Annotated in this window: 51 protein-coding genes (1 of these 51 cut by a window edge); 20 read left to right on the top strand and 31 right to left on the bottom strand. The window is 66.1% G+C overall.

Going from position 1 to position 56,290, the window contains the following annotated elements; genetic code table 11:
* The coding region (locus CYD53_RS26420) for an ABC transporter permease (protein ID WP_103721077.1) at positions 1-687 on the top strand (687 nt) is incomplete at its 5' end.
* A 164-nt stretch (positions 688-851) separates the two neighbouring features.
* On the opposite strand, the gene CYD53_RS26425 is transcribed toward CYD53_RS26420, so the two are convergent.
* On the bottom strand, positions 852-2,129 hold the full coding sequence (locus CYD53_RS26425; protein ID WP_103721131.1) for an NAD(P)/FAD-dependent oxidoreductase: 1,278 nt from the start codon (positions 2,127-2,129) through the stop codon (positions 852-854).
* 208 nt (positions 2,130-2,337) lie between these two features.
* Here CYD53_RS26425 and CYD53_RS26430 point away from each other — a divergent pair, with 208 nt between their 5' ends.
* Positions 2,338-3,213, top strand: coding sequence for a GNAT family N-acetyltransferase (locus CYD53_RS26430; protein WP_181012040.1), 876 nt, complete (start codon positions 2,338-2,340; stop codon positions 3,211-3,213).
* Between the two features lie 127 nt (positions 3,214-3,340).
* Here CYD53_RS26430 and CYD53_RS26435 read toward each other — a convergent pair whose 3' ends face one another.
* The 13 genes from CYD53_RS26435 to CYD53_RS26495 form a co-directional block, all read right to left on the bottom strand.
* Positions 3,341-3,817: an Lrp/AsnC family transcriptional regulator gene (locus CYD53_RS26435; protein WP_210202440.1), complete on the bottom strand. Its 477-nt coding sequence runs from the start codon at positions 3,815-3,817 to the stop codon at positions 3,341-3,343.
* Between the two features lie 128 nt (positions 3,818-3,945).
* Positions 3,946-5,325, bottom strand: a complete 1,380-nt coding sequence (locus CYD53_RS26440) for an aminotransferase class III-fold pyridoxal phosphate-dependent enzyme (RefSeq protein ID WP_103721132.1) — start codon at positions 5,323-5,325, stop codon at positions 3,946-3,948.
* Between the two features lie 51 nt (positions 5,326-5,376).
* Positions 5,377-5,793: a helix-turn-helix transcriptional regulator gene (locus CYD53_RS26445; RefSeq protein WP_103721133.1), complete on the bottom strand. Its 417-nt coding sequence runs from the start codon at positions 5,791-5,793 to the stop codon at positions 5,377-5,379.
* 234 nt (positions 5,794-6,027) lie between these two features.
* The gene (locus tag CYD53_RS26450; RefSeq protein ID WP_181012041.1) at positions 6,028-6,621 is read right to left on the bottom strand and encodes an NAD(P)-dependent oxidoreductase; all 594 of its coding nucleotides are present in this window, start codon (positions 6,619-6,621) and stop codon (positions 6,028-6,030) included.
* Positions 6,622-6,642: 21 nt separating this feature from the next.
* The gene (locus CYD53_RS26455; RefSeq protein ID WP_103721081.1) at positions 6,643-7,503 is read right to left on the bottom strand and encodes a GNAT family N-acetyltransferase; all 861 of its coding nucleotides are present in this window, start codon (positions 7,501-7,503) and stop codon (positions 6,643-6,645) included.
* A 41-nt stretch (positions 7,504-7,544) separates the two neighbouring features.
* Positions 7,545-8,267 carry a cupin domain-containing protein gene (locus CYD53_RS26460; protein ID WP_103721082.1) on the bottom strand — a complete coding sequence of 241 codons (723 nt, stop codon included), beginning with the start codon at positions 8,265-8,267 and terminating at the stop codon, positions 7,545-7,547.
* Positions 8,268-8,380: 113 nt separating this feature from the next.
* Positions 8,381-9,406 (bottom strand): SIS domain-containing protein, encoded by a 1,026-nt coding sequence (locus CYD53_RS26465; RefSeq protein ID WP_210202438.1) that lies wholly within the window; start codon positions 9,404-9,406, stop codon positions 8,381-8,383.
* Positions 9,399-10,346: a carbohydrate kinase family protein gene (locus CYD53_RS26470; protein ID WP_103721084.1), complete on the bottom strand. Its 948-nt coding sequence runs from the start codon at positions 10,344-10,346 to the stop codon at positions 9,399-9,401. The genes CYD53_RS26465 and CYD53_RS26470 overlap by 8 nt, the downstream gene beginning before the upstream one ends.
* Complete coding sequence (locus tag CYD53_RS26475; protein ID WP_103721085.1) at positions 10,343-11,419, bottom strand: ABC transporter ATP-binding protein; 1,077 nt, start codon at positions 11,417-11,419, stop codon at positions 10,343-10,345. The genes CYD53_RS26470 and CYD53_RS26475 overlap by 4 nt, the downstream gene beginning before the upstream one ends.
* Positions 11,419-12,936 (bottom strand): argininosuccinate lyase, encoded by a 1,518-nt coding sequence (locus CYD53_RS26480; RefSeq protein ID WP_103721086.1) that lies wholly within the window; start codon positions 12,934-12,936, stop codon positions 11,419-11,421. Before CYD53_RS26480 ends, CYD53_RS26475 begins: the two co-directional genes overlap by 1 nt.
* A 4-nt stretch (positions 12,937-12,940) precedes the next feature.
* On the bottom strand, positions 12,941-13,783 hold the full coding sequence (locus tag CYD53_RS26485; RefSeq protein ID WP_425428349.1) for a carbohydrate ABC transporter permease: 843 nt from the start codon (positions 13,781-13,783) through the stop codon (positions 12,941-12,943).
* Positions 13,783-14,709, bottom strand: coding sequence for a carbohydrate ABC transporter permease (locus tag CYD53_RS26490; RefSeq protein WP_103721087.1), 927 nt, complete (start codon positions 14,707-14,709; stop codon positions 13,783-13,785). Before CYD53_RS26490 ends, CYD53_RS26485 begins: the two co-directional genes overlap by 1 nt.
* Before the next feature lie 139 nt (positions 14,710-14,848).
* Positions 14,849-16,108 (bottom strand): extracellular solute-binding protein, encoded by a 1,260-nt coding sequence (locus CYD53_RS26495; RefSeq protein WP_103721088.1) that lies wholly within the window; start codon positions 16,106-16,108, stop codon positions 14,849-14,851.
* 170 nt (positions 16,109-16,278) lie between these two features.
* On the opposite strand from CYD53_RS26495, the gene CYD53_RS26500 reads away from it, so the two are divergent.
* A complete protein-coding gene (locus CYD53_RS26500) occupies positions 16,279-17,532 on the top strand; it encodes an ROK family transcriptional regulator (protein WP_103721089.1) in 1,254 nt (417 codons plus the stop codon).
* 3 nt (positions 17,533-17,535) lie between these two features.
* On the opposite strand, the gene CYD53_RS26505 is transcribed toward CYD53_RS26500, so the two are convergent.
* From CYD53_RS26505 to CYD53_RS26525, 5 genes are all read right to left on the bottom strand, one after another.
* Positions 17,536-18,819: a four-carbon acid sugar kinase family protein gene (locus tag CYD53_RS26505; RefSeq protein WP_103721090.1), complete on the bottom strand. Its 1,284-nt coding sequence runs from the start codon at positions 18,817-18,819 to the stop codon at positions 17,536-17,538.
* A gap of 7 nt (positions 18,820-18,826) precedes the next feature.
* Complete coding sequence (locus CYD53_RS26510; RefSeq protein ID WP_103721091.1) at positions 18,827-20,101, bottom strand: ribulose-bisphosphate carboxylase large subunit family protein; 1,275 nt, start codon at positions 20,099-20,101, stop codon at positions 18,827-18,829.
* A gap of 140 nt (positions 20,102-20,241) precedes the next feature.
* The gene (locus tag CYD53_RS26515) at positions 20,242-20,781 is read right to left on the bottom strand and encodes a VOC family protein (protein ID WP_103721092.1); all 540 of its coding nucleotides are present in this window, start codon (positions 20,779-20,781) and stop codon (positions 20,242-20,244) included.
* A gap of 33 nt (positions 20,782-20,814) precedes the next feature.
* Positions 20,815-22,695: a TRAP transporter large permease gene (locus tag CYD53_RS26520; protein WP_103721093.1), complete on the bottom strand. Its 1,881-nt coding sequence runs from the start codon at positions 22,693-22,695 to the stop codon at positions 20,815-20,817.
* Positions 22,696-22,736: 41 nt separating this feature from the next.
* Positions 22,737-23,753 carry a TRAP transporter substrate-binding protein gene (locus CYD53_RS26525; RefSeq protein WP_103721094.1) on the bottom strand — a complete coding sequence of 339 codons (1,017 nt, stop codon included), beginning with the start codon at positions 23,751-23,753 and terminating at the stop codon, positions 22,737-22,739.
* 118 nt (positions 23,754-23,871) lie between these two features.
* Here CYD53_RS26525 and CYD53_RS26530 point away from each other — a divergent pair, with 118 nt between their 5' ends.
* On the top strand, positions 23,872-24,954 hold the full coding sequence (locus CYD53_RS26530; RefSeq protein ID WP_103721135.1) for a LacI family DNA-binding transcriptional regulator: 1,083 nt from the start codon (positions 23,872-23,874) through the stop codon (positions 24,952-24,954).
* 104 nt (positions 24,955-25,058) lie between these two features.
* Here the strand turns inward: CYD53_RS26530 and CYD53_RS26535 are convergent, their stop codons facing one another.
* Genes CYD53_RS26535 through CYD53_RS26555 form a run of 5 tightly spaced genes read right to left on the bottom strand, consistent with a single transcriptional unit; the run spans position 25,059 to position 29,128 of the window.
* The gene (locus CYD53_RS26535; RefSeq protein WP_103721095.1) at positions 25,059-25,394 is read right to left on the bottom strand and encodes a hypothetical protein; all 336 of its coding nucleotides are present in this window, start codon (positions 25,392-25,394) and stop codon (positions 25,059-25,061) included.
* A complete protein-coding gene (locus CYD53_RS26540) occupies positions 25,394-26,293 on the bottom strand; it encodes a DUF6772 family protein (protein WP_342751746.1) in 900 nt (299 codons plus the stop codon). The genes CYD53_RS26535 and CYD53_RS26540 overlap by 1 nt, the downstream gene beginning before the upstream one ends.
* A gap of 6 nt (positions 26,294-26,299) precedes the next feature.
* The gene (locus CYD53_RS26545) at positions 26,300-27,136 is read right to left on the bottom strand and encodes a carbohydrate ABC transporter permease (RefSeq protein ID WP_103721096.1); all 837 of its coding nucleotides are present in this window, start codon (positions 27,134-27,136) and stop codon (positions 26,300-26,302) included.
* Positions 27,129-28,004, bottom strand: a complete 876-nt coding sequence (locus CYD53_RS26550) for a carbohydrate ABC transporter permease (RefSeq protein WP_103721097.1) — start codon at positions 28,002-28,004, stop codon at positions 27,129-27,131. Before CYD53_RS26550 ends, CYD53_RS26545 begins: the two co-directional genes overlap by 8 nt.
* The gene (locus CYD53_RS26555) at positions 28,004-29,128 is read right to left on the bottom strand and encodes a mandelate racemase/muconate lactonizing enzyme family protein (protein ID WP_103721098.1); all 1,125 of its coding nucleotides are present in this window, start codon (positions 29,126-29,128) and stop codon (positions 28,004-28,006) included. Before CYD53_RS26555 ends, CYD53_RS26550 begins: the two co-directional genes overlap by 1 nt.
* A gap of 98 nt (positions 29,129-29,226) precedes the next feature.
* Here CYD53_RS26555 and CYD53_RS26560 point away from each other — a divergent pair, with 98 nt between their 5' ends.
* Genes CYD53_RS26560 through CYD53_RS26575 form a run of 4 tightly spaced genes read left to right on the top strand, consistent with a single transcriptional unit; the run spans position 29,227 to position 33,386 of the window.
* Complete coding sequence (locus CYD53_RS26560; RefSeq protein WP_181012042.1) at positions 29,227-30,018, top strand: FadR/GntR family transcriptional regulator; 792 nt, start codon at positions 29,227-29,229, stop codon at positions 30,016-30,018.
* Positions 29,990-31,288 (top strand): ABC transporter substrate-binding protein, encoded by a 1,299-nt coding sequence (locus CYD53_RS26565; RefSeq protein ID WP_103721100.1) that lies wholly within the window; start codon positions 29,990-29,992, stop codon positions 31,286-31,288. The genes CYD53_RS26560 and CYD53_RS26565 overlap by 29 nt, the downstream gene beginning before the upstream one ends.
* 56 nt (positions 31,289-31,344) lie before the next feature.
* Entirely contained in the window at positions 31,345-32,634 is a 1,290-nt protein-coding gene (locus CYD53_RS26570) for an ABC transporter substrate-binding protein (protein WP_103721101.1), read from the top strand.
* Positions 32,634-33,386 carry an SDR family NAD(P)-dependent oxidoreductase gene (locus CYD53_RS26575; protein WP_103721102.1) on the top strand — a complete coding sequence of 251 codons (753 nt, stop codon included), beginning with the start codon at positions 32,634-32,636 and terminating at the stop codon, positions 33,384-33,386. The genes CYD53_RS26570 and CYD53_RS26575 overlap by 1 nt, the downstream gene beginning before the upstream one ends.
* Positions 33,387-33,517: 131 nt before the next feature.
* On the opposite strand, the gene CYD53_RS26580 is transcribed toward CYD53_RS26575, so the two are convergent.
* The 4 genes from CYD53_RS26580 to CYD53_RS26595 are packed head-to-tail and all read right to left on the bottom strand — an operon-like array spanning position 33,518 to position 39,076.
* A complete protein-coding gene (locus CYD53_RS26580; protein ID WP_103721103.1) occupies positions 33,518-35,131 on the bottom strand; it encodes a hydantoinase B/oxoprolinase family protein in 1,614 nt (537 codons plus the stop codon).
* Positions 35,131-37,182, bottom strand: a complete 2,052-nt coding sequence (locus CYD53_RS26585) for a hydantoinase/oxoprolinase family protein (protein ID WP_103721104.1) — start codon at positions 37,180-37,182, stop codon at positions 35,131-35,133. Before CYD53_RS26585 ends, CYD53_RS26580 begins: the two co-directional genes overlap by 1 nt.
* Before the next feature lie 33 nt (positions 37,183-37,215).
* A complete protein-coding gene (locus CYD53_RS26590; RefSeq protein WP_103721105.1) occupies positions 37,216-38,049 on the bottom strand; it encodes a PfkB family carbohydrate kinase in 834 nt (277 codons plus the stop codon).
* A 13-nt stretch (positions 38,050-38,062) separates the two neighbouring features.
* Positions 38,063-39,076: an SIS domain-containing protein gene (locus CYD53_RS26595; protein WP_103721106.1), complete on the bottom strand. Its 1,014-nt coding sequence runs from the start codon at positions 39,074-39,076 to the stop codon at positions 38,063-38,065.
* A gap of 194 nt (positions 39,077-39,270) precedes the next feature.
* Between CYD53_RS26595 and CYD53_RS26600 the strand changes: the two genes are divergently transcribed.
* Positions 39,271-40,017 carry a GntR family transcriptional regulator gene (locus CYD53_RS26600; RefSeq protein ID WP_181012043.1) on the top strand — a complete coding sequence of 249 codons (747 nt, stop codon included), beginning with the start codon at positions 39,271-39,273 and terminating at the stop codon, positions 40,015-40,017.
* A gap of 67 nt (positions 40,018-40,084) precedes the next feature.
* Entirely contained in the window at positions 40,085-41,410 is a 1,326-nt protein-coding gene (locus tag CYD53_RS26605) for an NAD(P)/FAD-dependent oxidoreductase (protein WP_425428350.1), read from the top strand.
* 92 nt (positions 41,411-41,502) lie between these two features.
* On the opposite strand, the gene CYD53_RS26610 is transcribed toward CYD53_RS26605, so the two are convergent.
* Positions 41,503-43,029: an ABC transporter substrate-binding protein gene (locus CYD53_RS26610; protein ID WP_103721109.1), complete on the bottom strand. Its 1,527-nt coding sequence runs from the start codon at positions 43,027-43,029 to the stop codon at positions 41,503-41,505.
* Between the two features lie 444 nt (positions 43,030-43,473).
* Here CYD53_RS26610 and CYD53_RS26615 point away from each other — a divergent pair, with 444 nt between their 5' ends.
* The 7 genes from CYD53_RS26615 (at position 43,474) to CYD53_RS26645 (ending at position 51,328) form a co-directional block, all read left to right on the top strand.
* Entirely contained in the window at positions 43,474-43,902 is a 429-nt protein-coding gene (locus tag CYD53_RS26615) for a RidA family protein (RefSeq protein WP_103721110.1), read from the top strand.
* Positions 43,903-43,913: 11 nt separating this feature from the next.
* A complete protein-coding gene (locus CYD53_RS26620; RefSeq protein ID WP_103721111.1) occupies positions 43,914-45,071 on the top strand; it encodes an NAD(P)/FAD-dependent oxidoreductase in 1,158 nt (385 codons plus the stop codon).
* Positions 45,072-45,082: 11 nt separating this feature from the next.
* Positions 45,083-45,796, top strand: coding sequence for an SDR family NAD(P)-dependent oxidoreductase (locus CYD53_RS26625; protein WP_103721112.1), 714 nt, complete (start codon positions 45,083-45,085; stop codon positions 45,794-45,796).
* Between the two features lie 110 nt (positions 45,797-45,906).
* Positions 45,907-47,460, top strand: coding sequence for an ABC transporter substrate-binding protein (locus tag CYD53_RS26630; RefSeq protein WP_103721113.1), 1,554 nt, complete (start codon positions 45,907-45,909; stop codon positions 47,458-47,460).
* A 214-nt stretch (positions 47,461-47,674) separates the two neighbouring features.
* Positions 47,675-48,613, top strand: coding sequence for an ABC transporter permease (locus CYD53_RS26635; protein WP_103721114.1), 939 nt, complete (start codon positions 47,675-47,677; stop codon positions 48,611-48,613).
* A 13-nt stretch (positions 48,614-48,626) separates the two neighbouring features.
* Positions 48,627-49,517 (top strand): ABC transporter permease, encoded by an 891-nt coding sequence (locus CYD53_RS26640; RefSeq protein ID WP_103721115.1) that lies wholly within the window; start codon positions 48,627-48,629, stop codon positions 49,515-49,517.
* Positions 49,514-51,328 (top strand): ABC transporter ATP-binding protein, encoded by a 1,815-nt coding sequence (locus CYD53_RS26645; protein ID WP_103721116.1) that lies wholly within the window; start codon positions 49,514-49,516, stop codon positions 51,326-51,328. Before CYD53_RS26640 ends, CYD53_RS26645 begins: the two co-directional genes overlap by 4 nt.
* 323 nt (positions 51,329-51,651) lie before the next feature.
* On the opposite strand, the gene CYD53_RS26650 is transcribed toward CYD53_RS26645, so the two are convergent.
* Both CYD53_RS26650 and CYD53_RS26655 read right to left on the bottom strand, forming a co-directional pair.
* Entirely contained in the window at positions 51,652-51,843 is a 192-nt protein-coding gene (locus CYD53_RS26650) for a hypothetical protein (RefSeq protein ID WP_146056014.1), read from the bottom strand.
* A 327-nt stretch (positions 51,844-52,170) separates the two neighbouring features.
* Positions 52,171-52,884 carry an FCD domain-containing protein gene (locus CYD53_RS26655; protein ID WP_210188295.1) on the bottom strand — a complete coding sequence of 238 codons (714 nt, stop codon included), beginning with the start codon at positions 52,882-52,884 and terminating at the stop codon, positions 52,171-52,173.
* Between the two features lie 258 nt (positions 52,885-53,142).
* On the opposite strand from CYD53_RS26655, the gene CYD53_RS26660 reads away from it, so the two are divergent.
* The 3 genes in view from CYD53_RS26660 to CYD53_RS26670 are tightly spaced (at most 3 nt apart) and all read left to right on the top strand, a layout consistent with a single transcriptional unit that may run on beyond the window.
* Positions 53,143-54,645, top strand: a complete 1,503-nt coding sequence (locus CYD53_RS26660) for an ABC transporter substrate-binding protein (RefSeq protein WP_103721118.1) — start codon at positions 53,143-53,145, stop codon at positions 54,643-54,645.
* Positions 54,642-55,484: an ABC transporter permease gene (locus CYD53_RS26665; RefSeq protein WP_103721119.1), complete on the top strand. Its 843-nt coding sequence runs from the start codon at positions 54,642-54,644 to the stop codon at positions 55,482-55,484. The genes CYD53_RS26660 and CYD53_RS26665 overlap by 4 nt, the downstream gene beginning before the upstream one ends.
* Before the next feature lie 3 nt (positions 55,485-55,487).
* Positions 55,488-56,290: the 5' portion of an ABC transporter permease gene (locus CYD53_RS26670; RefSeq protein ID WP_103721120.1), read on the top strand. The gene runs 112 nt beyond the window's last position; 803 of the gene's 915 nt are visible here — the first part of the coding sequence; it begins with the start codon at positions 55,488-55,490; its stop codon lies beyond the right edge, outside the window.

Genomic DNA, 56,290 nt, shown 5'->3' on the forward strand with positions numbered 1-56,290 from the left:
TTCTCCGGCACGCGCTTCCTGACCTTCCCGCCGCCGTCCTTCTCGCTGCGCTGGTATGAGGAGTATTTCGGCAACCCGGCCTGGATGCAGGCGACCAAGGTGAGCCTGACGATCGCGGCGCTGACGGTCGCACTCGCGACGCCGCTGGGCGTAGCCGCCGCCTATGCCATCAGCAATTCACAAAGCCGGCTGATGCGCTCGCTCCACATGGTGCTGATGCTGCCGTTGATCGTGCCGATCATCATCATCGCGATCGGCATCTTCTTCGTCTATGCGAAGGTCGGCCTGATCGCGACGCTGCCCGGGCTCGTTCTCGCCAATGTCATGCTCGGCCTGCCCTATGTCATCACCTCGGTCGTCGCCGGCCTGCAGAGCTTTGATCCGGCGCAGGAGATGGTGGCGCGCAGCCTCGGCATGAACCGCCTGCGCGCCTTCCTGACGGTGACGCTGCCGCAGATCAAGGCCAGCGTCTTCGCCGGCGGCATCTTCGCCTTCATCTCGGCGATCGATGAGACGATCATCTCGCTCTTCGTCTCGGGCGGGCAGTATCAGACGCTGACGCGGCGGATGTTCACCGCGCTGCGCGACGAGATCGACCCGACCATCGCCTCGATCTCGACCCTGCTGACGGCCGCCTCCTTCGTGCTCGTCCTGCTGGCGATGAGCGGTCAGAAGAAGGCGGCGTAACAAGCACGGGACGCTCGACCCATAGAGGCTGTTTCGAAACGCGCTCCGGTGAGTCGGCTGGCGCGGATTTTGAGAACCGGAGCGCAGCGGACTTCTTGTCCGTGAGCACCGGAAGCGCAGAAAGCTGCGTCAGGCGGCCGCCGGAGTAGCGCTTCGGGACAGGCTCAGTGCCGCCAATCCTGATAGCGGTAATAGGCTCCCACGAAGGGCAGGAACCAGGGCGGGCCGAAATGACCAGGCACGGCCGGCCAGTCGAGCCCGGCCAGCGGGTTCGCCTTGGCGTCGCCTCCCATGACGCGCGCCATGATCTGCCCCATATGCACCGACATCTGCGTGCCATGGCCGCTATAGCCCAGCGCGTAGAACAGGCCGTCGCGCTCGCCGGCGCGCGGCAGGCGGTCCGAGGTCATGTCGACCAGCCCGCCCCAGCAATAATCGATGCGCGTGCCGGCGAGCTGCGGGAAAAGCTCCAGCATCCGCGCCTGCAGGATCGCGCCGCTCTTGGCATCCGATTTCGGGCTCGACAGCGCAAAGCGCGCCCGCCCGCCGAAGATCAACCGGTTGTCGGGCGTCAGGCGGAAATAGTTGCCGATATTCTTGGTCGTCGTCGCAGTGCGCCGCGTCGGCATGATCGAGGCTGCGAGATTGTCCGAGAGCGGCTCGGTCGCGATGATGAAGCTGCCAACCGGAACGATGCGCCGCCGCAGCCAGGCGAAAGGGCCCTCGCGGGAGGCGCCGGTCGCCAGCAGGACCTGCCCGGCCTCGATCTCGCCGCGCGTCGTCACGACCCGATGCGCGCTGCCGTTCAAGCGGTGAAGGCCGGTGACGCGGGCATTCTCGAAGATGGCGGCGCCGCGCCGCGCCGCCGCATTCGCAAGGCCCGCACCGAAGCGGCCCATATGCATATGGGCGCCGCGCGGGAAGACGAGGCCGCCATGGAAGCCATCCGAGCCGATCTCGGTCCTGGTCTCTTCCGGCCGCACGATGACGAGATCGGGTTCGACCGTACGCTGCAGCAATTCGGCGCTTTTTTCGAGCTTGGCGAAATGCTCGGGCTTGGCGGCAAGCTTGATCTTGCCGGTGCGGCGGAAATCGCAAGCGATCGCCTCCTCCGCGACCAGCGCCTCGACCTGATCGACGGCGGTGTCGAAGGCGCGGTAGAGCGCGCTCGCACGTTCAAGCCCGAGGCTCGCGGCCAGGCCTGCAAGGTCATGCGCCGTACCGTTATTGCAATGCCCGCCATTGCGGCCCGACGCCTCGCCGATGACGCGGCCTGCTTCCAAGACAGCTACGTTCGCGCCGGATTTCGCCAGCGCCAGCGCCGCCGACAGGCCGGTGAAGCCGCCGCCGACGATGGCGACATCGACCTTGCCGGCGAGCGGTCCAGCCGTATCCGCCTCGAAACGCGGCGCCGAATCGAGCCAATAGGGTTCCAGTTTCATGAGCATACGGGTCCGCGCGTCGGCATGAGCTATCAGGGTCCGTGAGGCGTATCGAGCCAATTCAGGGCAAATGTCGACCCTGGATCAGATCCAGCCCCGCCACCTCAGCTTGCACCAAGTTAAGCCTCTGTATTGTATGAATTTTACTATTCTCGAATGCTTCGGACGGACCTATACTTGCGTTCCATTTCGCACGAGGCCCGCAGCGGTGGTTTACAGAACGGCCAAGCGCAAGCTCGACTACGACATCGATATCCGGGTGATGACCGAGGCCGATCTGGTGCAGGCGCATCAGCTTTCGATCGGCGTCGGCTGGCCGCACCGCCCCGAGGATTGGCGGCTGGTGCTGGAGGTCGGGCACGGCTTCGTCGCCTGCGACGCGATCGGGCGCGCGCTCGGCTCGGCGATGTGGTGGCCCTTCGGCGAGCATTTCGCCACCTGCGGCATGGTCATCACCTCGCCCAGGCTGCAGGCGCAAGGCGCCGGGCGGCGCCTGATGGACACGATCTTCGAACAGTCCGGCGCGCGTGATCTGCGCCTCAATTCGACGAAGGCCGGCTATCGGCTCTATCGCTCGCTCGGCTTCGAACCGGTCGGGCGCATCTTCCAGCATCAGGGTCGAGCCCAGCTTTCAGAGCCCCCGACCGGGGACGAGATTGCCGTGCGCAGCGTCGTCGCAGATGACCGCGAAGCCATAACCCGCCTCGACGGCATGGCCTATGGCGCGGATCGGGCGCGGGTGATCGCGGCCTTGATGACGCAGTCGGCCGGGACGATCGTCGAGCGCAATGGCGAAGCGGTCGGCTTCGCGCTGTGCCGGCGCTTCGGCCGCGGCCATGTCGTGGGGCCGATCGTCGCCGAGGATGACGCGATGGCGATCGCGCTGACGAGGCCGCATGTGGCCGCGCATGAAGGTGCCTTCCTGCGCGTCGACACGGCCCAGGAGCAAGGCCTGTTCGGCGGCTTCCTCGAAGCCTGCGGCATGACGATCTTCGACAGCGTGACGACGATGATTCGGGGCCGCAGTCACGGTGCGCAGGGCGCCGCGCGCACCTTCGGACTGGTCAACCAGGCCTTGGGTTGACCTCGCGAGGCGGTCAGAGCATCGCGCGAAAAAATGGCTCCCTGTTTTCTTGCAGGAGCAGTGCTCTCAACTCTTGGAATCGGTCACGTTTTTCGCATCGGGGCCGAACCATCCGCATGCGACGTGATCAGATCTCGAACAGCACCGGCAGCGGATAACCCGATTTCTGGATCGGCGTCTTGATGACGATGTAGCTGAAATATTTCGAGATGCCGAGATTACGTTCGAGCAGCGTCTCGATCAGTGACTGGTAGTGTGTCAGCCCGCGCGTCACGAACTTGACCAGATAGTCGTAGCCGCCGCTGACCAGATGGCATTCCACCACCTCGTCGACCCGCCGCAGCGCGGTCTCGAAGCGGATGAAATACTCCTTGGTATGGTCGGCCAGCGTGATCTCGGTGAAGACCGTGATGGTCTCGCCGAGTTTCTGCAGGTTGATCGTCGCGCCATAGCCGGAAATGAAACCCGCCTGCTCCAGCCGCTTCACCCGCAACAGGCAGGGGCTTGGCGACAAGCCCACAGCATCGGCCAGGGTGACGTTGGTCATCCGGCCATTGTTCTGGAGTTCGACCAGAATCTTCATGTCGATGCGGTCGAGCCGCACGCCCGGTGTCACGACGAAAGCCTCACCATCACGCTCCTCAAGCCGGACGGTCTCGTCTCGCCGGCCGGGAGAGCGTAGACGGTTCGGCTGGCCTCGGCAAAGCGAGGATCATGCCGGCATCGCCGCACTCAGCGCAGCTCCGCCTTGACCTCTGGAATGGCGAGCATGTCGTCGAGCGTCTGGCGCAGGCGCGTGACGATCAGGTCGATCTCGCTCTCGCTGCAGCATAGCGGCGGAGCGAGCCCGATGATGTCGTCGCCGAAGGCCCGAAAGATCACGCCATTGGCGTAACCACGCGCAAAGAGATGCTCCGGCAGCCTGGCCGCGCGGGAGAATTTCTCCTTGCTCGCCTTGTCTGCAACGAGCTCGATACCGGCGAGCAGGCCGCGCGCCCGGACCTCGCCGACGAGGGGATGGTCGGCGAGCGTCGCCAGCTTCTTTTCGAAATAAGCGCCGACGCGCTGGCCATTGGCGAGGATGCCGCCCTCGTCATAGAGCCGCAGCACCTCAAGCGCGACGGCGGCCGAAACGGGATGCCCGGAATAGGTCTGGCCATGGCCGACCGGCCCACCGTCCGGAGCATTATCCTTGATGCCGTTGTAAACCTTTTCGCCGATCGCGAGCGCACCCAGCGGCGCATAGCCCGAGGTCAAGCCCTTGGCCATCGTCATCATGTCCGGCACCACACCCTCGCCCTCGCAGGCGAACATCGGACCGGTGCGGCCAAAACCGGTGATGACCTCGTCGGCCAGGAAAAGGATGTCGAGTTCGGCCGCGGTGTCGCGCATCGCCTTGAGCCAACCCTTCGGCGGCACGATGACGCCGCCGGAGCCTACGACCGGCTCGCAGAAGAAGGCCGCGACATTGTCTGCTCCGAGCTCCTCGACCTTGGCGCGAAGCGAAGCGACGCTGGCTGCGATCACCGCCGCATCGTCGGAACCGGTCGGGTTGCGATAGGAATAAGGAGCGGCAACGTAGTGCCGGACATGGGCCGGGAAGTCGAAATTCGCATGGAAGGCCGGTAGTGCGGTGACGCCGGCGCCCGTCGAACTCGAGCCGTGATAGCCGCGTTCCAGCGAGAGGATCGCCTTTTTCGTCGGCCGGCCGGTGACATTATAGTAGAATTGAATGAGACGCAGCGCGGCATCGATCGCGTCCGACCCGCCAAGCGAGAAATAGATGTGGTTGAGGTCGCCGGGCGTGATCTCGGCGAGCTTCGCCGCGAGCAGGATCGTCGGCTCGCTGCCGAAGCTGAAATAGCCGGTCGCATAAGGCAGTTCACGCATCTGCGCCGCGGCTGCCTCGACGATGCTCTCATGCCCATAGCCGACATTGACGCACCAGAGGCCGGCGAAGCCGTCGATCAATTCATGCCCGTCCGCATCGGTGATGAAGGCGCCCTTCGCCGACTTCATGATGGTGACGCCGCGCTTCTCATGACCGGCCCAGTTCGCCACCGGGTGGACCCAATGCATGCGGTCGAGAGCTTCGAGCGAATTGACGGTCATGGACATAGGCCTTGGTGAGTGGATGCTCTGGAGATGGAAAGATCGGGCGCGTCAGACCGCGACGGCCTGGATGTAGCCGGCGCGGGCCGCCCGAGGCCTCTCGGGCTGCGCCAGATCACGCAGATAGCGTCCGGGCGTCACGCCACAGATGCTCTTGAAATGGCGCGAGAGATGGCTCTGGTCGAAGAAGCCGGCCTCGGACGCGGCCTGCGCCATCGGCACGCCCTCGCGCAGCAGCGCCTTGGCATGGCGAATGCGCCGGTGACAGATGAAGCGATGCGGCGTCAGGCCGACCTGCCGGCGAAACACCGTGACGAAGCGACAGACGCTCAGGCCTGCGAGAACGGCGAGGTCCTCGAGATAGACGCTGTCGGTGAAATGCCGCTCGATATGGACAAGCGCACGCTGGATTCCGGGATTGATCCCGGGCGGGAGCTTCTCGCCGAAATCAAGAACGGGCTCTTGCATGGACCAGCTTTCCTCGCTCATGGCGCTGACGCCGCTTCATCACAAGGCTAGAGGCAAGCCGCCATGCTGTCGGCACGGTGTGACAGGCTGCGGCGATATCCCCTGCGCTATTGGCTCGCGGCGACAGCAGATCGTGCTGCGAGCACTCTCAATCGCACGATGGGCAATCGGCTGAGCCGAGCAGCGGTTCCCCGGCGCGATAGCGCCGCAAGGCGCGGACCACGATGTTGCCAGCTAGATCATGCCGACGATATGGCTGGTGATCAGCACGCGGGGATCGGTCCAGAGCGCATGGCCCTTTGGAAGCTGTGCCTCGGAGGAGACATCGAGCACAGCGGCTGAAACCTGGCCGTCGTCGAGCGCGGCGAGCAGCGCATCCTGATCGAGATGATCGCGGCCACCCGCGCTCAGCAGCTTTGCGCCGCGCGGCAGCTTCGCGAAAAGCGTGGCATCGAGCCCGATCCGCGCCTCTCCGGCCGGCGGCGGCAGGCACACCAGGATCTCGCTGCGGGCGAGGAATTCCGCCATCTCGTCGGGACCGGCAGAACAGGCGATGCCGTCGATCTCGTACCGCGAGCCGCTCCAGCCCGCGACCTGGAAGCCAAAGCCCGCGAGCTTTTGGCTAGCGGCCTGGCCAAGCACACCCAACCCGAGAACGCCGACATGACAGCTCGAAGCCGGCAGGATCCGCATCTGCTGCCAGCCCTGGCTTCGCTGCATGGCGATATAGGGCACAAGGTCGCGATGCAGCGCCAGCACCGACATGGTGACATATTCCACCATGCCATCGACGATGTCCGGCTGGTCGGATTTGGAGAGAAGCGCCATCATATCCGCCTGTGCCGCGATTCAGCCGAGTGCCTGGTTGATCACCGCGTAGAGCCGCGCGGGCCCTGATGGAACCGGTTTTTCGCCGCGCACCATCCCGGTCACAGGGCCTGCAGGTTTCAGGCCGTTCCGCGTCAGCCAATCCTCCAGCCCGGTTTCCGCGGGAACATCGATCCGCAGGAACTGACCGCGTCGTTCATGGAGCCAATGCGCGATCAGGGTTTGCGCATCGCCGCCATTGGCGGCGACCACCGGGCCGATGACATGCCCCCGGCCGAAACGGCGCAGGATACTGAAGCCGACAGGTTCGCCATCCCGCTCCAGCACGATGCATTCGCCGCAAGCAAGGAGCACCTCGAGCGCCGGCTTGCGCGGCAGCCCAGTCGCCTGCGCATCGAGGCGCTCCAGCACCGGCAGATCGCCGGGGCCGCCAAGCCGGAGTGTCTCGCCAGGCTGCAGCACCGGCGCGACGTCAGCGAGCGATTCGCCATGATGCTGATGCACGCTGCCCCAGGGCACGAAGCCGTTCCTGGCATAGAGCGGTTCGCCCGCCACCGTGGCGTTGAGCAGCTGCGAGCGCCCCTGCGTCTGTTCGAGCAGCGCGCGCATCAGGCGCTTGCCGATGCCGCCGCCCTGATGCGCGGGCGAGACGATGATCGAGCCGAGCGTGGCATGGGTTTCGCCATAGGGCCACCACAGCGCCGACGCCACGATCTCCTCGCCCAGGGTCGCGACGACGCCATGGCCGAGATCGATCAACATCTCCCAGTCCTCGGCGCGATGCGGCCAGCCGACGGCGCGCGACAGCGCCTGACAAGCGGCAGCATCGGCCAGTGCAACCTTGCGCAGGATCAGGGCCTCTTGAGGAACAGTGTCGGACATGACGGACTCCAGGGTCGGGACCGCGGCGCGAGCGCTGACGCTCAGCCGGCGACCTCCTGCACGACATAGAACTTGGCGACGTGAACGCTGCTGTCCCAGGCGCAGGGCGCGCCATGGGCGACGAAGACGCTGTCGCCTTGATCGACGCGCGTGATCGTTCCATCCGGCCCGGTCAGATCGATGCTGCCGGTCACCACATGCATCAGTTCGTTGAGGCGGTGCGGGCGCAAAATCCGGCGATAGGGCGTCGAATCCCAAGTGCCGGCCCGGAAGCGCGTGGCCTCGTCGGTGAAGGCGTTGAAGCTGCGGCATTGCGGCGTCGGTCCGACCAGCGCCTCGGCAGGCGGCGCAGCGGAGGGCGAAAGCGGCGCCTCAGCCAAAATCTCCTGGAGACCCGGCGCAGCCGAACCCGCTCCGGTCGCGGCGCAGAAGACGAGGCGCGTGCCAGGTTCCGCCTCGGCCTTCACCACCGTTCCGCGCGCGATCACCGCGCCACGGCCGGGCGAAAGCTCCAGGGCGACCTTGCCGGGCTCGGCAAGACGCAGATGGCCGGCGACGACCACGACGAATTCGGTATGCGGAAACGCCCCGCTCTCATAGGTACCCGCCAGATTCACCCGGCCCGCAGACATGGCGTCGGGCCCCGTCCAGGCGATGTCGCGCCCGGCGCCGAAGGGGTCGTTCTCGCCCAGCGCGGCCGACCGGAAGGGCGTGGCGAGCGGCGCATCGCCAGCCCGGTTGAGAAGAAGGATTCCTGAGGACATCAGCCGCTGTTCCATCATTCGAGATGGTCCCGAGCTAACGCGAATGACCCGGCCGTGATTGGACGGTTTTGTCGGCGCGCACCGGAAGCCGTCCCTTGTCCGACCGATCCGGCTCAGAGCGTCCGGGTCACCTTGTTGAGATGCGGGGGATTGTCGGGATCGAGCCCGCGCGCAATCGCAAGCGCGGCGATGCCGCCATAGAAAGCCCGCGCCTGGACGAGCGGGGCGAGCGCGGCAGAGACGGCAGGCGGCATCGGCAGGGTCGCGCCGACATCCGGGCCTTGCCCGGCATAGGCGATCTCGGCACCGAAGCGCGCGAGCGCTGCCGCGACGGACAAGGTGCTGTCGCGCCCCTCATCGGCCGGATCGAGCACGATCGCAGGGAAGCCGGGGCCGACCAGCGCCAAGGGTCCATGCAGCACTTCGGCGGCGCTGAAGGCCTCGGCGTGGATGCGGCAGGTCTCCTTGAACTTCAGCGCCATTTCCTGCGCGATGCCGAGACCGAGGCCACGGCCGATCACATAGAGGCTGGTGGCATCCTTCAGCCTCGCGAACATGGGCGACCAGTCGCAATCACCCGCCTCGGTGAGCCGCCGCGGCGCTTGCTCCAAGGCAGAAACGAGCGCCTCGTCCTGGCTCCAGGCCGCCGTGAGATGAAGGAAGGCGATGCAGGTGGCGAGGAAGCTCTTCGTCGCCGCGACGCTTTTCTCCGGCCCCGCCCGCAACGGAACCAGCACGTCGACCAGCTCCGCCAGCGGCGACGCCTCGTCATTGACGAAGCCGACCACCAGCGCGCCGCCGCGCTTGGCAGCCTCGGTCAAGCGCAAGGCGTCGGGGCTATGGCCGGATTGCGAGACGGCGATGAACAACGCGCCGGAGAGATCGAGCTTGCCGCCATAGACCGAGGCCAAGCTCGGGCCGAGCGATGCCACGGGCAAGCCCAGCGTCCGCTCGATCAAGTATTTGCCATAGGTCGCGGCATGGTCCGACGAGCCGCGTGCGCAGCTTGCGACGAAGGCGGGTCTTTGCCGGCGCAAGCGCTCGCCAAGCTCTGCCATCACCACGGCATTGCCCGTGATCTGCCTTTCGGCGACCAGGGCGGCCTCGGCGGCCTCTCTCGTCAGAAGCGCTTCAGGCATCGATGCGACCATGCTCCTCGAGCAGCGTCTTGCTGATATCGGCGACCCGGCCGCGAGCGAGCCGCACACCGGCGCCGCCCACCCCCTGAACCGACAGCGTCCCGCAGGCGATACCCTCGGCAAGCGCCTGGCCCGGCGGACGGCCCGCAATCCAGGCCGCGATGAAGCCGGCATTGAAGGCATCGCCCGCACCGGTCGTATCGAGAACCGGGCCGCCCTGTGGCGCGGGCAGGTTCAGGCTCTGCTCGCGCTGGAACAGGCGTGCACCGGCCGCACCATCCTTGATGACGACGACGGGGAAATGACGGGCGAGCCGGCGGCCCGCCTGGTCGAGATCCTCGCAACCGGCAATCGCCCGGGCCTCGGAGGCGTTGGGCAGGAAGATATCGGTGCCGGTCGAGCGCAGGACGAGATCGGGATCGTGGATCAGGGCGTCGTCCCAGCTCGGATCAAGCGAGACGGTGAGGCCTGCGAGCTTGGCGAGCGAGACCAGTTCCGGACTCTCGGCGAGCGTCGCGAATTCGGCGATGTGCAGATGGCGCGCCTCGGCATTCGCCAAGGCGGCTTCGAGGGTGGCGGGGCGCGCCTTCCCGGCCCGGCGCGACAGGAAGGCGCGTTCGCCTGCTTGCACCATCACCACCGTGGGCTGCGGCCCGGCATCGGGCGCCCGCTCGAGCCAGCGCAGATCGACGCCGCTCTGCTGCAGAGCCGGCGCGATGGCCTCGGACAAGGGGTCGGTTCCGATGCGCGCGAGCAGAGCCGCGCGCTCGCCAAGCGACGCCAGATGGGCCGCCGTAATGAAGCCGCCGCCACCGGGCACGACCGCAACCTCCTTGGCGAAGCGCTCCTCGCCGAGCTTGGGCAGCGCCTCCAGCCCCCGGAAGACGAGATCGCAATAGAGCCGGCCGATGCTGAGGACGAGATTGCGCCCGCCCTTCATAGCGCGCGCTCGCTTGCGGCATCGAACAGCGTCAGGGCGGCCACGGGCGCGCCGAGCCGTACGGCTGCGCCGACAGCAGGCGGCGACTTGGCGGGAGCCGAGGCCAGGATCAGCCCGCCACCGAATTCGACATGGACAAAGGTCTCGGAACCGAGCGGCTCGATCACCGCCACGCTGCCGGTCAGCACGAGATCGGCCGGCTCATCGCCCGCCAGAACGCGCAATTGCTGCGGCCTGACACCGACGAGGACATCTGCAGGCACTGTTCCGACGGTGGTCGGCAATGCGACCGGCTTTTCGCCCAGGGCAAGCGTCGCGATGCCGGCCTCAGTCACCACGCGGCCGGGCAGGACGTTCATGGTCGGAGAGCCGATGAAGCGTGCGGTGAAGACATCGGCGGGCTTCTCATAAAGCTCCATCGGCGCGCCGACTTGGAGGATGCGGCCATCGCGCATCACGACGATGCGATCGGCGAGCGTCATCGCCTCGACCTGGTCATGCGTGACGAAGACGATGGTGGTGCCTAGCCGCTGATGCAGACGCTTGATCTCCAGCCGCATCTGCGCGCGCAATTGCGCATCGAGATTGGAGAGCGGCTCGTCGAAGAGAAAGACCGTGGGGTCGCGCACCATGGCGCGGCCGATGGCAACGCGCTGGCGCTGGCCGCCGGACAAGGCCGAGGGCCTGCGCTCCAGCAATGGCTCCAGCCCGAGAATGCCGGCGACCTGCTCGACCCGCTTGCGCTTCTCGGCCTTGTCGAGCTTGGCGGTATGGAGGCCGAAGCCGATATTCTCGGCGACGCTCATATGCGGGTAGATCGCATAGTTCTGGAACACCATCGCGATGTTGCGATCCTTCGGCTCCAGCCGGTTCACGACCTTGCCGCCGATGCTGATCTCTCCGCCGTCGATGTCCTCAAGCCCCGCGATCATGCGCAAGGTCGTCGACTTGCCGCAGCCAGAGGGGCCGACGAAGACGACAAACTCGCCATCGGCGACCGTGAGGTCGATGCCGTGCACGACCTGCGTCGCGCCATAGCGCTTGACCAGACCTTGAAGTTCGATACCCGCCATTACGTCGTTTCCATCAGGGCGGCGAAGGCCGCGTCGAGTTCCTGCCGCGCCGTTTGTTCGCGCTTGGCGATGTCGCCAGCAGCGCCATCAGCCGCATCGAGTTTGGCGCGATAGCGCGCCAGCGCCTTGCCCAGTGCCTGCGGACCGGGCCCGCCGAAGCGCTCGCGCACCGCGACGAAGTTTTCCGGCGAGACCACGCTTGCGAAATCGCCTGGCGTCAGCGCCGGCTCGCGGCCGGTGTGATGGCGGAAGGCCTCAAGGAAGGGGGCATAGCCGTCGCGCGGCAGATCGCCGTCAAGTGCGACGACGGCGCGCGCGACGTCGGCTGCAATCTCATGCGCAGCGCGGAAGGAGAGCCCCTCGCGGCGCACCAGCGTGTCGGCGAGTTCGGTGATGGTGATGCAGGAGCGGCGGATGTTCTCGGCGACACGGCGGCCGTCGACGCTCATCGACGGCAGCAGCGCGGCGAGCAGATCGAGCACGCGCTCGCCCGTGGCGAAGGCCTGGTAGCCGGCCTCGTTGGTCTCGCCTTCCGCATCGTTCATGTCGGTGAAGGGGGTGTTGTGGACGACGTCCCTGACCAAACGGGCCCGCGCCATCGCCTGCGAGGAGAGATGGCGCAGATGTTCGATCGGCACCGGATTGCGCTTCTGCGGCATGATCGAGGAGATCTGCACGAAGGCGTTGGGCACGTAGAGCTGGCCGACCTCGAAGGCGGTCCAGACCTGGAGGTCCTGGATCAACCGGCCAAGATGCAGGAAGACCAGTTCGACCGCGCTATAGGTCGCGGTGACGTAGTCGATCGCGGCGATGCAGCCATAGGAGTTTTCCAATGGCGCGGCGAAACCCAGAAGCTGCGCGATGCGGGCCCGGTCGAGCGGGAAGCCGGAGGTGGTGATCGCGGCCGCGCCCATCGGCGACAGGTCGAGCAAAGCGCGCGCCTGCATCAACCGCTCATGGTCGCGCAGCATCACCTCGATGGCCGCCGCCAGATAATGCCCCAAGGTCGTCGGCTGGGCCGGCTGGCCATGAGTGTAGGCGACGATCAGCGTCGCCTTCTCGCGCTCGGCCAGGGTCAGCGTCGCCGCGATCAGAGCGCGCAGCTTGGCCGCAAGCCGGTCGAGGCGCGGCTTCAGCGCCAGCTTGAACAAGGTATGGTCAATGTCGTTGCGCGAGCGGCCGGTGTGCAGGCGGCCGGTGTCGTCGGGGCTGAGCCGCTTGCGCAGCTCCGCTTCGATCAGGAAGAAGAAATCCTCGACCTCGCCGGTATAGCTCAGCGCGGCCGGGTCGATCTGCGCATCGATCTCACCCAGCGCCCTGGCGATCCGGCCGGCGGTCGCGCGCGGCAGGATGCCGGTCTCGGCGAGCATGACGAGATGGGCGCGGTCGATGGCGCGGAAACCCTCGACATGATGCGTCTTGGCCCCGTCGAAGAGCGGGCGCAGCACGGTTTCCTTGTAGACGGGATCGGGGAAGACGGAGCTGTCGCTCAGGCGTGGATCTGCATGTTCGCTCATCGGATCAACCCTTCAGACCGGCCATCACCACGCCGCGCACGATGTAGCGCTGCAGCACGAGGAAGACGGTCAGCGTCGGCAGCGTCGCGAGCGCCGCGCCCGTCATGATCAGCTCCCACTGGATCTGCGACTCCACGGCAAAGCTCGAGAGGCCGACAGGCAGCGTGTAGAGTTCCTTGCTGGTGGTCACGATCAGCGGCCAGATGAAGGCCGTCCAGTTGCTCAGGAAGGTGAAGATCGCGAGCGCCGAGAGCGCCGGCGTCACCAGCGGCATGGCGATGCGCCAGAAGATCGAAAATTCGTTGAGCCCATCGACGCGGGCGGCTTCGAGGAAGTCGTCGGGCACCGTCTCGAAGAACTGCTTCATCAGGAAGGTGCCGAAGGCCGTCATCATGCCCGGGAACATGATGCCCCAATAGGTGTCGAGCCAGCCGAAATTCCGGGCCATGACATACCAGGGAATGACCAGCATCTCGGTCGGGATCATCAGGGTCGAGAGGATCGCCAGGAAGACGATGTAGCGCCCGCGGAACTGGAATTTCGCCAGGGTGTAGCCGACCAGGCTGTCGAAGAAGACGTTCGACAGCGTCACCGCCGTGGCAATGCCCAGCGAATTGCCGAACCAGCGCAGGAAGCGCCCGTCGGACAGCACCGTGACATAGTTATCGAGCGTCGGATGGGCCGGCACCAGTCTGAGATCATAGACCTCGGAGGCGTCCTTCAGCGAGGTCGAGAACATGAAGAGCAGCGGCGTGATCATCAGCACGCCGCCCGCAAGCAGCAGCAGCCAGATGGCGATGCGGCCGGGCTGGAAGCGGCTGGGCATGGCGAGGGACAGCGCGGCCATCAGCGGTCCCTCAGCAGGCGCAATTGCAGGAAGGAGACGGCGAGCAGGACGAGGAAGAGCACCACCGTCTGCGCCGCCGCATAGCCCATCTCGAAGGAGGAGAAGGCGGTCTGGTAGATCATCAGCACCAGCGGCTTGGTAGCGTTCAAAGGCCCGCCGGGATCGCCGCTCGTCATGTTGTAGACCTGGTCGAAGATGCGCAGGAAGCCGATCGAGGAGAACACGACGAGGAAGATGATCGTCGGCTTCAGCAGGGGAATCGTGATCCGGCGCAGGATCGTCAGATTGGAGACGCCGTCGATGCGCGCCGCCTCGTAATAGGTGTTGGGGATGGCGCGCAGGCCAGCGAGGAAGATCACCACCTGGAAGCCTAAGCCCGCCCAGATCGCCGGCGCCAGCACCGAGGGCAGGGCCTGGCTGGTCGAACGCAGGAAGGGCTGCTGCGGCAGGCCGAAGCTCGAGAGCAGATCGTTGATCATGCCGATCGGCACCGGCTGGTAGAACCAGCGCCAGACCCAGGCCATGGCCGCCGCCGTGGTCAGGAAAGGCAGGAAATAGAGCGCCCGGATGAAGCCGTGCAGGAAGCGGACACGGTCGAGGTGATAGGCGATGGTGAAGGCCAGGGCCAGGCTCACCGGCGTGCCGATGGCGAGATAGAGCACGGTGTTGCGGAACACCTGCCAGAACACGACATCGGCCCAGAGCCGCTCGAAGTTCGCCAATCCGACGAAGCCGGGCTTGGAGAACAGGTTCCAATTGGTCGTCGACAGATAGAACGCCTCGACCGTCGGATAGAAGCGGATCAGCGCGTAGAACAGGATCGGGACGGCCAGGAAGGCCCAGGCCCAGACGACTTGCTTCCGGCGCAGGGAGAGCCCGCCCCAAAAGCGGCCGCCGGAGCGTTGATTGTCGATTGAAAGGCTCATCGCGGCTGATCGGTCTTTTCAAATGCCCGCTAGCGGCTGCATGTCATGCTCGGGCTTGACCCGAGCATCTCTTGCCGGAGATTCTCGGGTCTCCGCTCTGCTGCGCCCGAGAATCACGGTGCGGTCTGCGGTCTCGCCCCTACTTCTTGTAGAACTTGTCGAGGATCGCCTGTTCGGCCTTGGCCGCCTCGGCGAGCGAGGCCTTGGCGTCCTGGTTCTGGATCAGCACGCGGTTGATCATGTCGAGCGAGACCTGGCGCTGGCCCATCTCGTCGACGAAGACCGTGGCATGGGAATAGTTCAGCGCCTTGAGGAAGGGCCCGTAGATCGGGTGGTTCAGGTTCTTCTCGGTCTCGGCCGCCGCCTTGCGGGCCGGCAGTTCCCCGACGGTTTCGAGCCAGAGCTGCATCGATTCAGGCGAGGTGACGAAGGCCATGAACTTCTTGGCGGCTTCGAGCTTCTCGCCGGTCGGCTTGGCGGTGATGGCGTTGACCCAGTAGCTGGCGAAGTTCGCCTTCTTGCCATCAGCGCCCGCAGGAAGTTCGGCGACGCCCCATTCGAAGGCCTTGATCGCCCCGAACCCGCCGAGCCGGAACGAGCCGTCGATGGTCATTGCGGCGCGGCCGGCACGGAAGGCGGCCTGACCTTCATCCATGAAGCCGACCTGGCCGACCTTGTGGACGCGCTGGAGATCGGCATACCAGTTCAGGGACTTGGCGCCGGCCTCGCTGTCATAGGTGACCTTCCGGTTGTCGTCGCTATAGGGCGCGCCGCCATTCTGGCGCAGCAGCGTCTCGCGCCACCAATGATAGTCCTGCCCGGGGAAATCGAGCGTGATGCCGGCCGAGAGCATGTTGCCGGCAGCGTCCCGCTTGGTCGTCTTCTTGGCCGCGTCGAGGAGTTCGTCGATCGTCGCGGGCGGCTTGGCGGGATCGAGACCCGCCTCCTGGAACAGCTTCTTGTTGTAGAACAGCGCCAGCGAGCGCACCGCGGTCGGCAGGCCGTAATACTCGCCATCGCGCTTCATCGCGGAGACGATCGGATAGAATTCCTTCTCGATCATCGCCGGCGGAAAGGCGTCGCGCGGCAGCGGCTGGATGAATTTGGCGGCGACGAAATTGTCGAGCCAGCCATAGAACAGCTGCACCACATCCGGCCCCTGGCCGGCGGGAACGGCGGCCGCGATCTTGGTCTGGTAATCGGCATAGGGGAAGGTCGTGTGCTTGACCTTGATATTGGGATTGGCGGCCTCGAACCGTTTGATCAGCTCGTTCATCGCCTTGATGCGGGCGTCGAAGACATATTGCCAGTATTCGATCTCGATGGTCTGAGCCGCCGCACCGGTGACCGCACCGAACGAAACCAGCAGACCCAACAGCATTCCCCGAAAGCCGCGCATGATCCTCTCCCCTGTCGTGACGACGCCTGTGCCCTTGCCCTCAAATTCGGCATTCGAGACGTGCGGCGATCATGCTCGCTCCGGCCCCGCCATCCTGTCAATCGATTAATTCACTTGAGTTGGATTAATCGAAAGCGCAGCCTGTCGATCTCAAGAAGCACTGGCCCATCATGCCTCACCGCCGCTCCCCCCCGTCCCGCAGCGTCGCCGTCGGCACCAATCCCGAGCGAACGCGCAGCCATAACCGCCGCGTGGTGCTGGAAACGGTGCGCCAGCACGGCCGGCTCGGCCGTTCCGACATCGCCGCGCTGACGCGGCTGACGGCGCAGGCGGTCTCGAACATCGTCGCGGAGCTGGTCGGCGAAGGTTTCCTGATCGAGTTGGGCCGCCGGCGCACGGCTCGCGGCCAGCCGCCGATGGAGCTCGCGGTCAATGCCGATGGCGGCATGACCGCCGGCATGGAGATCGCGGCCAACCATATCACCACCGTGCTGGTCGATCTCGCCGGCGAAGTCCGGGCGCAGCGCATCGTGCCCCTGGGTGATTCCGCGCTCGAGGCCGTGCAGGCGCTCGCCGCTGCCGAGCTCGCCCTTGCCCGCACCGGGGCGGGATTGCCGCGCCGGCTGCTCGGCTGCGGCGTGGTGATGCCCGGCCCGTTCGAGATCGAGGGGATGAGCTCGGTCGGCTCATTGCCGCTACCGGGCTGGGCCGGGCACGATGCCGGCCGGCTCCTGTCATTGGCGCTGCAGACACCCGTCACGATCGAGAACGACGCGACGGCGGCCGCCGTCGGCGAGCATCTGCACGGGCGGGGGCGAAACCTCAGGCATTTCTGCTTGGTCTATTTCGGCGCGGGCCTCGGGCTCGGCACCATCATCGGCGGGCAGCCCTATCGCGGCGCCTTCGGCAATGCCGGCGAGATCGGCCATATCCCGGTCGTGCAGAACGGGCTCGCCTGCGCCTGCGGCGGCCAGGGCTGCCTCGAACGCTATGCCTCGACCCATGCGTTGAGCGAGGCCCTGCGCGCCGCCGGGATAGCGCATGCCGGCCCCGACGAGGTTGCGCAGCTGCATCTGGCCGGGCACCCCGCCGTGCTGGGCTGGATTGCGGAAGCGGCCCGGCTGCTCGCGCCGATGCTGGTGATGCTGGAGAACCTGTTCGACCCGGAGACGATCATCCTGGGCGGCGGCTTGCCCGATGGGGTCATCGACGCCTTGATCGAGGCGATGTCGCCCTTGGCCGTCTCGGTCTCGAACCGCTCCGGCCGCAGCGTGCCGCGCGTGCAGCGCGGTGCGACCGGGCGGCTTACCGCGGCGCTCGGCGCAGCGGCCTTGCCGCTGCTCGACACGATGACGCCGAAACTCGACCGCACCGTTCTGCATGAGCAGGACGAAACCACGCCAGTCGATCAAGAGGCCTCCTAGCGATCAGCCCGCGGTCGCTCTCGCGAAGAAATCGACCGGCCCCATCTGGCCGCCCTTCAGGACGATATCGAGATCGTCCAGGCGAGGATCGTCGCTATGGGTCCGGCAGAGCGGCGCGCCCGAGGCCAGCGGACCGCGATAGGACAGCCCCCAGATGTCGAGCGATTTGACGGCGAGGCTCGACGTGTCGCCGCCGGCGACGACGAGCCGGGACAGCCGCGCTTGCGCAATGATGCCACGCAGCAGCAGGCCGGTTGCCGCCGCGACGCCGCCGGCATTCTCCGGGGCCTGTGACGGACGCTCGGTGATCAGCATGACATGGCCCTCCGCCAGTCGCCGGAGAGCCTCCCGCCGCAGCGCCTCGACATAGGCTTCGTCATCGAGGAGCCTGCGCGGCTCGATCGCCAGTTTCGCAAAGCCCGTCGCCACCTCGACCTGCGCCCGGGTCACCGGCGAAAGGCTGCCGACCAGAGCCAGCACGGGACCCCCGCGCCGCAGCGGAACAACCCTCGCCCCTGCGGCCTCCTCCCGGATACCCCACAGGCCAGCCAGCGCCTGGGCAACCGAGCTCGGACCGACGGCAAGCATCGGCTGCGCCTGCGCCCGCTGCGCGATCAGCTTGCCGATGACCGGGAGATCGGAAGCGCGGGCGACATCGAGCAGGACCGCGCCAGGCAAGGTTGCGAGACAGGCCGTGAGCGCATCCTCCGCACCATCATCCCAGTTGCGATAGTCGAGCAGGGCGATCTGCTCCAACCCCTGCGCCGTGAGATGCCGGCGCAGATCCGCCTCCGCCATCGGCGTGACCGGGTGGACGCTCATGGTCGGATGACGGTCGATCCTGTGGACCACGCCGCCGATGCCGGCCGCGGCGAAGAGGTTTCCGAACAGGCAGTAGCGGCCGAGATTGGGCTGGCCGCCGATGATCGGCAGGAACGGATTCTGGAAATACGGGCGCAGTGCCTTCACCGCCGCGCCGATGCTGCCGATAAGTGGCGCGCTGTCGAAGGTCGAGCAGCATTTGTAGTGCAGCAGCGCGACGCCTTGCCCGGCGAAGAAGCGGCCGGCCGCGTCGAGCTCGGCCGCCATCGCGACGGGTTCCATCGAGCGGGTCGCCCCGGCGATGCCGATGGCGTCGAGCGGGCCGGCCGCGCTCAACTGTTCCGGCGTCGGAATCCGCAGGAAGAGCAGCGCACGCCGTCCCTGTTCCGCCAGCGCCGACAAGGTGTCGGTCGCGCCGGTGAAATCGTCGCCATACCAGCCATAGAGCGGTGACGGGTTTGTCATCGGGGTCTCAGCCAGCGAGCTTGCCGAAGAAATCGAGCGCCTGCCGCAATTCGCCCTGCGTCCTGGCGGCCTCCGCCAGTGAAGTGCCCGCCGCAACGGCGTCCCAGGCCTGGCGGATGCTGACCACGCCGGCCGCCGGCCCGCCGGGATGAGCGAGAATGCCGCCACCGGCCATGAAGAGCAGATCGGAATGGCCGATCGCATCCCAGGTCGGCTGGGCCGTGCCGGCCCATTGGCCCGAGGAGAAGGCCGGCATGACGCGGTCATCGATGCCCGCGCTCAACGGCGTCACGCAATCCCTGGCGGAGGAGACGACCTCCTCGTCCTCCTGCGCGAATTTGCCCTGCAGGCCGTGGACATGCATGTGATCGACGCCGGCGAGCCGCCAGAGCGTCTGGTAGGCCTGGAACGAGATGCCCAGCATAGGGTGGCGCGAGAGCGCGCCGTAGCCATTGCGATGGCCGTGCACGGCGAGATTGGTCGAGCGGCGCAGCGTCTCCATGGCCGAGAACCCGCACCAGTTCAGGCTCGTCATGATGCAGGTCCCGCCCTCGCGCGCCACCAGATCGGCATGGCGCCGCATCGCGTCGGTCTCGTCGGTGATGTTGAAGGCGACCATCACCGCCTTGCCGGTGCGGTCCTGATGGCGGCGCACGGCGGCCATCACCGCCGGCACGCGCTGCGCCAGCGGAGCATGGACGGGATCGGCGGAGATCTCGTCATCCTTGATGAAATCGAGCCCCGCCTCGCAGAGCTTGGCGACGAGCGCCGCCGTCTCCTCCGCGCTGAGGCCGACATTGGGCTTGATGATCGAGCCGACCAGCGGCCCCTGAGGAACGCCTGTGAGCCGGCGCGTCCCGGCAATGCCTTGGCTCGGCAGCGGGAAGCGGGCCCGGAAGGAGGCGGGCAGCGTGATCGTATCGAGCCTGAGGCCCGTGACTTCCCCGAGATCGTAGAGATTGCCGGCGACGATCGCAGCCAGGGTCGCCAGATTGGCGCCGACATTGTCGACCGGGAACGAGATCGCCACACGGGCCCGCCGCCAGGGGCCGGAGACGCCTTTGCGGGCAAGCCAGGCATTGGGCAGGCTCGGCGTGGCGACCGTTTCAAGCTCCTCGACCTTGGTGACGATCGCGCTCGCCCGCTCGCGCAATTCGTCGGTCTCGCCGGCGACGCGGGTGAAGGTGCCGCTGGACTGCTCGCCCGCCATCACCTGCGCCACCTTCGTCGGATCGAGCGGTGTCTCGATCAGATAGGTCGCCTCGAAGCGTTCGCTGGTCATCTGGTCAATCCATCCTTCGGCCTGCGGTCATTACACGGAGGCGCGGCCGAATAAGCAATCCGGCGAACCGCCTGCGAGAAGCGAGATTTCTCCGCTGCGCTCGCAATGACGGGAAAGGCGCCGTCTCGCCATGCAGCCTTTCAGAGCTTGCTGAGATCGGGGAAGGGACGCACGGGATCCTTGCCGTCCCAGTCTTCCGAAGCCTGGCGAATCAGGCGGAACATCTCGCCCTTTGGGCCGGCGACCTCCGACAGCTCGATTACCGTGCCAGGGTGGTAATGCGTGTCGAAATAGATGAAGCGGCCGCGCTCGCCGACTTCGCCCGACATCACCGGCTTGAAGCCCTGTCCGATCAGCCGTTCGAGATCGGCGTCATAGCTGTCGGTCCAGTAGGCGACATGCTGCAGACCGCTATGCCCGGCTTGGGTGAAGTCGCGATACATCGAGGGCACATCGTTGCGGCATTGGATCAGCTCGATCTGGAGCGGACCGGAATTGGCCAGCGCGACCGAATTATGCGGCTCGTAGCTCTCACCCTTGTAGTGGTAATTCCGGATCGGAACCTTCGGGTTGTAGAAGAACGGTCCGACGCCGAGCACACGGCTCCAGTAATCCATCGCCGCCTCGATATCGGGGACGACATAGCCAGCCTGGCGAATCTGGCCGAAGAAGCGGCTCATGGGAATGCCTCGCGTTCGAAGAGCAGTGAAGGATCAGAATTTCAGGAAGCCGGTGGAGATCCACGGCACAGCGGCGACCACGACGAGGCCGATCAGCAGGGCCAGCATGTAGCCCCAGATGTATTTCAGGCCCTCGTCGGGGTTGATCTTGCTGATCGCGCAGGCGCCGTAATAGCCAACGCCGAAGGGCGGCGCGAACAGGCCGATGCCCATCGCGAAGATCACCACCATGGCGTAGTGCACCTCATGCACGCCGACCTGCTTGGCGATCGGGAACAGGAGCGGCCCGAACAGCACGATCGCCGGAATGCCCTCCAGCACGCTGCCGAGGATGATGAAGGCGACGATCGAGATCGCCAGGAAGCCCCAGGTTCCGCCCGGCACGACCGCCATGATCTTCGCCAGATCCTGCGAGAAGCCCGACTGGGTCAGGCCCCAGGCCATGGCCGTGGCGCAGCCGACGATGAAGATGATCGCGCCCGTCAGCGAGGCCGTGTCGACCAGCATGCGCGGCAAACGGCGCCAGTCGAACTGGCGGTAGACCAGAAGCCCCATCACGACGGAATAGGCGATGCCGATGGTCGAGACTTCGGTCGCCGTCGCCATGCCCTCGACGACCGCGGCGCGAATGACGAAAGGCAGCGAGACCGCCGGCAATGCGACCAAAGCGAGCTTGCCGATCTCGCGCTTCGAGTAGCGCGCGACATGGCTGAGATCCTCGCCGCGATAGCGCCACCAGATCACGAAGCAGAGCGCGACGCCGAGCACGACGCCGGGCAGCATGCCGCCGGTGAAGAGCGCGGCGATCGAAACGCCCGTCACGGAGCCGATGGTGATCAGCACGATCGAGGGCGGGATCGTCTCGGTCTGCGCGCCTGTCGCCGAGAGCAGGGCGACGAGATCGCCGGGCTTGGCGCCGCGCTTCTGCATCTCCGGGAAGAGCACCGGTGCGATCGCGGCCATGTCGGCGATCTTCGAGCCCGAAATGCCGGAGACGAGATACATCGCCCCGACCAGCACATAGGACAGGCCGCCGCGGACATGGCCGAGCAGCGAAGCGAGGAACTGGATCATGGCGCGGGCCATGCCGGTCATCTCGATCAGCGCGCCCAGGAAGATGAAAAGCGGCACGGCGAGCAGGATGAGATGGCTCATGCCCTCATCGAGCCGCCCGACCATGACGATCAAGGGCGTCGCGGTGGTCAGAGCAAGATAGCCGAAGGTGGCGAGCGCGAAGGAAAAGGCGATCGGCACGCCGGAGAAGACGTTGAGCGCCACCACCCCGACGAAGAAGATCACGAGGTTGAGCTTGCCGAGCGGCTTCAGCATGGGGCCGGCAAGCCAGAACAGCAGCACGAGGGCGACCGTCAGGCCGAGCGCCAGCAGAACGGGCTTGAGCGAACCGAAGCGCAGCAGGCGGAAACACGCCGCCAGCAGCATCAGCCCCATGCCGACGGGAATCGCCGCCGCGCGCCAGGCATTGGTGATCTCCAGCGCCGGAGTGACGATGAACCGCTCCTCCTCGGCATATTCCAGCGCGTGGGGCAAAATCATCAGCAGGAAGGCTATCGAGGCGGTGATCGCCAGCGCTTCCAGAAGGCTGCGCGCCCCTGGCCCGACACGGCTGACGAGGCCGGTCATGCGCATATGCTCGCCGCGCCGGAGGGCTACGACCGCGCCCAGCATCGACAGCCACAGGAACAGGATCGAGGCGAGCTCGTCCGACCAGATCAAGGGCTTGTGGAAGACATAGCGGGCCGTCACGCCCGCCCCGAGGATGACGATCTCGGCCAGGACGAGCGCGGCAGCCACGGCCTCGACGAGGCCGCCGACCGTGCGGTCGAGCTTGCCGGCGAGATGCGCAATGCCCTTCTCCGGGACAGGCGCAGGCGACAGCACCGCATGTCCATGCATGACAGGGTTCTCCATCGGCTCGACCGCGCGGCGCTCCGGCCTCAGGCCAGCTTGCCGACAGCGCCTTCGAGCAGCCCCCAGGCTTCGTCGCCGAAGCGCCCCTGCCAATCCTTGTAGAAGCCGGCCTCGCGCAGCTTGGCGCGGAAGGAGTCGGGATTGGTCTTGTTGAAGGCGAGCCCCTTGGCCTGCAGATCGGCCTGGACCGTTTCGTTCAGGCCCTTGATGTCGGCGCGCTGCTTGACCCCGGCCTCGTTGATGGCGTCGCTGACGATCGTCCTGACGTCGGCCGGCAGGGCGTTCCAGGCGCGGCCATTGGCGATGAACCAGAAGCCGTCCCAGATATGGTTGCTGATGGCGCAGTTCTTCTGCACCTCATAGAGCTTGGCGACCTGGATGATCGGCAGCGGGTTCTCCTGCGCGTCGACGATCCTGGTCTGAAGCGAGGAATAGACCTCGCTGAACTGCAGGCTGGCGGGTGCGGCCTCCAGCGCCTTGAACATCGCGATCGAGAGCGGGCTCACCGGCACGCGGATCTTCAGGCCCGCCATGTCCTTGGCGGTCTCGATCGGCTTGCCTGACGTCGTCATCTGGCGGAAGCCGTTGTCCCACATCTTCTCGAAGGCGAAGAGGTTCACCTTGGCGATCGCGGCGCGGACATGGGTGCCGAGCGCGCCGTCCATCGCCTTCCAGACCTGGTCGTAATCGGCAAAGGCAAAGCCAACCGCATTGATCGCGGCGACAGGCACCAGCGTCGCGATCACCAGCGCCGAGGGCGTGAAGAAGGTGATGCCGCCATTGCGGACCTGGCTCAGCATGTCGGTGTCGCCGCCAAGCTGGTTGTTGGGGAAGATCTTGATCTCGACCCGGCCGTTGGTCTTCGCCTTGACCTGTTCGGCGGCCTCGGCGGCGCGCACGTTCAAGGGATGGCTGAGCGGCAGGTTGTTGCCGTATTTCAACTCGATCTCGGCGGCGCGCGCGATATGCGGCATGCCGATGAGGGGAATGGCAGGCGTCGCGGCAAGCGTGCGCAGCACCGTGCGGCGGGTCAATGACGTCATCGTAAACCTCCCTGGATCGCCTCGCGACCTGATTGATTGTCGTCTTCTTGCCAAAACGATAGGAATTGCCGATGAGGTCCGTCAAACTCATTCTCTGATGGTTTTTGATTGGTTTTGCATGCCCTTCTCTCAGGATGACAGCGCCACGGACGAGAGCGCGGAGAGCCTGCCACGTCGCCGCCGCATGGCTGGGATGGGCGATGTGGCGCGGCTCGCCGGCGTCTCGAGCGCAACCGTCGACCGGGTCTTGAACCAGCGCCCCGGCGTGCGATCGGTCACGGTGCAGCGCGTCCTGAAGGCGGCCGGCGAGCTCGGCTACGTCATGGACGGCGCCCTGCCGGCCAGCGCGCTCAAACCCCTGCGCCTCGCCTTCCTGATCCCCGCCGGCACGAACCGCTTCCTCGGTATGCTCGGGCGCCTGATCGGCAGCTCGCAGGACCAGCTCGCCTCGTTCAACATGCGGGCGCGCGTCGACTATATCGAGAGTTTCAAGCCCGAATTGCTGGCCCAGCATCTGCGCCGCATCGGGCGTGACGTCGACGGCATCGCCTTCATGGCGCTGGAGCACCCGACGGTGCGCGAAGCAGTCGACTGGCTGGCCGAACGCGGCGTGCCCACGGTGACGCTGATCTCGGACATCGCCAAGACGCGGCGCGTCGCCTATGTCGGGCTCGACAACCGCTCGGCGGGGCGCTCGGCCGGCTACCTCATCGCCCGCTTCATCGGGCCCAGGCCCGCCAAGGTCGCGATGATCGCCGGCAGCCTGAGCTACCGCGCCCATGAAGAGCGCGAGATGGGCTTCCTGCATCTGTTCGAGGAGCTGTTCCCGGCAATCGAGGTCGTCGGCCTGCGCGAGGGCCATGACGACGAGGCCAGGAATTATCGCCAGACCAAGACGCTCCTGGCGCAGCATCCCGACCTTGCCGGCATCTACAATATCGGCGGCGGTCCCGAAGGCATCGCCAGGGCGCTGAAGGAGGCGGGCCGGCAGCACGAGGTCGTCTTCGTCGGCCATGGCCTGACGGCGGAGACGCGCGCCCTGCTCATCGAGGGCGCGATGGATGCGGTCATCACCCAGAATCCGCAGGCGGCGCTGATGGATTGCGTCGCGATCTTCGCCAATCTGCGCGCCGGGCGACCGGCCCTGCATGGCACGGAAAGCCCGCGCACCGAGATCATCCTGCGCGAGAACCTGCCGTGAAGAGAGCCGTCCTCAGCGACCGTTTGAGATTCGAGCCCTCATCCTGAGGAGCCGCGAAGCGGCGCCTCGAAGGATGAGGGCTGAGAGAAGCCTCAAGCCGTCTCTCAAGCCTTGAAATGCATGCTGACCAGCACGGTGATCTCCGCCCCCGCGGGCAAGGACGCCGTGACGCGCAAGAAATTGCCGAAATGGGCGAGGCGCTGGAAGGTGACGGCGTTCTCCGCCGCCGGCAGATCGAATTCCGAACCTTCCGGGGCCCAATGCATCCCGTCGGCCGAGATCTCGATGCGCGCCTTGGGGAGTTTGCCCTTGGGTAGCTTCAGCGCCCGCACGAAGACAATCGCCTCCTTGGCCCAGCCGGCCTCATAGGGTTCGGTCGCGCTCATCCCCGTCCAGATCTCGTTGCGAGCGACGATGGCGGTGAGGTTCTCGGGCAGCATCAGAAATCTCCCGACAGGCAAACGGAATCGAGATAGGCGAAGGCGCGCTTGTCGGTGTCGGTCTCGGCGAAGAAGCCGATGTTCAGCATGCACCAGAGGTTCTTCATCGCCGGGATGCGGATGCAGTCATAGGTCGACATGTCGAAGACGCGGTCATTCACCTGGAAGCGCGTCGCCTGCATCGTCGCGAGGTCGAAGTCGAAGCGCAGATAGTGCCAGTTCACCTTGGTCGGGATCTCGTTGTAGCAGAGCCGCTGCTCGCCGCCCGGCAGGTCCTCCCAGTCGGTCGGGGCGAGATGGTAATGCGTGATCGTCTTGCCGGCCGTGCCGATCGGCTTGATCGGCGTCGTCTTGCGCTTGAACTGCCATTTCTGCAGATGCACGCCGTTCTCGGCGTTGAGGAAGCGCAGATGCGGCATCACCCGGTTGCCGCCCGCGCCATGCTGGTCGCCGACCTGGAGGTCGTAGAGGAAGCCGAAGGAGCGGATGTCGGTCTCCGAGAGCTGGAGCTCGGTCGCTTCGGGCTTGAAGGTGAAATAGGTCTCGAGCCGGATCGGGCCGGCCTTGCGAAAGGTCAGGCGCTTGATCGCGACATTCTGCGCACCCGTCTTCGGCCGTGTCGCGATCTTCAGCGCATAGGAGCCGTCGACCCCGCCATGCGAGCCGAAATCCCAGTTCGGCAAGGTCGAGAGCATGGCATGGCTGTGCTGGGCGTAGCCCGGCAGCATCGCGTCGAGCGAGTGCTCGTAATTGCCGACGAGCTGGGTCCAGCCGCACATGCCGCGGTCGAAATCATCGAGGCAGATGATGCGCGGCAGGGGGTCGAAGCGGCTCAGGCTGGGATCGGCCTCGCGGATGGCGCGGCGCATGTCGTCGAGCTGCGAATTGGGTGAGGTCATTGGTTTCTACCCCTTCACCGCGCCGGCGGTCAGGCCGGCGACGAGATGCTTCTGCATGAGGATGACGAAGGCGAGCACCGGCAGGAGCTGGACGGTCGAGGCGGCGAAGAGCACGCCCCATTCGACGCCCTCGACCGCGCCGATCATCTCCGAGATCACCAAAGGCGCGGTCTTGGCCTTGGTGGTGGTGAAGATGAAGGCGAAGAGGAACTCGTTCCAGGCATAGACGATGACGAAGACCGCGACCGCGAGCATGCCCTGGGCCGCCATCGGCAGGATGACGCGCCAGACGATCTGCATCTGCGACGCGCCGTCGATCATCGCCGCCTCGTCGAGCTCGCGCGGGATCTGGTCGATGAAGGTGCGCATCACGATGGTGCCGAGCGAGACGAAGAAGGTGGCGTAGAGCACGATCAGGATCAGATGCGTGTCGTTGAGGCCGAGCCAGTTCACCACCGGAAACAATGGCAGCGTGATCACGATCGGCGGGATCAAGCGGATGAAGATCAGGAAGAAGGCTGAGGCCTGCAGACCCTTCGAGGCATGGCGCGAATAGGCGAAGCCGGCGAGCAACGAGACCAGGACGGCGAGCACGGTCGCGCCGACCGTGACGATGAAGCTGTTCCAGAGCCCGAAGAAGAAGTCGCCCCAGCGACTCCAGAGCAGTTCGTAATTCGCCAATGTCGGCGCGAAGCTGAAACGCGAGGTCAGCGAGAAGATATCGCGGTCCGATTTGAAGGACGACATCGCGATCAAAGCAATCGGCAGGACCGACCAGGCGACGATGACGAGGACGCCCAGCAGCTTCAGGATCAGGCGAGGGAGGGAGGGTGATTTAGACATGCTTGCCGAACATCTCCCGGTAGAGCCGGCGCAGATAGAACAGCGCGAGCAGGAGCGAGGCGAGCACGAGCAGCCAGCCCGTGGCGGCAGCCGAGCCGAAGGCGTTGTAACGAAAGGCCTCGAGATAGAGATAGACCGCCAGCACCTCGGTGGTGCGCGCCGGCCCGCCGCCGGTCATCAGCCAGACCTCGGAGAACAGCCGGAAGGCGAAGATGTAGCGAAACAAGGCCGCGATCAGCAGGGCCGGCATCAGGAGCGGCAAGGTGATGCGGCGAAACGCGGTCCAGCTGCTGGCTCCGTCGATCGCGCCGGCCTCGTAGAGATCGCTCGGGATCGACAGCCTGGCGGCGTAGATGATGATGAAGGAGAAGGGCAGGTGCAGCCAGATCGAGAGCAGCGAGACCATGAACAGGCCATGGTTCGGCTTCACCGCCCATTCGATCGGAGGCAGGCCGACGAAGGAGAGCATCTGGCTCATCATCCCGACATCGGGCTCGAACAGATAGCGCCACATCACCACGGCCGAGACCTCGCTGACCGCATAGGGCGCGAGCACGATGGCGAGCAGGATCGGTCGGAACGGCACGCCCGAGGCGAAGAACAGCGCCATCAGGAGGCCGAGCAGCAGTTCGATATGCACGACCACGGCAACCACGATCACCGTGTTGACGAGCGCGCGCCAGAAATAGGGATCGCCCAGGACCTTGGCGTAGTTGGCGAGGCCGACGAAGCTTGCGGCCTGGCCGAAGGAGGACTGGTTCAGGCTGAGCCAGAACACATAGATCGCCGGCAGGAAGATGATGCCGCCGACCATGAGCTGGACGGGGCCGACCAGTGCGATGGCCGAAAGGGGCGTGCGTGCGGTCATCAGGCGATCCGGAAACGCTTGAGCGCGTCGCGATCGATCTCGATGCCGAGGCCAGGGCCCTGCGGCACGGCGAGCTTGCCGTCGGTGAGCTGCCTGCCCTCGCCGACGATCGGATGCGTGAAAGCATCGCGCAGCGGGTTCTCGTAGACCATGCACTCGAAGGTGCGGAAGCTCTCCGCCGCCGCGGCGAGCTGGAGGCTGGCGGCGACGCAGATCGCGCCGGACCAGCCGACATGGGGGGCGTAGGCCGTGTTGAAGGCGGCGGCGAGTTCGGCGATGCGCCAGGTCTCGGTGATGCCGCCCGAGCGCGTCACATCGGGCTGGATCAGCCCCAGCGAACGGTCCCGCAGCATGATCAGCGCCTCGGAGGCGACATAGTCGCTTTCGCCCGCCGCGAGCCTGATCGGCAGGTGCTGGGCGAGCCGACGATAACCCTCGCGATCATGCGGTGCGATCGGCTCCTCGAAGAAGCCATAGCCGAGATCGGCCAGCGCCCGGCCGACGATCAGCGCGTCATCGACATCATAGGCCCAGTTGGCGTCGACATAGAGGGAGATGTCGTCGCCCGCGAGCTTGCGGACGAACCGCGCCCTGGCGATCGCGTCCTTCAGCGGGTGGCCGAGCTTGACCTTGATCTCGCGGAAGCCGGCTTTCAGCGCCGCCGCAACCTCTGCTTCCACAGTCGCATCGTCGAGCCAGTTGATCGAGGAGGCATAGGCCGCGACCTCGCTGCGCCCGATGCCGCCGAGCAGCTTGTGGATCGGCAGGCCGGCCTGTTTGCCGGCGATGTCCCAGAGCGCGATGTCGACACCCGCGATCGCCTCGACCAATTGCCCGCCGGGGCGGCCGGAAAGCGCAGCACGCATCGTCTTCCAATGCGCGCGCCGGTCGGCCGGGGCCTTGCCGATCAGGCGGGGGCCGAGCACCTCCTCGATCAACCGCGCGTAGCCGGCCGCGCCGCGCCGCGCCAGGGCCTCGCCGAACCCCACCACGCCGTCGCTGGTCACGACCTCGACGACGACAAGCTCGATGGCGGGATAGTCGCCCTGCGAGGTGCGCTGCACCTTGGCAAGCGTGGCGCGCAAGGGATGCGCGATGATCTGCGTGATACGGCTTGCCGTCATGGCGGCGCTGTCCTCCCCAGGACATTAAACTTATCTGATAGGTTGATCAGTTGCAAAGATGAGCGGCATCTGTCAATCATCAATTCATGGAGACGATGATGAACGACGCCGCCCTGACAGCCGCGATCGACAGCGACCCGTTCGGCGGGTCCGATGTCGTGCCGACGCGGCTCGGCGACGCGCTGATCGCGCGCATCACCCAAGCGATCCATGACGGACGGTTGAAGCCGGGCGACGCGCTGCCCTCGGAATCGCGGATCGCGGCCTCCTTCGGCGTCAGCAAGCCGATCGCGCGCGAGGCCATTCGCCAGCTCGCGGCGATGGGCGTGGTTCATATCCAGCAGGGCAAGGTCACGCGCGTACAGGCGCTGAACGCCGCCCCGCTCGACCGCTTCTTCCGCTTCGCCGTCAGCGGCAGCAAGACCGGGTTGATCCAGGCGGTCGAACTGCGCCGCATCCTCGAACCGCCGATCGCCGCCCATAGCGCCGAGCGCCGCAGCGAAGCCGATCTCGAGCGCCTGCGCGGGATTCTGCAGCGCATGGAAGCCGCGCTCGGCGACGTGCCGCGCTGGATCGAGGCCGATCTCGATTTCCACGAGGCGATCGCCGCGTCATCGGGCAACCGCCTGCTCGATTTCCAGATCAGGGGCCTGCGCCCGGTGATCCGGCAGGTGATGGAGATCTTCAATTCGCGCGAGGCCCGCACCCAGGCCGATTGGCGCAAGACCTATGAGCGGCATGTCCGCGTCGTCGAGGCCATCGCCATCGGCGACATTGCTGCGGCGCAGGCCGCCATGAACAAGCATTTCGAAGCGGCTGAAGCCGCCATCGCGGAAATCGCGGCATCCCGGGAGGAATACCATGACGACAGGACAAGGGCTCGACCGTAGAGAACTGCTAGGTGGCCTCGCGGGTCTGAGTTTCGCCGGGCTGGGCGCTGCGCCCGCCCTCGCGCAGGCCGGTCCGCTCAACGTCTTCGCTCACCGCGTCATGCAGACGGTCGCGACCGGCGCGCAGGGCGGCGACATCACCAGGGACTGGAGCCAGAAGACCGGCGCCACGATCCAGTGGACGACCTTCGACACCGGCCCGCTGCAGGAACGCTTGTTCCGCGAGGCGAGCCTCGGCGAGACCTCGGTCGATGTCGGCTTCCTCCTGAACACCCAGGCGATCCCGCGCGCCGCCAATCTGTTCGAACCACTCGACGACTATCTCAAGCGCGACCCGCTGGAGGATGCACCCGACATCTTCCCGGGGCTGATGGAGGGGATGAAGGTCGGCGGAAAGCAGCTCGCCATCCCCTTCCGCCATGCCTCCTCGGGCCTGCACTACAATGAGGAGCTTCTGGCCGAGAAGGGCTTCAGCAAGCCCCCAGCGACGATCGAGGAGATGGTCGAGATCGCGCGCGCCTGCACCTATCGCCGCAGCGACGGCACGGCGGTGACGGGCCTGTGCATGCCAGGCGTGACCTATCCCAATGTGATCGACATCGCGCGCGCCTGGGATGGCGACTTCATCACGCCGGACTTCAAATGCGTCGCCGACCAGCCGGCCATGCTGAACGCGATCAAGCTCTTGCGCGCACTCTTCGAAAGCGGGGCGTTTCCGCGCAATTTCGCGACGCTCTCGCCCGAGGACGTCAATGTCTGGATGCAGACTGGCCGCGCCGCGATGAGCCTGCAGAGCATGGGCCGCAACCGCATCTACAACGACCCGCAGAAGTCGAAATTTCCCGGCAAGATCAAGACGATCGCGGTGCCGGCCTCGAAGACGCTCGCCGGGAAATATGACGCCGCGCCGGCCAAGGTCGAGTTCTGGGGTCTCGTCATTCCCAGGAACGCCAGGCGCAAGGAGCTCTCCTGGAGCTTCATCAAGGCGATGGTTGCAAAGGAGGCGACGCTGAAGGCGGCGCTCAATGGCAACGGCCCGGTGCGCGCCTCGACCTATGCCGAGGCAGGCTTCGCCGGCACCGTGCCCTATGCAGCCGAGGAGCTGAAGGTGCTGAAGGTGGCGCGCGTGCCGATGCCCGCCTTCGATGAAGCCGCACGTGCCGGCGACCTGTTCAAGGAAGAAGCGGAAGCGGCCGTGCTCGGGCTGAAGACGCCGGAGGAGGCGATGGCCTCGCTGGTCAAGCGCGTGCAGCCGCTGCTGCCCGCCTGAGATCGACCACATGACAACGCGCGAGACAGCGCGAGCCAAACCCTCGGAGGACAAGCATGACCATATCCATCTCGCGTCGCGCATTCGGCCTGATCTCGGGCGGCGCCGCGGCCTCGCTCGCCTTGCCGCGCATCGCCCGCGCCCAGGCGAAAACCGTCACCGCGCTCGGCCATCGCGTCCATCAGACCTCGGCCACGACCGGGCCGGGCGGCGACGCCACGGAAGCCTGGCGCAAGCAATCGGGCGCGAGCATCAACTGGGTCACCTTCGGCGACGTCAACGCCATCCATGAGCGGCTGCTGCGCGAGGCGACGCTGGGCGAGACCACGATCGACGTCGCCTATCTGCTCAACGGGCGGGCCGTGCCGCGCAATCTCAAGCTGTTCGAGCCGCTCGACGCCCTGCTGAAGCAATCGGCCATCGAGGCGATGGATGATTTCGCACCGGGCCTGACCGCGCCGATGAAGCTCGACGGCGCGCTGCACGGCATCCCCGTCCGCCACGCCACCAACGCGCTGATCTACAACGAGGCGATCCTGGAGGAGCGCGGCGTCAGCAAGCTGCCGACCAGTTTCGAGGACTTGGCCGAGCTTGCCCGCAAGCTGACCTTCAAGCGCGACGACGGCACGCAGGTGAACGGCCTCGCCTTCACCGCCGTCTTCGCCTCGAACTTCCTGACGCTCGCGCGCTGTCTCGGCGGCGACTACATGACCACAGACGGCAAGCTCGTCGCCAACGAGCCCGGCATGGTCAAGGCGCTGACGCTGCTGGCGGATTTCTACAAGGCCGGCGTGCTGCCGCGCAATTTCGCGACCGTGAACAATGAAGAGATCACGACCTGGATGCAGCAGGGCCGTGCCGCGATGACGATCAACCCCTTCGCGCGGCTCGTGGCCTATAACGACCCGGCCAAGGGCAAATATGGCGGGCGCTTCAAATCGCTGCTGCCGCCGATGGCCGCGGATCTGGCCGGCAAGGTCACCTACGCGCCAACGACCGAATTCTGGTCGCTGGTGATTCCGAAGAATGCGAAGCAGAAACCGCTGAGCTGGGAGATGATCCGGGCGCTGTCGTCCAAGGCCGGGACCTTGGCCATGGCCCTGAACGGCAACGGCCCGACGCGGGTTTCGACCTATACCAACGAGAAGCTGAAAGCCGCCATGCCCTATGCCGCCGACGAGGCTGCCGCGCTCAAGGCCTCGCGCATCCATCTGCCGGCATTCGACGAGCAGGCCCGCGCCCACGACATCTTCCTGGAGGAGACGCAGGCCGCCGTGCTCGGCATCAAGCCGCCGCAACAGGCGATGGATGACGCGGTGAAGCGCGTGAAGCCGCTGCTCGGCTGATGGGCGAGACGCTGTCAGGATGCGTCGCCCTCGTCACGGGCGCAGCGCGCGGGATCGGGTTTGCGATTGCCACCGCGCTGGCGGAAGCCGGCGCGCATGCGATCCTGCATGATCGCGACCGGGAGGCGGCCCAGGCCGCGACGGCCGCACTTCTCGGCAGCGGAGCCTCGGCCTCCAGCCTGATCGCCGATCTCGCCGAGCCCCTGGCTCCCGCCGCCATGCTGACGGAACTTCGGGCGCGCGGATCTGAGCCCGACATTCTCGTGCTCTGCGCCTCCGCGGAAATCCGCGAGAGCTGGGATACGGTCAGCGACAAGGCCCTGCGGGTCCAGAGCGAGGTCAATCTGCACGCGACCGCGCGATTGATCCGCAGCTTCCTGCCCGGCATGGTGGCGCGCGGTTTCGGCAGGATCATCGCGATCGGCTCGGTGCAGGAGGCACGCGCCAATGCCGACTGCTTCTACTACGCCGCGACCAAGGCGGCGCAGACCAGCATGATCCTCACCCTCGCCCGCACGCTGCGCGCGCCGGACGTGACCTGCAACGTGATCCAGCCCGGCGCCATCCGGACGGAACGCAACCGCGCGGTCCTGGCCGAACCCGGCCGCGAGGCGCTCGCGCTGGAGCGCATCCCGCTCGGACGGATAGGCGCGCCGCAGGACTGCGCCGGGATAGCGCGGCTGCTGTGCTCGCCCGAAGGCGCCTATATCAACGGCGCCGAGATCGCCGTCGATGGCGGCATGCGCTTGTAACTGCGCTCAGAGCATGATGCCGAAAAGTGGGAACCGGTTTTCGGACGACATCATGCTCTAACGCTTTGATGAGAGGCGGATTCAGGTTTCAGACGGGATCATTTTTTGATCCCGTCTGAAACCATCCGGCACTAGGCCGGCAGCAACCGCCCTTCGGCGATATCGCGCGCCTTGTCCTGTGCGCTGCGCTCCGAGGGCGGGCCGTAGCCGCCGGCGCCCGGCGTGATGATCTCGACGATCTGCCCCGCCTCCAGCGCGCCGTCGCCCCTGACGAAGGGGCCGACCCCGTCGCTGAAGGCAAAGGAGCCGCCCTGCCCCGACTCGCCGCCGGCGATGCCCCAGGGACGCGAATTCAGGCGCGAATTGTCGACATTGAGGCGGCAGGGAGCCTCGGCACGGTAGACGCGGCGCAGGCCCATGCCGCCGCGATGCCGGCCCTGGCCGCCGGAACCGTCGACCAGTTCATAGCGCAGCAGCGTCAAGGGATACTCGACCTCCAGCGCCTCGACCGGCAGGTTCGAGGTGTTGGTCATGTGGACATGGACACCGTCGAGACCGTCCTTGGTCGCACGCGCGCCCGAGCCGCCGCCGATGGTTTCCAGATAGACCCAGAGATCGCCGCTGCCGGGCCTTGCGCCCATGAAGGTGGCGGAGGCGACCGCGCCCGAGCAGGCGGCGATGACGCGTTCCGGCACGGCCTGGGCAAGCGCGCCGTGGATCAGATCGACGACACGCTGGCAGGGTGCGATGCGCCCGTTCACCGCCGCCGGATGCAGGCAGTTCAGCACCGTGCCTTCCGTCGCCGTGATGGTCAGCGGCCGGGCGAGGCCGGCATTGGGCGGGATCGTCGGATCGGCCACGGTCTTGACGGCGTAGTACACTGTCGAGAGCAGCGCGGTGTAGACCATGTTGAAGCCGGCGCGCGCCTGCGGCGGGGACTCAAAAGCGAGCTTCATCTCCTCGCCCGCGACCGTGATCTCGACCGAGAACTCCATCGGCTCCTCGACCTCGGGATTGTCGAAGAGATCAGCGAAGCGATAGACGCCGTCGGGAATCGAGGCGATGCCGGCGCGCATCTTGCGCTCGGCATAATCCTGCAAGGCCTTGCCCGCCGAGAGCACGGTCGTGCGGCCATATTTGTCGCAGAGCGCACGCACGCGCTCGACGCCGAGGCGGTTGGCCGCCATCTGGGCGCGCAGATCGGAGAGGCGCTCGCGCGGAACCTGGCAGTTGAGCAGGATGAGCTCCTGCACGTCCTTCATCAGCACGCCGCCGTCATAGAGCCGGATCGGCGGAATGCGCAGGCCCTCCTGATAGATATGGGCGTGGCCGCGATCGGCGAAATCGGAATGGTGCGCCGTGTTGACCGCCCAGGCGACCATCACGCCGTCATGGAAGATCGGCTCGGCCAGGACGATGTCGGGCAGATGGGTGCCGCCGCCCTCATAGGCGTCATTGCCGATGAAGACGTCGCCGGGCTTCATCTCGGCGATGGGATGGCGCTTCAGGATATGCGGGATGATGCCGATGAAGGAGCCGAGATGCATCGGGATATGCTCGGCCTGGCAGAGCGTGTCGCCGGCGATGTCGAAGAGCGCGGTCGAGCAGTCGCGGCGCTCCTTGATGTTGGTGGAATAGCTCGCCTTGACGAGGGCCTCACCCATTTCCTCGGTGATCGAGGCAAAGGAGGAGCCGATGACCTCGACGGTGATCGGATCGACGGCGACGGTGGCGGTGACGTTCATCACGGCGTCTCCAGGATCAGGTTGAGGTAAGGCTCGACGGTCGCGATCATCCCCGGCAGCAGCACGGTGGTCGAATCCATCTGCTCGATGATCGCCGGGCCGGCGATGACATTGCCGGATTTCAGCTTGTCGCGATCATAGATCTTGCACGCCACGAAGCCGCCAGCCTCGGGGAACCAGACCTCGCGGCTGCCGATGATCGCATGGTCCGATTCCGGCCCGGCATCGGCCTGCGGCCGGAACTGCGCCTTGGGCACGAAGCCGATCGCCTCGACGCGGTAGGTCACGAGCTGCACCGCCTCGCCTTCGGCGACGAAACCGTAGAGCCGCTTATGCGCCTCGGCGAAGCCATCGGCCAGAGCCGCGATGGTCGCGCTCGAGATCGGGCCTTCCGGCACGTCGATCGACAATTCGTAATTCTGGCCCTGATAGCGCAGATCCGCCGTGCGCCGGAGCTTGCGGTCGTTGGGCGCGACCTTCTCCTCGGCGAACCAGTGCTCGCCCTGCGCCACGAGCCCGGCGAAGGCCTCCGTCATCGCGCCGACCAGCCCGTCGCCCAATGTGGCGAGGCGGGTCGTGGCGAAATTGGCGCGCAGATCGGTCAGCAGCAGGCCAAGCGCGCAGCCGATGCCGGGATTGCGCGGCACGACGATGCGTTTCATCTCCAATTCGCGCGCCAGCCGCGCCGCATGCAGCGGACCGGCGCCGCCGAAGGCGACGAGCGCGTAGTCGCGCGGATCATGCCCGCGCTGGACCGAGACGACGCGGATCGCCTTGGCCATGTTGGCGGTGACGACCGAGATGATGCCTTGGGCGGTCGCCATCACGTCGAGGCCGAGCTGGTCGGCGAGCCGTCCGATCGCCTGCTTCGAGAGATCCTGCCGGATCGGCATGCGGCCGCCGAGCAGATGGGTCGGGTTCAGCGTCTGCAGCACGACATTGGCGTCGGTGACGGCGGGCTCGGTCGCACCGCGTCCGTAGCAGACCGGGCCGGGATCGGCGCCGGCACTGCGCGGGCCGACCTTGAGCAGCCCGCCGGAATCGATCGCGGCGAGCGAGCCGCCGCCGGCCCCGACGGTGTGGATGTCGAGCATCGGCGCCTTGATCGGGTAGCCGTGGACGATCGCGTCGCTGGCGAATTTCGCCTCGCCGCCGCGCAGCAAGGCGACGTCCGAGGAGGTGCCGCCCATGTCGAAGGTGATCAGGTTTTCGATGCCGGTCATCCGGCCGATCGCCTGCGCGGCGACGACGCCGGTGGAGGGCCCCGACAGCACGGTGCGCACCGGCAGGCGGGCAGCCATGTCGAAGCCGATGACGCCGCCATTGGACTGCGTCAGATGCGGCGTCGTGGTGACGCCGAGCTCCATCAGCCGGTCGGCAAGGCGGCGGATATAGCCCTGCATGACCGGGCCGAGATAGGCGTTCACCACCGCCGTCGAGATACGCTCATATTCGCGGAATTCGGGCGCGACCTCATGCGAGGCGCAGATGAAGGCCTCCGGAAACTCCTCGGCGACGATGCGCTTGGCGGCCTGCTCATGGGCGGGATTCACGAAGCCGTAGAGGAAACCGATCGCCACTGCCTTGACGCCGGCCGCTTTCAGGGCGCGGGCGGCAACCCGCACGCCCTCTTCATCGAGCGGAATCTCGACCGAACCGTCATGGCGCAGGCGTTCCGAGACACCGAAGCGCAGATCGCGGGTCACCAAGGGCGGCGCCTTGTCGGCCTGGAGATCGTAGAGATCGGGGCGCTTCTGGCGGCCGATCTCGATCAGATCGCGGAAGCCCTCGGTGGTGATGAGACCGGTCTTGACGCCGCGATGCTGGATCAGGGCATTGGTGCCGACCGTGGTGCCATGCCCGAAATAGACGACTTCGCTCGGCTTGGCGCCGACGCGTTCGGTGCCTTCCTGCGTGCCGCGCGCAATCGCCCGGGAGGGATCATCCGGGGTGGAGGGCACCTTCCAGACCGCCACCTCGCCGGTCGCGTCGTCGAACAGACAGACGTCGGTAAAAGTTCCCCCGGAATCGATCCCGATCCGCCAAGCCATGAAGCCACTCCCGCCTTCAGTTCGATGTCATGCTCAAGTCATGTCGGGCGGCATCGACCAAGCCGCACCATGGCCGAAGCCCCCTTGATATCCGCAGACCATAGCGGCGTGATCGGCGCCGGCGGCAAGCGCCTCATCCAGAGCCGCGCCATGCAGCAGGCGCAGGATGAAGGCGGCGATGAAGCCATCCCCGGCGCCCAGCGTATCGACGATGCGCGCCTCGCTGATACCTTGTGCGTAGACGACGCCGTCAGACAAGGCCAGCGAGCCGCGCGCGCCCCGGGTCACGACCGCGATCCGCGCGCCCTGACCGATGCAGCGCTCGAGCAAGGCGCGGCACTCCGCATCCGAGCCATTGGGAAAGGACAGGAAGGCGATGTCGAGCGCCGGCAGCGTCGCCGCCAGATTGGCGTCGGTCCAGCGCTCGGAGAAATCATAGGACAGCAGGCGGGCGGCGCCCCGCACCGTTGGAAGCTCGGCCTCCAGCTCGCTGTAGACGCTGGAATGGACGAGATCGAAGCCCGCGACATAGGCGAGGTCTTCAGCGCCGAAGCCGCCCCATTGCCCGCGCACGCCGCGCTCGGAACGCAGGAAGCGGCGGTCATTGCCGTCATGGCCGATGAAGGCGCGGGCATTGCCGCCGGGCAGAATGCGGCAATGCGCGGTGTCGACGCCCTCCTGCCGCAAGGCCTCGACCAGCAGCATGCCGGCCTCGTCCGTGCCGATGCAGCCGAGATAGCCGGCCTGCGCGCCAAGCCTGCGGGCGAGCACGGCGACATTGACGGCGTTGCCGCCGGGAAACTGCAGACCCCGATCGACATAGGTGTCGACCGTGTTGTCGCCGAGGCCGAGCACCCTGTGGGCCATCACCGCGCTCCGCTCAGTAAGCCACTTTCCACATATAGCGGCGGGTCGTCAGCGGCTGGTTGTGCAGCACGGAGAGATGCACCGACAGGCGCTTCAGCGCCGATTGCAGGATATAGGGCGCCATGATCGGGCGGATTTCAGGCGCGATGCCCTTCATCGCGAAGTCGCGGGAATCATATTTCATCACGCGCTCGGCATAGGTGTCGCAGAAGCTCGAAACGCGCTCCATCAGCGGGCGGCTCGGATCCTCGCCGGTGATCAGGATCAGCGGCGTCGAGCGATCGACGATCTCGAAGGGGCCGTGGAAGAACTCGGCCGCCTCGATCGGATAGCTGTGCAGCCAGAGCATCTCCATCAGGATGCAGACGCCGAAGACATAGGCCGTGGTGAAGCCCGGCCCCGAGGCGACATGGTAGAAATTCCGGTCCTTGGCGTAGAGCACTGCGTCCGCGGCGGCGCGCTCCTCGTTCTGCTCGGCAGCGTCGGCAATCGCGCCAGGCAAGGCATCGAGCGAGGCGAGCAGCTTGTCGCCGAGCGGCCAGCCTTCCTTCTCCGTCATGATGCCACCGACCAGAGCCTGCATCAGCATGAACATGGCGATGAAGGATTCGCTGGTGTCGCCGACGATGAAATGCTGCGGCACGGCCTGCGCCAGCGGCTTGTCGGCATATTGGCTGAAGGCCACGACCTGGCAGGGCTTGTCCTTCAGGAACCGCGCGGCGGCGACCGTCTCCGGCGTCGTGCCCGATTTCGAGGCGAGCAGCACCAGGGTGCGGCCATCGAGCCGGGGCGGGTCGATCGCCATGAACTCGGCCGGGAAGTAGCGGCGCACCTCGATGCCGGGTGAATAATGCTCGAGCCAGTATTTGATGCCGAGCATGGCGCGGTTGGCCGAGCCGGCGGCGACGAGATAGATCCGGTCGACGCCGGGGGCGAGCTTGCGGCCGAGCGCGAAAGCCTCGGGCACGGCAGCCTGCGTCTGCGCGAGGCCGTCCAGCACGCGGGCGCGGTCGTAAGCGATGGACATGAGAGAAAGCCATTTCCTGACAAGCGAGAATTGGTATATACCAATCAGCTATACCAATTGCTGTCAAGCATAGTCCAATCAATCAGGATATGTCGTCGCATGGGTTGGTCTGGCGCGTTTTTCGGCTTCCAGTGATGGAAACCGGGCGCTATCCCAGTTCAACTGCGACGACGGGAATCCGAGAGACGCCAGCCATGCGCGAACCCGTGAAGCGGGCCAAGCCGATCTATGTCGAGGTGCAGGACTACCTGCTCGACCTGATCAACGGGCCCGATTACGGCCCGGGAGACCGGATTCCGTCCGAGCGCGTTCTGGCGGACACGCTGCGGATCAACCGCATGACCGTGCGCAAGGCGATCGACAAGCTGGTCGAGCGCAATGTGCTGGAGCGCAACGGCACCAGCGGCACGCGCGTCCCCCTGGTCCAGGTCACGCGCCCGATCGAGGTCAGTTCCTCGCTCGGCATCACCCGGATCATCCGCAACTCCGGCGGCAGCCCCGGCAACAAGCTGCTGCATTTCGGCGAGGAGGCGGCGACCGAGAGCATCGCGCGCCGGCTCGATCTCCCGACCGGCGCCGACCTCATCATGTTCCGCCGGCTGCGCACGGTGAATGACGAGCCGTTCTGCATCGAGACAAGCTATCTCCCGGCAATGCGCTTCGCCGGGCTGGTCGCGGAGGACCTCGTCGCCGGGCAATCGCTCTACGCGTTGCTGAAGGCCCGCTACGGCGTCGAGGCCAGCGCCCGCGATCGCGAGATCGGCGTCGGCATCGCAACCGACATGGAAGCCCGCCTGCTGTCGCTCAAACCCGGCTCGCCCACCCTCGTATTGAGGCTGGTGGCGCGCGACGGCAGCGGCGCGCCGATCGAATACATGAAATCGGTGAACCACCCTCACCACGTCGTCTTCCGCAATTCCACGCCGACCCCGCAGGACTGACCATGCCGCCGCTCATGCCCCGCCCCCGCCGTGAAGCCGGCTCGTTTCCTCCGGCCGGGGAGACCATCTGATGGGCATCACCATCGAGACGATCGATCCCGACGCCACATTGCCCGGGAGCAGCGATGTCGTCGTCATCGGCGGCGGCATCATCGGCATCATGACGGCGATCTTCCTGGCCAAGGAGGGCGTTTCCGTCACCGTCTGCGAGAAGGGCGAGGTCGGCCACGAGCAGTCCGGGCGCAACTGGGGCTGGGTCCGGATCATGGGCCGCGACGCCAGCGAAATCCCGCTCGGGCTGGAGAGCATGCGGCTCTGGTCGGAGATGGACAAGCTGGTCGGCGGCGATACCGGCTTCACCCGCTCGGGCATCGTCTATGTCGCCGACACGCCGGCAAAGCTCGCCGAGCACGAGGCCTGGCTCGACCATGCCAAGCAGTACCAGCTCGATTCACGCCTGCTGAGCGCGCGCGAGATCGAGAGCGTGCTGCCCGGCTGCAAGCGCGCTTTCGCAGGCGCCCTGTTCACGCCGAGCGATGCCCGCGCCGAACCACAAAAAGCGGTGCCGGCCATGGCGCGCGCGCTGCAGCGGCTCGGCGGGCAGGTTCTGACGCGCTGCGCCGTGCGCGGCATCGAGACCAAGGCCGGCCGGGTCAGCGCCGTGGTGACGGAGCGCGGCACGATCGCCTGCCAGCGCGTCGTGCTTGCCGGCGGCGCCTGGTCACGGCTCTTCCTCGGCAATCTCGGCATCGACTTCCCGCAGCTCAAGGTGCTGGGCTCGGTCCTGCGCACCGAGCCCCTGGACGGCCCGCCGACCCATGCCGTCGGCGGCTCCGATTTCGCCTTCCGCAAGCGCCAGGACGGCGGCTACACCATCGCCCATCGCGGCGCGAGCGTGGCCGAGATCGTGCCCGACAGTTTTCGCCTGATGGCCGATTTCCTGCCCTCCCTCGTCAAGCAGCGGCATGAATTGAGGCTCAGGCTCGGCCAGCGCTTCCTGGAGGAGGCGAAGACGGTGCGGCGCTGGTCGCTCGACGAGACGACGCCCTTTGAAAAAACCCGCGTGCTCGATCCGGCGCCTTACGACTCGATCCTGAGCGAAGCGCAGGCCAATCTCGTCGCGGCTTTCCCCGCCTTCAAGGGCATGAAGGTCGCACAGGCCTGGGGCGGCTTCGTCGATGCGATGCCCGACGCCGTGCCGGTGATCGGCGAAGTGCCGCGCCTGCCCGGCTTCTTCATCGCCAGCGGCTTCTCCGGCCATGGCTTCGGTATCGGCCCGGGCGCGGGCCGGCTGATCGCCGATCTCGTCGCGGGCAAAAACTCGATGATCGACGCCAAGCCGTTCCGGCTGGAGCGTTTCGCGCGGCTGGAGCGGACGACGCGGGCGGTGTGACCTCCCATGTCATGCTGGGCGCGACCCGAGCATCTCCTGCAGGAGATTCTCGGGTCGGCGCTTCGCGCCGCCCGAGAATGACGGTTGCAGCCTCAGCTGAGCGACGTTTCTTCCATCGAATAGGCCGAGAAGAAGTTCGTGCCGCCGGGCAGGCTCTTGAAGCCGGTCACGCCCTTGACCATGCCGTAGCCCTGCGAGCGCCAGGCAAGACCGACCAGCGGCGCCTGCTGCTGCGCGATCTTCTCGAGCTCGGCATAGATCACCTTGCGCTTGGCGGGATCGAACTCCGAGCGGCCCTTGACGAAGAGGGCGTGGATTTCGGGCGTCGGCATCTGCCAGCTGCGCGCCATATTGGCCGGCAGCTCGCCATCGAGCAGCGGCGCGAGGCCGTCGGGGTCGTTGTTGTCGGCGGCCGTGCCCTGGATCAGGAATTCATACCGCCCCTTGCCGGCGGCATCGACGCGCCCCGCCCAATCCGGCAGGTTGAGCTTCACATCGATGCCGATCTCGCCGAGATGGGCCTGCACGACCTCGGCGGTGGATTTGTGCATGCCGTATTGGGCCGTCGAGAGCAGGGTGCAGGAGAAACCCTTGGGCACGCCCGCCTCCGCCAGCAGCTTCTTTGCCTTGTCGGGATTGTAGCTCCAGAATTCCGAACGAGCCTTGTCGAAATAGGGGCTGGAGGGCGGGATCGGGATGCTCTCCAGCTTGCTGCCGCGGCCGAAGAAGGCCGCCTGGACGATCTCCTCGCGGCGAATGGCATGGGCGACCGCCTGGCGCAGGCGCACATCCTTGAACGGCCCGCTGCCGCCATTGAAGTTCAGGCCCATGAAGGGGCCGTCGGCGGCGACCAGCGTCAGGCGCGGATCCTTCTCGATCGCGCCCATATGCTGCCAGGGCACATATTCGATCAGGTCGATATCGCCGGCCTGCAGCGCCGCGACACGCAGATTCTCGTCGGCATAGGCGACGAGCTTCACGCCGGCGAGCTTGGGCAGGCCGGGCTTGTAGTATTTGTCGAACTTCGCGACCTCGATCGAGACGCCGCGTTCCTGGTCTTTCAGCGTGAACGGCCCGGCGCCGACGCCCAGACCGGTCCGGCCCTCGATCGAGTCCTTGGCGATGATCGGCATATGCGGGCTCGCCAGCCAGATCGGCAACGTGGCGGTGGGCTCCTTCATGACGATGCGCACGGTGCGCTGATCAGGCGTCTCGATGCGTTCGACGCCGCCGAACTCGGCTTTGAGGAAGGCTGTCGAATTTGGCGCCGCGACCTGCTCCAGCGTCCACTTCACATCTTCGGCCGTCACCGGCTTGCCGTTGTGGAACGTTGCCTGGCGCAATTTGAAGAGCCAGCCGGTCGGCCCATCCTGCGTCCAGGATTCCGCGAGTTCGGGCCTGGCCTCGCCATTCTCGTCGAAGCCGGTCAGGCCGCGGAAGATCAAGAGCTTGACCGTCAGTGCGGCGGTGCCGGTATGGACCCAGGGCTGCAGGCTCGGCGGGAAGCTCGACAGGCCGAAGCGCAGCACTTTCCCGGGGGCCTGCGCAAAGGCTGAGCCTCGAACCAGCGGCAGGCTCGCCCCAGCGGCGAGGAGGGCACGGCGCGAAATCATCGTCATCGGAAATCCCCTTTTTTATCAGCCTGAAGCCAGCATGGATTGGTGTATACCAAACTGTCAATCGCGGCCCTCGGCTGGCGCGGCGCGCCCCGCATCGGGCGTGCCATTGCATCACGGCGATCGAACGGAGCCGACAACCACGGACAGCCTATTCTTCTCCGTCATGGATGCCATCACGAAATAATTGCCTGAACCGAGCACCCGCGGAGAAACCCGTTTCCGAGCGGTTCGGCTCCGCGCACCGCCAAACGCGGGTCGCCACAGGCGAAAATGGTCTCATCGAACAAGGCCGGGCGCCGCGTAGCCTCGCATTTGATCGTCTTGACAGCAGCGTACGGCTTGAATGGTATACACCAAGCCGCTCCTCCCGAGCCGGCCAACCAATCGCCGGCCGCCTGACGAAACCCGTCGAGCCCGGCGCGCCATGCCTGAAGGAGGCCTCCCGTGAGCGAGATCATCAAAGTCAAATCCGGCAGCAAATATGAGGATTTGAACAGCTACTCGCGGGTCGTCGTCGCCGGCGACATGATCTTCGTCTCCAACACCGCCGGCCGCAACTACAAGACCCGCGCCATCGCCAGCGATGCCAAGGGCCAGGCCGAGCAGGCCTTCAGCAACATCGAGGGTGCGCTCGCCGCCGTGGACGCCTCATTGAAGGATGTCGTCGCGATCAAGGTCTTCGTGCCCGATATCGCCGATATGGAAGAGGTCAACGAGGTCGTCGGGCGCAAGTTCAGAGGCATCGACCCCGCCAACACCACGACCTGCACGCCGCTCGGCCAGCCCGAGCTCAAGGTCGAGTTCGAGGTCACCGCCTATAAGCGCCGCAAGCCCGACGAGGCCGAAAAGCGCATCAGCGTCGACCTCTCCTGAGGTTTGGCCCGATGCCTGACGTCGTCATCGTCGGAGGCGGGATCAGCGGCGCGGCGGCGGCCTATGAGATCGCGCGCGCCGGCCATTCCGTGACGCTGTTCGAGGCACGCAGCCTCGCGGCGATGGCCTCCGGCTGGACGCTTGGCGGGGTCAGGCAATCGGGCCGCGACCCGGCTGAATTGCCGCTGGCGAAGGCGGCGGTCGCGCGTTGGGGCGGGCTTGACGAGGAGCTTGGAGCCGTGACCGGCTATCGCCGCCGCGGCAATCTGCGCCTGGCGCGGACGGAAGCGGAGGTCGGGGTGATCCGCGACCTCGTCGCCCAGCAGCGCGGGCTCGGGCTCGAGATCGATTATCTGCCGGACAATGCCGCGATCCGCGCGATCGCTCCAGCGATCGCTCCGTCAGTCCTCGCCGCGTCCTTCTGCCCGGGCGACGGCCATGCCGACCCGATCCCGGCCGTGCGGGCCTACGCCGGCGCTGCCGCGCGCCATGGCGCGGTGATCCGTGACGGCGTCGGTGTGCGGGCGCTGATCCGCTCCGGCGAGACGATCACCGGCATCGAGACGAACGACGGCGAGATCGTCTCGGCTGGACGCGTCATCCTGGCGACAGGCATCCATGCGCCCGAATTGCTGCGGCCGCTCGGCCTCGACCTACCCCTGCGGATCAGGCTGGTCTGCGTGCTGCAGAGCGTACCGCTGCCGCCCTTGTTCGAGCAGGTTTTCGGCGTCGCCAATGCCGATGCCGCCGGTCGTCAGGAGATCGACGGGCGTCTGCGCGTCACCACCGGCATCGGCGACTGGCCGCATGAGCCCGGCTCCTGGAGCCCCGACAATCTCGCACCACGCGCAGCCGATATCGCCACCCTGATCGATCGGGTGACGCAGGTTCTACCAGTTATGGCGGATGCCGGCGTCTCGCGGATCTGGGGTGGGCTGATCGATCTCACGCCCGACGCACTCCCGGCGATCGACGCTCATACCGGGCTCGATGGGCTGGTCGTGGCGGCCGGCTTTTCCGGGCATGGCTTCGGCATCGGCCCGATCACCGGCGAAATCCTTGCCGATCTTGCGCTGATGCGGCAGCCGCGCTTCGATCTCAGCCCCTTCAGGCTAGGCCGCTTTGCCGGCTCCACCGCCCCGGATTCCGTGCTGACCCTGCACGGCTAGAGGACTGTCCGATGCTTGCTCCCGCCGAACGCGTGATCCTGATCTCCGGCGCCAATCGCGGCATCGGCCGCGCGGTCGCGCAGGCTTTGTATGAGGCGGGCTATGCCTTGAGCCTGGGCGGGCGCGATCTCGCCTCTCTCAAGGCGATGAGCGCCGATTGGGACGAAACCCGCATCCATATCGCGCGCTATGACGCGCAGGATTGGGCGACGCATCGGGCCTGGACTGATGCGGCGGTTGCGCGCTTCGGCCGGATCGACGGGCTCGTCAACAATGCCGGCATGCACAGCGCCATCACCTTGCGCGAGCCAGACGAGGCCGTGCTCGACGCGATCTGGGCCGTGAACTGCAAGGGTCCGCTCAGCCTGATCCATTGCGCGCTGCCGCATCTGGAAGCGAGCGGGGCCGGGCGCATCATCAACATCGCCTCGATGTCGGGCAAGCGCGTGCGCAACGATGCCGTCGCCTACAACATGACCAAGCATGCGATGGTGGCGTTGACCCATGCGGCGCGCCGGATTTCCTGGGACAAGGGCGTGCGGGCGACCGCGCTCTGCCCCTCCTTCGTGCCGACCGACATGACGGCGGCGAGCAATGCGATGAACCGCCAGGACATGACGCAGCCGGGCGATCTCGCGCAACTGGTTGCCACTGTCCTCGCTCTGCCTAACAATGCATCAATCGCGGAGTTGCTGGTGAATTGCCGGCTGGAGGATACGCTCTGACGGGCATGGCTCGAGGATCTTGGCCCGAAGAACTTGGCCCGAAGATTGCGGACAGGGCTCGGCGAAACCGCCGGACACCTCGAATATCTAAGAAAAGCAGGGGAACAACGATGAAAAAAGCCGGACTGGTGATCGCCGCCGCGCTTGCGGGGGCCCTGTTGGGCTCGCCCGCACTGGCTCAGAAGACGGTGCTGACCGTCGGCATGCAAAGCACCGATGCTGGCGTGCTCGATCCGCATCTGAACTCCGGCACGCCCGGCAAGGCGATGCTGCAATGGATGTTCAACGGCCTGGTCCGGATCAAGCCGGGTGAGCTCTCGCCGGAATTCATGGAGCCTGATCTGGCCGAAAGCTGGACCTCCTCGACCGACGGCAAGGAATGGACCTTCAAGCTGCGCCAGGGCGTGCAGTGCCATCACGGCTATGGCGAGTTCACCTCGGCGGACGCGGTCTATTCGCTGGCCCGCGCCGCCAACAAGGAAACCTCGGCCTTCTCTTCCGATTACGCCGCATTCGACAAGGTCGAGGCGCCCGACAAATATACGGTCAAGATCACGCTGAAGCAGGTCATTCCAAGCCTGCTCGGCATCGTCATGAACTACCATGGCGGCAACATGGTCTGTAAGAAGGCCGCCGAGGAGCTGGGCAAGGAAGGCTTCGCCAAGAAGCCTGTCGGCACCGGCCCGTTCATGTTCCAGGAATATGTGCCGCAGCAATACGCCAAGCTCGTCGCCAACCCGAATTATTTCCGCGGCAAGCCGAAGCTGACCGAGATCCTCTACCGCTTCATCCCGTCCGATTCCTCGCGCGACCTCGCCTTCCAGTCCGGCGAGCTCGACATGATGCTCGGCCGGCAGGAACAGGCCTGGGTCGACCGCATGAACGCGCTGCCCGGCGTCAAGGTCGTCGCCATGGGGCCGGCCGAGATGTCGATGCTGCACCTCAATATGAGCCAGCCGCCGCTCGACAACCTCAAGGTCCGCCAGGCCATCGCCTATGCGATCGACCGCAACGCGATCTGGCAGTTCCGCGGCAAGAACATCTCGCGGCCGGCCGTCTCGGTCGTGCCGTCGGGCTATCTCGGCACCGACGAGAAGGCGCCGCTCTATCCGTTCGATCTCGCCAAGTCGAAGGCCCTGCTGGCCGAGGCCGGTTTCCCCAACGGCGTCACGATCAAGGCGATCAACACGACACTGCCCTCGATGCTGAGCTTCACCGAGGCGACGCAGGCGCTCCTGAAGCGGGCCGGCATCACGCTGGAGATCCAGCCCGTGGAGCACGCGACCTTCCACCAGCAGATCCGGCAGGACCTGTCGCAGGTGGTGCATTTCCAGGCGGCGCGCTTCCCCATCGCGGATGTCTATCTCTCGCAGTTCTTCCATTCGCGCGCGACCGTGAAGACGCCGACGGCGGTGACGAACTTCTCGCATTGCAAGGTCGCCGATGCCGAGATCGATGCGGCCCGCTCGGAGACCGACAAGGCCAAGCAGCTCGCGCTCTGGAAGACGGCGCAGGAGAAGATCATCAAGGAGGTCTGCGCGATCCCGGTCAACGAGATGATGCAGCTCTGGGCCTATAAGGACAGCCTCGATCTCGGCTACGACCTCAAGGCCTCGCTCAATCTCGGCCCGCCTGTGCTCGAGACGACGCACTTCACCAAGTAAACCTTTGCGTCCGGGGTGCGGAAACACCGTCATCCCGGACGTAGCGAAGCGGAGATCCGGGATCCATCCTAGAGCGTCGGCATAGCCCTATGATGGATCCCGGATCGGCGCCGCTACGCGGCTTGTCCGGGATGACGCGCGGCGGAATGCGATAGGATTTCGATAGACCGGGTGGCTCGCAACGGGCCGCCTTCTCCTCCAACATGGCGGCATCATGGGCGCCTTTCTCGTCAAACGGCTCGGCTTTGCGGTCGTCACGCTCTGGGCCGTGCTCTCCCTCGTCTTCGTCGTGGTGCGGATCGTGCCGGGCGACCCGGCGCAGGTCATCCTCGGCGACCAGGCCGACGCCACCGCGATCGCGGCGATGCGGACACGGCTCGGCCTCGACGCATCCCTGATCGAGCAATACTGGACCTTCCTCAGCGGTGCGATCCGGGGTGACTGGGGCGTCTCGCTCGTCACTGGACGGCCGGTGATCCAGGAGATCCTAGCTGTCCTGCCCTGGACGCTGGAGCTGACCGTGGTTTCGATGCTGATCGGCGTCGCCATCGGCGTGCCGCTCGGCGTCTGGGCCGCGATCAACCGCAACCGCATGCCCGATTATGTGACGCGGATCGCCTCGCTGCTCGGCCTGTCCTTCCCGCCCTTCGTCTCCGCCATCATCCTGCTGATCCTGTTTGCGATCATGCTGCGCTGGTTCCCGGTGATCAGCGCCCGCTCCGGCTCGGCTTCCGCCTGGTTCCAGTCGATGGCGCTGCCGGCGCTCAATCTCGGATTGATCATGGCCGCCTACATCACCCGCGTGGCGCGCTCGGCGATGCTCGAGGTGATGCAGGAGGATTATGTGCGCAGCGCGCGGGCCAAGGGCGTGCCCTGGCGCGTCGTCGTCTGGCGGCATGCGCTGCGCAACGCATTGATCCCGGTCATCACCATCGTCGGCCTGTATCTCGGCATCCTGATCGGCAATTCGGTGCTGACCGAGATCGTCTTCAACCGGCCGGGCCTGGGCAAGCTCATCGTCGGCGCGCTGAACCAGCGCGACTACACCATGCTGCAGGGCATGATGGTGATCTACACGCTGATCGTCGTGCTGGTGAACATCGCCACCGACCTGACCTACGCCTTCGTCGATCCGAGGGTGAAACTGTCATGAGGGTGAAGCTGTCATGAGCGCCTCGGTCCATGATGCCGGCCAGGCCACCCCGCCACGGCTGCGCTGGCTTGCCGCCACCATCGGCGCCTTCAACGCCAACAAGACCTCCTGGGTCGGCCTTGTCATCGTCATTGCGGTGATCCTGGCCGCCGTGCTCGCGCCGGTCATCGCCCCGCATGACCCGCTGGAGCAGAACATCCTGTCGCGGCTGCAGCCGCCGCATGACGACTACTATCTCGGCACCGATTATTTCGGCCGCGACATCCTCTCCCGCCTGCTCTACGGCGCACGGATCTCGCTCGTCATCGGCGTCGCCTCGACCGTGATCGCGCTGGTGCTGGGGTCGCTGATCGGCATCCTGGCTGGCTGGTATGGCGGGAAGTTCGATGTCGTCGTGATGCAGACGATGGACATCCTGCTCGCCTTCCCCTCGCTCATCCTCGGCCTGATCCTGGTCGCCATGCTCGGCCCCTCGATGGAGAACATCACCATCGCGATCGCGCTGACCTCGATCCCTTCCTTCGCCCGCATCGCCCGGGCGCCGACGATCTCGGTCAAGGAGCGCGACTATATCGAGGCGGGCAGAGCGCTCGCCTTCTCCGATGTCCGGATCATGGCGGGCCATATCCTGCCCAACATCTTCCCTGAAATCCTGGTGATGGGCTCGCTCTGGCTCGCCAACGCGATCCGCACCGAAGCCTCGCTCGCCTTCATCGGGCTCGGCGTCAAGCCGCCGACCGCGACCTGGGGCGGCATGATCCGCGAGGGTTTCGAGAACATCCTCGACAGCTACTGGCTGGTGCTGGCGCCGAGCCTGGCCATCCTGATCATCGTCTTCGCCCTCAACATCCTCGGCGACGGTCTGCGCGACGCCATCGACCCCAAGCTGAAGGGCGAACGATGAGCCGGCCTGTCCTTTCCGTCCAGAATCTGCAGACGGCCTTCCGCGTCGGCGGGCAATGGCGGTGGGCGATCGAAGATCTGAGCTTCGACGTCGCACCGGGCGAAACCGTCGCGATCGTCGGCGAATCCGGCTCGGGCAAATCAGTCACCGCGCTCTCGATCATGCGGCTGGTCTCGGCCGCGAATGGCCGCATCGAAGGCAAGATCGCGCTCGAAGGCCGCGATCTGCTGGCGCTCTCGGAAGAGGAGATGCGCAAGGTCCGCGGCAACGACATCGCGATGATCTTCCAGGAGCCGATGACCAGCCTGAATCCCGTGCTGACCGTCGGCTACCAGATCTGCGAGGCGCTGCGCTATCATCGCGGGCTCGACAAGGCGGCCGCCGAGGCCGAAGCATTGCGCATGCTGGAGAAGGTGCGCATCCCTTCCGCCAAGACGCGCTTCGGCAACTACCCGCACCAGCTGTCCGGCGGCATGCGCCAGCGCGTGATGATCGCGACCGCGCTCGCCTGCAAGCCCAAGCTCCTGATCGCCGACGAGCCGACGACTGCGCTCGACGTCACGATCCAGGCGCAGATCCTCGAACTGATCAAGACGCTGCAGGACGAGGAGGGCATGTCGGTCCTCTTCATCACCCATGACATGGGCGTCGTCGCCGAGATCGCCGACCGCGTCGTGGTGATGTGGAAGGGGCGCAAGCTCGAGGACGCCCCCGCCCCCCAGGTCTTCAACACGCCGGTGCACGGCTACACCAAGGCGCTGCTTGCCGCCGTGCCCCGGCTCGGCGACATGGAGGGGCATGGCAGGCCGCTGCGCTTCCCCCATATCGATCCCGATAATGGCGAGGTGCGCGGCAAGCCGGTCGAGGCAGCCGACACGGTCAAGTCCGAAGAGGCCCCGCTGCTGGAGGTCTCCGGCCTGACGACGCGCTTCGGCATTCGCGGTGGCCTGCTCGGGCGTTTGCGCGGCCGGGTCCATGCGGTCGAGAACGTCTCCTTCACGCTGCAGCGCGGCGAGACGCTGGCGCTGGTCGGCGAATCCGGCTGCGGCAAATCGACGACCGGCCGCTCGATCCTGCGTCTGATCGAGCCCACGGCCGGCACGGTGCGCTTTGAGGGCCGCGACGTGACCGGTTTCGGCAAGGGCGACCTGCTCAATGTCCGCCGCGACATGCAGATGATCTTCCAGGATCCCTTCGCCAGCCTGAACCCGCGCAAGAGCGTGGGCGCGGCCATCGCCGAGCCGATCGTCGTCCATGGTCTCGCCAGGGGCGCGGAGGCCAGGGAGCGCGTGGCGGAGCTGATGCGCCGCGTCGGCCTTTCGCCCGCAATGGGCACGCGCTTCCCACATGAGTTTTCGGGCGGGCAGCGCCAGCGCCTTGCCATCGCGCGTGCTCTTGCGCTGTCGCCCAAGCTGGTCGTGGCGGATGAGGCGGTCTCGGCACTCGACGTCTCCGTCAAGGCGCAGGTGCTCAACCTGATGCTCGACCTGCAGGCCGAGTTCGGCCTCGCCTATCTCTTCATCTCGCATGACATGGCGGTGGTCGAGCGTGTGAGCCATCGCGTCGCGGTGATGTATCTCGGCGAGATCGTCGAACTCGGCACACGCGAGGCCGTCTTCGCCGACCCGCGCCATCCCTATACGCGCAAGCTGCTCTCGGCCGTGCCGGTGCCCGATCCGGCGCGGCGATCCCTGCGCCGCGAACTCGCGATCGACGAGATCCCGAGCCCGATCCGCTCGCTCGACTGGCGCGCTCCGGCGCAGGCGCTGGTCGAGGTCGCACCCGGCCATTTCGTCAGGCAGGCGGTGTAGCGGAGCCTATTCGACATGATCCCCGGATGAGGGGAGCGCCGACCCTCCCCTCATCACAAGAGCATTTCCCTGTTCTATCGCATTTTCCTCACGCGAACCGGTGTCCGCTTCGCTCGAAAATGCTCCAGGCACCGATGCGGCGGCTATCTTGCTGCTTTTCCGATGGCATCAACCAATTGGTTCATCGGGAAACAGATATGCTCCGTGCAGCGTCCAGGCGTCCTCGCCCATCGCTATCCACCGTGCTGATTTGGATCAGCTTCACGATCCTGTTCTGGATTTCGCTCTGCGCGGCTGCCGGCCGCGCCATCTGGTTTTGGTGATCACGCATCGTCCTTCGTGCCGAGATAGGCTCCGAGGAGATAGCCGCTCTGAAGCGCGGCAAGATAGCCAATCAGGACGAAGATGCTGAACAGCGTGAGGCTGTCCAATGTCAGCCATAGCACCACCATGGCGACCGCCAGCACGATGCTGGCCGCCAGAATCGCGATATAGCTGTACGATAGCCCAATCAATATGCCGACCAGGAACAATATCCCTGCAATTATCATTGTTCATCGCCGGCCATACGTACCCCCAGCGGACACGAAAGCAACTTAAATTGGCGACCCGACAAACATCAAGCCAGCGCTGTGGAAACCAAGAATGGCTTTATTAAATCTATACTAAAGTTTTATTTATAATTTCAAATCAACGCCTAGCACGACAACTGCATCGAACCATGAATTGACGACATCACCGGCGGCAAGTCACACGCCGCCGCCTGGCCTGCCGGAGCGTTTCGCAGACGCACGCTTGGACGGTCGACGAAATCGACTTCGCCCGTTTGCGGCCGTTTCGGTTCAGCCGGCGCGGGAGCGGCTTGCCGCAGCCGAAGCCCCAATCCGCTCATCTTCGGCGAAATGTTCGCCGATCACCGCCGCGCCGTCCTCGATCGCCTTGCGGATCAGCCTGACCGCCTTTTCGGTGTCGCGCCGGGCCAGCGCCTCCAGCAGCAGATCATGGTTGTGCGGCTCGCCCAACCGGGTGGAATCGACCGGGAAGAGATAGTTCAGGCTCGGCCCGATCTTGAGCCAGAGCGACTCGATCACCGCATAGAGCGCCGGCATCGCCGCGCGCTCATAGAGCATCAAGCGGAATTCCTTGTTCTCATGCAGCGCCTCGCGTGCGGCGTTGCGCGCCCGGGCATCCTTGAAGCGCTCATTGATCGCGCGCAGATCGACAAGATCCTGCTCGGTCAGCAATGGCGTCGCCCTCTCGACGGCCAGGCTCTCGACCACCATGCGGATGTCGATGATCTCGCGATAGCCCTCGAGCGAGAGAGCCGGCACGGTGAAGGACTGCGCCGGCGCCATCTCCAGCGCGCCGCTGGCGACGAGCTTCAGCAGCGCCTCGCGGACCGGGGTGGGGCTGGTGCCGAGCCTGGCGGCGAGATCGCGCGCGACCAGCCTTTCGCCGGGTTTCAGGCTGCCTTCCATCAGCGCCTGCTTGAGCGTTCTTTCGACATGCCCGGTCAGGCCGCCCTTGGGCGCGATCGGCAACTGGTCAAGGCTCACGAAGCGGCTCCGTCGGCGGAAGCGCGGAAGATGTCGCGGCGCTTCATGATTGGCAATGGCTGGCTGCAACGCCCGGTCGCGCGGCGCGGAGCCTTCGTCACGGCCTGCCAGAACACGGCTGATCTGCCCATCAAACGTTCTCCCGCCTGCCGCAAATTCAGACGCAATATCTCTTGCGGTCAATGTTACAGAATATATTCTGCAGCGCGACGGAATTCTGGCGCGGCCGACAAGGTCGCCATAAAAAAGGGGATTGCCATGCGACGGATCCTATCTGGAGTGCTGGGCCTGGGCCTGCTGGCGGCAACCGCCGCATCGCCCGTCCTCGCAGCCCCCAACGAGCTCGTGATCGGGCGCGCGGCCTCGGCCGCGACGCTCGACCCCGGCTTCCTGCGCGAAGCGGGCACACTGGTCGACAATGTCTTCGACACGCTGATCCTGCGCGACAAGGAGATGAAGCTGATCCCGGGCCTTGCCCTGTCCTGGGCCGCGATCGACGACACGACCTGGGAGTTCAAGCTCCGGCCCGGCGTGAAATTCCACAATGGCGAGGCCTTCGACGCGACCGCCGTCAAATTCACCTTCGACCGCGTGATCGACCCCGACGCCAAGTCGCCGACAATTTCCTATGTCCGTTCCGTGGTCGGCGTCGACGTGGTCGATCCGCTGACCGTGCGGGTGCGCACCAACGGCCCCGACCCGCTGCTGCCGACGCGGATGAGCCGCTACCCCGCCTATATCGTGCCGCCGAAATACATCGCCGAGGTCGGCAAGGACGTCTTCGCCCGCAAGCCGGTCGGCACCGGGCCCTACAAGGTCACCGAATTCGTCCAGGACGACCGCGTCGTCATGGTCGCCAACCCCGATTACTGGCGCGGCAAGGCCACGATCGGGCGCGTCGTCTGGAAGCCGATCCCGGAGGCAACAGCGCGCATCGCGGCGCTGGTCTCGGGCGAGGTGCAGTTGATCGAGGGCGTGCCGGCCGAGCTCGTCAGCCTCGTCAAGGCAAGCCCCGAGCTCAATCTCGAGCAGGTCCGCAATGGCGGGCTGACGATCTATCTCGGCCTGAAATCGGCGGAGAAGCCGCTCTCCGACGTCAAGGTCAGGCGCGCACTCTCGATGGCGATCGACCGCAAGACCATTGTCGCGGAGATCCTCAAGGGTCTGGGCACCGCGACCGGCAGCCAGACCAGCCCGGCCGATTTCGGCTACAAGGCGATCGAGCCGCCGGCCTATGATCCGGCCAAGGCCAAGGCGCTGCTGGCGGAAGCCGGCTATCCCGACGGCTTCTCGATCAAGATGCAGGTGCCGCGCCGCTACATCTCCTCGGCCGAGGTCGGCCAGGCGATCGCGCAGCAATTCGCCGCCATCGGCGTCAAGGCCGAGCTCGAAGTGCCGGAATGGTCGGTCTATGCGCAGCAGGTGCCGGCCGGCAAGCAGGCGCCGATCTACATGCTGGCCTGGGGCTCGACCCAGACGCTCGATGCCGACGCCGCGCTCTTCGCCATCCTGCGTTCAGGCGAGCCCTATTCGACCGTCTCGATGCCGGCGCTCGATGCGCTGCTCGACCAGAGCCGCAAGATCGTCGACGCCGACAAGCGCAAGGCCGTGCTCCTGGAGATCCAGGACAAGATGGTCGAGGATGTGCCGCTGCTGACGCTCTACCAGGAAGACTCGCTCTATGCGGCGCGCAAGGACCTCGTCTTCAAGGGACGCCCTGACGCTCGCCTGCCTTTGTTCGACCTGAAGTTCGGTCCGTGACACCGGAGCTGAGGCGCTCTTTCGCCGGCATCGATGGCTGGGTCGGCGCCATACTCCTGATCGCCGTCCTGCTGCTGGCCGTGCTCGGCCCGCAGCTCTGGGCGCTCGACCCGATCAAGGGCGTGCTGACCGCGACCTTCAAGCCGCCCGGAACCATCGTCTCCGGGCAATGGCACCCGCTCGGCACCGACCAGCTCGGCCGCGACCTGCTCGTGCGGATCATGGCCGGAACCCGGCTTTCCCTCGGCATCGTCGTGATAGCGGGGCTGATCTCGGCGCTGATCGGCACCGGCCTCGGGCTGCTGGCGGGCTATGCCGGCGGCTGGGCCGACATCATCATCATGCGGCTCGTCGACATCCAGCTCTCGATCCCCTTCATCCTGCTGGTGCTGCTGGTGATCGCGGTGCTGGGTCCCAGCATCGCCAATGTCGTGATCGTGCTCGGCGTCACCGGCTGGGCGATCTTTGCCCGCGTGGCGCGTGCCCGTACGCTGGAGGTGCGCGAGCTCGATTATGTCGAGGCGGCGCGCGCGCTCGGGGCCTCGCGCCTGCGCATCGTTCTGCGCCATATCCTGCCCAACATCATCACGCCGCAGATCGTGCTGCTGACGCTCGATCTTCCCCGCCTGATCGTGCTCGAAGCCTCGATCGGCTTCCTCGGTCTGGGCGTGCAGCCGCCCGTGCCGACGCTCGGCAACCTGATCGGCGAAGGGCGCTCCTATCTCCTGGTCGCGGACTGGCTGGTGATCTATCCCGGCCTCGTCATCGCGGCGCTGGTGATCGGCTTCAACTTCCTCGGCGACGGCCTCATCCGCCTGACGCAAGTGCGGGTCGACTGAGCCATGCTGCGTTTCCTCGGCAACCGCCTGCTGCAATCGGCCGTCGTCCTGCTCGGCGTCTCCGCGATCGTGTTCTTCTGCCTGTTCCTGGCGGGCGACCCGGCCGCGCTGATGATGTCGCCCGATGCCAGCCGCGCCGAGATCGACACCTTCCGCAAGGCGATGGGCTTCGATGATCCGGTCCTGGTCCAGTATCTGCGCTATCTCGGCAAGGCGTTGACCGGCGATTTCGGCATCTCGCTGCGCTTCCAGCGGCCTGTTCTGGAACTGGTGCTCGAGCGGCTGCCGGCAACCGCGCTGCTCGCGGTCGCAGCGCTGGCCTGGAGCACGACGCTCGGCTTCGTCTTCGGTGTGCTGGCCGCGATCAAGCCCGGCGGCCTCGTCGACTTCCTGGTGCGAACCGTGGCACTGGCCGGCCAGGCCGTGCCGGTGTTCTGGCTCGGCCTGGTGCTGATCCTGTTCTTCGCGATGAAATGGCGGCTTCTGCCGACCGGCGGCTATGGCGAGGCGCGCCATCTCATCCTGCCGGCGCTGACGCTCGGCGCCTACTACACCAGCGCGGTGACGCGCCTCGTGCGTGCGAGCCTGATCGATGTGATGGGCGAGGATTATATCCGCACCGCCCGCGCCAAGGGCCTGTCGCCTGGCCGCGTCATCACCGGCCATGCGCTGCGCAACGCGCTGATCCCGGTGCTCACGGTGCAGGCGATGTATTTCGCCGCCCTGCTCGGCGGCGCGCTCGTCACCGAGATCATCTTCGCCTGGCCCGGCATCGGCCGGCTCGCGGTGCAGGCGATCCAGAACCG

The sequence above is a fragment of the Allobosea psychrotolerans genome (assembly GCF_002917105.1).
In the GTDB taxonomy this organism is placed as follows: domain Bacteria; phylum Pseudomonadota; class Alphaproteobacteria; order Rhizobiales; family Beijerinckiaceae; genus Allobosea; species Allobosea psychrotolerans.

Excerpts from the sequence above, each read along its gene's own strand:
- CYD53_RS26475 (WP_103721085.1), bottom strand. The coding sequence starts at position 11,419 with ATGGCGGGTATCGAACTTCAAGGTCTGGTCAAGCGCTATGGCGCGACG.
- CYD53_RS26490 (WP_103721087.1), bottom strand. The coding sequence starts at position 14,709 with ATGAGCCTTTCAATCGACAATCAACGCTCCGGCGGCCGCTTTTGGGGC.
- CYD53_RS26480 (WP_103721086.1), bottom strand. The coding sequence starts at position 12,936 with ATGAGCGAACATGCAGATCCACGCCTGAGCGACAGCTCCGTCTTCCCC.
- CYD53_RS26660 (WP_103721118.1), top strand. The coding sequence starts at position 53,143 with ATGCGACGGATCCTATCTGGAGTGCTGGGCCTGGGCCTGCTGGCGGCA.
- CYD53_RS26610 (WP_103721109.1), bottom strand. The coding sequence starts at position 43,029 with ATGACGATGATTTCGCGCCGTGCCCTCCTCGCCGCTGGGGCGAGCCTG.
- CYD53_RS26580 (WP_103721103.1), bottom strand. The coding sequence starts at position 35,131 with ATGAACGTCACCGCCACCGTCGCCGTCGATCCGATCACCGTCGAGGTC.
- CYD53_RS26595 (WP_103721106.1), bottom strand. The coding sequence starts at position 39,076 with ATGTCCATCGCTTACGACCGCGCCCGCGTGCTGGACGGCCTCGCGCAG.
- CYD53_RS26440 (WP_103721132.1), bottom strand. The coding sequence starts at position 5,325 with ATGACCGTCAATTCGCTCGAAGCTCTCGACCGCATGCATTGGGTCCAC.
- CYD53_RS26465 (WP_210202438.1), bottom strand. The coding sequence starts at position 9,406 with ATGCCTGAAGCGCTTCTGACGAGAGAGGCCGCCGAGGCCGCCCTGGTC.
- CYD53_RS26555 (WP_103721098.1), bottom strand. The coding sequence starts at position 29,128 with ATGACGGCAAGCCGTATCACGCAGATCATCGCGCATCCCTTGCGCGCC.
- CYD53_RS26535 (WP_103721095.1), bottom strand. The coding sequence starts at position 25,394 with ATGCTGCCCGAGAACCTCACCGCCATCGTCGCTCGCAACGAGATCTGG.
- CYD53_RS26635 (WP_103721114.1), top strand. The coding sequence starts at position 47,675 with ATGGGCGCCTTTCTCGTCAAACGGCTCGGCTTTGCGGTCGTCACGCTC.
- CYD53_RS26545 (WP_103721096.1), bottom strand. The coding sequence starts at position 27,136 with ATGTCTAAATCACCCTCCCTCCCTCGCCTGATCCTGAAGCTGCTGGGC.
- CYD53_RS26645 (WP_103721116.1), top strand. The coding sequence starts at position 49,514 with ATGAGCCGGCCTGTCCTTTCCGTCCAGAATCTGCAGACGGCCTTCCGC.
- CYD53_RS26505 (WP_103721090.1), bottom strand. The coding sequence starts at position 18,819 with ATGACAAACCCGTCACCGCTCTATGGCTGGTATGGCGACGATTTCACC.
- CYD53_RS26450 (WP_181012041.1), bottom strand. The coding sequence starts at position 6,621 with ATGGCGCTTCTCTCCAAATCCGACCAGCCGGACATCGTCGATGGCATG.
- CYD53_RS26485 (WP_425428349.1), bottom strand. The coding sequence starts at position 13,783 with ATGGCCGCGCTGTCCCTCGCCATGCCCAGCCGCTTCCAGCCCGGCCGC.
- CYD53_RS26455 (WP_103721081.1), bottom strand. The coding sequence starts at position 7,503 with ATGTCCGACACTGTTCCTCAAGAGGCCCTGATCCTGCGCAAGGTTGCA.
- CYD53_RS26550 (WP_103721097.1), bottom strand. The coding sequence starts at position 28,004 with ATGACCGCACGCACGCCCCTTTCGGCCATCGCACTGGTCGGCCCCGTC.
- CYD53_RS26470 (WP_103721084.1), bottom strand. The coding sequence starts at position 10,346 with ATGAAGGGCGGGCGCAATCTCGTCCTCAGCATCGGCCGGCTCTATTGC.
- CYD53_RS26500 (WP_103721089.1), top strand. The coding sequence starts at position 16,279 with ATGCCTCACCGCCGCTCCCCCCCGTCCCGCAGCGTCGCCGTCGGCACC.
- CYD53_RS26495 (WP_103721088.1), bottom strand. The coding sequence starts at position 16,108 with ATGCGCGGCTTTCGGGGAATGCTGTTGGGTCTGCTGGTTTCGTTCGGT.
- CYD53_RS26520 (WP_103721093.1), bottom strand. The coding sequence starts at position 22,695 with ATGCATGGACATGCGGTGCTGTCGCCTGCGCCTGTCCCGGAGAAGGGC.
- CYD53_RS26570 (WP_103721101.1), top strand. The coding sequence starts at position 31,345 with ATGACCATATCCATCTCGCGTCGCGCATTCGGCCTGATCTCGGGCGGC.
- CYD53_RS26585 (WP_103721104.1), bottom strand. The coding sequence starts at position 37,182 with ATGGCTTGGCGGATCGGGATCGATTCCGGGGGAACTTTTACCGACGTC.
- CYD53_RS26575 (WP_103721102.1), top strand. The coding sequence starts at position 32,634 with ATGGGCGAGACGCTGTCAGGATGCGTCGCCCTCGTCACGGGCGCAGCG.
- CYD53_RS26640 (WP_103721115.1), top strand. The coding sequence starts at position 48,627 with ATGAGCGCCTCGGTCCATGATGCCGGCCAGGCCACCCCGCCACGGCTG.
- CYD53_RS26460 (WP_103721082.1), bottom strand. The coding sequence starts at position 8,267 with ATGTCCTCAGGAATCCTTCTTCTCAACCGGGCTGGCGATGCGCCGCTC.
- CYD53_RS26620 (WP_103721111.1), top strand. The coding sequence starts at position 43,914 with ATGCCTGACGTCGTCATCGTCGGAGGCGGGATCAGCGGCGCGGCGGCG.
- CYD53_RS26425 (WP_103721131.1), bottom strand. The coding sequence starts at position 2,129 with ATGAAACTGGAACCCTATTGGCTCGATTCGGCGCCGCGTTTCGAGGCG.
- CYD53_RS26540 (WP_342751746.1), bottom strand. The coding sequence starts at position 26,293 with ATGACCTCACCCAATTCGCAGCTCGACGACATGCGCCGCGCCATCCGC.
- CYD53_RS26560 (WP_181012042.1), top strand. The coding sequence starts at position 29,227 with ATGAACGACGCCGCCCTGACAGCCGCGATCGACAGCGACCCGTTCGGC.
- CYD53_RS26445 (WP_103721133.1), bottom strand. The coding sequence starts at position 5,793 with ATGCAAGAGCCCGTTCTTGATTTCGGCGAGAAGCTCCCGCCCGGGATC.
- CYD53_RS26625 (WP_103721112.1), top strand. The coding sequence starts at position 45,083 with ATGCTTGCTCCCGCCGAACGCGTGATCCTGATCTCCGGCGCCAATCGC.
- CYD53_RS26515 (WP_103721092.1), bottom strand. The coding sequence starts at position 20,781 with ATGAGCCGCTTCTTCGGCCAGATTCGCCAGGCTGGCTATGTCGTCCCC.
- CYD53_RS26510 (WP_103721091.1), bottom strand. The coding sequence starts at position 20,101 with ATGACCAGCGAACGCTTCGAGGCGACCTATCTGATCGAGACACCGCTC.
- CYD53_RS26590 (WP_103721105.1), bottom strand. The coding sequence starts at position 38,049 with ATGGCCCACAGGGTGCTCGGCCTCGGCGACAACACGGTCGACACCTAT.
- CYD53_RS26530 (WP_103721135.1), top strand. The coding sequence starts at position 23,872 with ATGCCCTTCTCTCAGGATGACAGCGCCACGGACGAGAGCGCGGAGAGC.
- CYD53_RS26630 (WP_103721113.1), top strand. The coding sequence starts at position 45,907 with ATGAAAAAAGCCGGACTGGTGATCGCCGCCGCGCTTGCGGGGGCCCTG.
- CYD53_RS26525 (WP_103721094.1), bottom strand. The coding sequence starts at position 23,753 with ATGACGTCATTGACCCGCCGCACGGTGCTGCGCACGCTTGCCGCGACG.
- CYD53_RS26565 (WP_103721100.1), top strand. The coding sequence starts at position 29,990 with ATGACGACAGGACAAGGGCTCGACCGTAGAGAACTGCTAGGTGGCCTC.
- CYD53_RS26600 (WP_181012043.1), top strand. The coding sequence starts at position 39,271 with ATGCGCGAACCCGTGAAGCGGGCCAAGCCGATCTATGTCGAGGTGCAG.